The following is a 43,113-nucleotide window of genomic DNA, read 5'->3' as shown; positions in this document are numbered from 1 at the left end:
TTTTTGTGCGCCTCCTTTCTACCGCACCCTTGCTCCCGTGCCCGGCACCCTCCCTTGCCCGATGGGTGAGGCAATGGTGGCCACCTCACCCCTACCCCTGCGGTAGAGGATGGGGCCCGCCCTACGCAGTCGGGTGGGAGGGTGAGGTTGACCTATTCGTTTACTGGCACGCCAGTCATTCGTCATAGTCGTTCGTCTCGCCGATCTCGAACTTGGGCGCGGCGATGGTATTGTCCGCCTCGACCCCGCCCGACCCGGCGAACCCGGCGCGCTGCACCGACTTGGAACGCAGGTAATAGAGCGACTTGATGCCCAATTCCCACGCCCGGAAGTGGAGCATCAGCAGGTCCCACTTCTCGACGTCGGCGGGGATGAACAGGTTCAGCGACTGCGCCTGGTCGATGTAGGGCGTGCGGTCGCCGGCGAGTTCGAGCAGCCAGCGCTGATCGATCTCGAAGCTGGTCTTGTAGCAATCCTTCTCCTCCACCGAGAGGAAGTCGAGATGCTGGACCGACCCGCCATGTTCGAGGATCGAGTTCCACACCGCGTCGCTGTTCTTCGATTTCTCGTTGAGCAGCTTTTCGAGATAGGGGTTCTTGACCGAGAAGCTGCCCGACAGCGTCTTGTGCGTGTAGATGTTGGCCGGGATCGGCTCGATGCACGCGCTGGTGCCGCCGCAGATGATGCTGATCGACGCGGTCGGCGCGATCGCCATCTTGCAGCTGAACCGCTCCATCGCGCCGGTGTCGGCGGCGTCGGGGCAGGGGCCGCGCTCGATCGCGAGCTGCATCGAGGCTTCGTCCGCCTGGCCCTTGATGTGCTTGAACATCCGCAGGTTCCACGACTTGGCCATCGCCCCCTCGAACGGCAGGCCGCGCGCCTGGAGGAAGGAGTGGAAGCCCATCACGCCGAGGCCGACCGAGCGTTCGCGGCTCGCGCTATAGGCGGCGCGCTCCATCCCCGGCTCGTGGCGGTCGATGTAATCCTGCAGGACGTTGTCGAGGAAGCGCATCACGTCCTCGATGAAGCCCTTCTCGTCCTTCCACTGGTCCCACGTCTCGAGGTTGAGGCTCGACAGGCAGCAGACCGCGGTGCGGTCGTTGCCGAGATGGTCGACGCCGGTCGGCAGCGTGATCTCGCTGCACAGGTTCGAGGTCGACACCTTGAGGCCCAGCTCGCGATGATGCTTGGGCATGTTGGAATTCACGTGGTCGGCGAAGACGATATAGGGCTCGCCGGTCTGCAGGCGGGTCTCGACCAGCTTCTGGAACAGCGAGCGCGCATCCACCGTCTGGCGGATCGTCTGATCCTTGGGGCTGCGCAGATGCCATTCCTCGCCGTTGCGCACCGCCTCCATGAAGGCATCGGTGAGCAGCACGCCATGGTGCAGGTTGAGCGCCTTGCGGTTGAAATCGCCCGAGGGTTTGCGGATCTCGAGGAATTCCTCGATCTCCGGATGGCTGATGTCGAGATAGCAGGCGGCCGAGCCGCGGCGCAGCGAGCCCTGCGAGATCGCGAGCGTCAGGCTGTCCATCACGCGGACGAAGGGAATGATGCCGCTGGTCTTGCCGTTGAGGCCGACCGGCTCGCCGATGCCGCGGACGTTGCCCCAATAGGTGCCGATGCCGCCGCCGCGGCTGGCCAGCCAGACGTTCTCGTTCCAGGTGTCGACGATGCCGTTGAGGCTGTCGGGGACCGAATTGAGATAGCAGCTGATCGGCAGGCCGCGCCCGGTGCCGCCGTTGGACAGCACCGGCGTCGCCGGCATGAACCACAGCTTCGAGATATAATCGTACAGGCGCTGCGCGTGTGCGGCATCGTCGGCATAGGCCGAGGCGACGCGGACGAAGAGGTCCTGATAGCTCTCGCCCGGCAGCAGATAGCGGTCGTTCAGCGTCTCCTTGCCGAAGTCGGTGAGCAGCGCGTCGCGGCTATGGTCGACCTCGACCGGATAGGGGCGGGCGCGGACTGCCTTGCTGCCGGTGCCGACCGCCTCGGTGGCGGGGGAGGCGGTGGTGGCGCGTGCCGCATCGGTGGTGGCTTCGCCGGCCGGTGCTTCGATCGTGTCGCTGGTCATTGCTTCACCCTGCGTGTCCCTGAAATCCATCGAAACCGATCCTTCGTTCTCTAAGTGTTCGAATCGGCGGTGCATTCTCATGCTACCACCAAGGCGGCCCGAGGAAGAGAACAAAATGAGCACATCGCGATGCCGCGGCTTGCCCGGTACCGATGCCCGATATGGGGATCGACGGTGTTCTCTACCAGCAATTGGGTCCGCCCCCGAACTCAACCCCCACAAGTTGTGGCAAACCGACGCGGCAGGCAAGGGGGTAATGCGGCGGAGCGAGGCCGGTTCCGCCCCGCCGGTGCACCCCGGCAGCGGACGATGCCGCACGACGCGCGGACTTCCGCGGGTTACGGAAAGCGCAAGGGAACGATGCGGGAACGAAAATTTTTAGTCCCGGCGAATCCGGACATGAATCGCGCGCCTAGCGGGTGGGACGGGACTAAGGTGGGACCGACATTCCGTCAAAATCCTCCCCCGCTAGGGCAGGGCTATCGCATATGAAGATTTCTGTGAGTCCGTCGTGTGCCAAACCCACCCCGTCACCCCGGACTTGTTCCGGGGTCCACCCCGCGGCGAGGAGAAAGGCTTGGTTCTGTACCGTCCTCTTGCGGCCCGGTGGACCCCGGAACGAGTCCGGGGTGACGAATCTCGTGAGGAAACCAATCGAGCCTTATCAGCATAGCCATATGAGATAGCCCTGCCCGCCAGGGGGAGGAATTACCTTACGCCGATGAAGGTCGATGGGGACTAGGTCGCGCGGCGGGCGACGCGGCCGGGCTGTGCCTGCTGGAGCCGGTCGAGGTTGAAATTCTCGGCGAAATGCAGCCCCGCCTTGCCGTCCTGCGCCCAGGCGACGCGGGCGGCGAACATCTGGTCCTCGACCAGTTCGATCAGCACGTCGAGCCCGACCGCCTCGTCGTCGATCGCGACGCCGTCGATCATCGCGCCGCTCGCGGAGATGTTGCGGATGCGCACGTCGCCCTGCGTGCGGCCGATCGCGAGCCGCGCCGAGCGCAGCATCTTGGTGCGCGGCGCGCGGCTCACCTTGTGGCCGACCGGCGCGGCCTGCACCGCGCCGCCGAGCTGTACGATCACCTCCGCATCGGCGATGCCGGCGCCGTAGACGAAGCCCTGGATATGGCTGCAGCCCAGGGTGCGGACGAGCTCGATCTCGTCCTGGATCTCGACGCCTTCGGCGGTCGTCTCCATGGCGAGCGTATCGGCGAGCGTGACGATGGCGCGGATGATCGCAGCATTGCGGTTGCCCGGCTGCGCGGCGCCGCGGACGAAGCTCTGGTCGATCTTGATCTTGTCGAACGGCGCGGTGCGCAGATAGCCGAGGCTGGAATAGCCGGTGCCGAAATCGTCGAGCGCGAGGCGGACGCCGAGCGCCTTCAGCGACCGGAACATCGCATCGGTCGCGCCGGATTCGTCGAGGAACACGCCCTCGGTGATCTCCAGCTCGAGCCGCGACGCGAGCAGGCCGCTGCGCGCCAGCGCCGAGGTGACGATCGCCGGGAAGGCGGGGTTGGCGAACTGGATCGGCGAGACGTTGACCGCGACGCGTACCGCCCGCGGCCAGCGCGCCGCGGCGTCGCAGGCGGTGCGCAGCACCCATTCGCCGAGCGCCTCGATCAGCCCGCATTCCTCCGCCACCGGGATGAAGTCGGCGGGCGAGATGCGGCCGCGCACCGGATGCTGCCAGCGCAGCAGCGCCTCATAGCCGGTAATCTCCTCGGTCGCGGTCGAGACCACGGGTTGATAATGGAGGTGGAAGCCGCCCTCCGCCAGCGCGGCGCGCATGTCGTCCTCCAGCGCCTTGCGGCTCTTCGCGCCCGACAGCATCTCCTCGGAGAAGAAGCGGTGGACGCCGCGGCCGTCTGCCTTGGCGGCATAGAGCGCGAGATCGGCGTTGCGGACCAGCTCCTCGGCATTGTCGCCATGCTGGGGGGCGATGGCGATGCCGATCGAACAGCCGATCGTCACCGTCGCGCCGGCGATGAAATAGGGCTGCGACAGCGCGGCGATCAGCTCCCGGGCGAGCGTCGTCAGCGTGTCGCGATGGTCGATCGCGGGCAGCAGCACCTTGAATTCGTCGCCGCCCAGCCGGCCGACCAGCCCGACCGCGCCGACGACGCGTTCGAGCCGCTGCGCGACCTGCTTGAGCAAGGCATCGCCGGCCTGGTGGCCGAGCGTGTCGTTGACCGCCTTGAACCGGTCGAGGTCCATCAGGAACAGCGAGGCGGGGCGCAGCACGCCGCCCTGCGGTTGCAGCGTCTTTTCGAGGCTCTGGCGCATGCGCTGGCGGTTGGCGAGGCCGGTGAGGCCGTCGAACAGCGCAAGGCGGGTGATCTCGGCATCCGACTTGCGCTTCTCGGTGAGGTCGCTGCCCGAGCCGATGAAGCCCTGGAAGCGGCCGAGATCGTCGATCACCGGCCGGCCCGAGATCGACCACCAGCGGTCGGGTTCGGTGCCGTCGGTGCTGCCGGTCGCGCAGACGGTGTAATCGGCGAACGAGGTGCGCGACGAGATGTGGAAGGCGAGGGTGCGTTCGGTGCCCGGCGAGGCGCTGTCCATCCGGAACACGTCGGTGAGCAGGCAGCCGCCGGGATCGCGATAGGGCGGGGCGAGCGCCGCGGCGACCTTGGCGGAGAGATAGGTGATGCGGCCCTGGCGGTCGGCCTCCCAGAACCAGCCGGTGCCATGGCCTTCGAATTCGGCGATCATCTTGACCGCGAGGCTGCCCTCGCGCGCGGCGGAGACGCGGCGCTGCACCGCGAGGCCGTCGAGCCGGGCGAGCCGCGCGGTGGCGACGCCGAGGCAGACGAGGAAGGCGAGCGCGACCAGCGCCGGCAGCACGCTGTCGGACAGGAGCGCGAGCATCAGCACCAGCCCGGCGCCGAAGCCGAGCGTCGCGGCGCGGACCGGGTGGAGGGCGATGCTGGTCATGCCGATCGCGCCGGCGAGGCCGACGAAGCAGCCGAGCTGGACCGGGCTGATCGGCAGCCGCGTCGACGCCCAGAGCAGCCAGAGCAGGGCGGCGGCGGCGACGGTGGCGCTCGCCACCAGACCGCGGGTGCGGACGTGCGGCGGCCAGCTGCGCGGCCGCGACGCCGCGAGCAGCGCATAGGCGGCGAGCGAGGGCAGCAGCAGCGCCGCGATGGCGACGACGATGCCGACCGGCGCGCCGTTGGTGGCGACGTCGCCCAGCGCCGCGCCGATCAGCACCGCGCTGGCGATTCCCTGCGCGGCGAGCGCGAACGGCCAGATCGTGCGGACGTGCGCGAGATGGCCGGCGTGCATCTGCGCCTCATGGTCGCTCTGCTCGCCGCCGAGACCGAGCAGGCGCAGCACCGGGACGGCGGGGATCTGATCGGGCGTGGGGGAGGGCAGGGGCATGACGCGCAAAATAACGTGTGATGGTTGAGAAAGCTTTGCGATCACGGGGGTTTTTGGGTCGCGGTGCCGGCGTTCGTCACCTCCGGGCAGAGGCGTGGGCGCGCGGTTTTTGGGGTACGTCAGGCATGTGCAGTGCTCCCGCGCAGGCGGGAGTCCGGGGTCACGTACGCTACGAGACGTTGTTTTGATTGGCCCTGGATTCCCGCCTTCGCGGGAATACTGAGGCGACATCGCGGGGTTTCGCGGACCTCCCGCCTCCGCCGGGGTGCGTCAGGCATGTGCAGTGCTCCCGCGCAGGCGGGAGCCCAGGGTCATGAACGCCATGAGACGTTGTTTTGCTTGGCTCTGGGTTCCCGCTTTCGCGGGAACACTGAGGGGGGCGACATCGCGGGGTCTCGCGGACCTCCGGCCTCCGCCGGGGTGCGTCGGGCATTCGGAGTGCTCCCGCGCAGGCGGGAGCCCAGGGTCACGTATGCCACGAGACGTTATTTTGCTTGGCTCTGGGTTCCCGCCTTCACGGGAACACTGGGAGGGGGCGGCATCGCGGGGTTTCGCAGAACGCTCGGCAAGTGCCGGGGACGACACCGGCTCCGGTCCGAAACGTGCCTTGGCGGCCATCCTTCCGGGCTTTAAGGCGGGCGCGAAGGAGCCCGCCCCGTGACCACGACCATCCGCGCCACCGACCTGATCGACAGCGTCGCCGATGCGCTGCAATTCATCAGTTACTATCATCCGATGGATTACATCCGCGCGCTCGGCGAGGCCTATCACGCCGAACAGAGCCCGGCGGCGAAGGATGCGATCGCGCAGATCCTGACCAACAGCCGGATGTGCGCCGAGGGGCATCGGCCGATCTGCCAGGATACCGGCATCGTCACCGTCTTCGTCAAATGGGGGCAGGATTGCCGGCTCGACAGCGACCTGTCGTTGCAGGAGGTGATCGACGAGGGCGTGCGGCGGGCGTACCTGCACCCGGAGAACAAGCTGCGCGCCTCGATCCTCGCCGATCCGGCGTTCACCCGGCGCAACACGCGCGACAACACGCCTTCGGTGCTCCACGTCGAGATGGTGCCGGGGTCGCGCGTGTCGGTCGACGTCGCGGCCAAGGGTGGCGGGTCGGAGAACAAGTCGAAGTTCAAGATGATGAACCCGAGCGACAGCATCGTCGACTGGGTGCTGGAGATGATCCCGCAGATGGGCGCGGGCTGGTGCCCGCCGGGGATGCTGGGCATCGGCATCGGCGGCACCGCCGAAAAGGCGATGCTGCTCGCCAAGCAATCGCTGATGGGTGCGATCGACATGGGGCAGCTCAAGGCGCGCGGGCCGAAGAACGATATCGAGGCGCTGCGCATCGAGCTGATGGACAAGGTCAATGCGCTCGGCATCGGTGCGCAGGGGCTGGGCGGGCTGTCGACGATCCTCGACGTCAAGATCCTCGACTGGCCGACGCATGCCGCGTCCAAGCCGGTGGCGATGATCCCCAATTGCGCCGCGACGCGCCACGCGCATTTCACGCTCGACGGCAGCGGCCCGTCCTATCTCGAGGCGCCGAAGCTCAGTGACTGGCCGCAGGTCGACTGGCAGCCGGACAGCGCCGCGATCCGCGTCGATCTCGACACGCTGACGCCCGAGGTGGTGGCGCAGTGGAAGCATGGCGACCGGCTGCTGCTCAACGGCAAGATGCTGACCGGGCGCGACGCCGCGCACAAGCGGATCGCCGACATGCTGGCCAAGGGCGAGCCGCTGCCGGTCGATTTCCGCGGGCGCGTGATCTATTATGTCGGGCCGGTCGATCCGGTCGGCGAGGAGGTCGTCGGGCCGGCGGGGCCGACGACGGCGACGCGGATGGACAAATTCACCCGCATGATGCTCGACCAGGGGCTGCTCGCGATGGTCGGCAAGGCCGAGCGCGGCCCGGCGGCGACCGAGGCGATCGCCGAGGCGAAGAGCGCCTATCTGATGGCGGTCGGCGGTGCGGCGTATCTCGTCGCGCGGGCGATCAAGGGGTCGAAGGTCGTCGGCTTCGAGGATCTCGGGATGGAGGCGATCTACGAATTCGAGGTCAGCGACTTCCCGGTCACCGTCGCGGTCGACAGCGCGGGGCAGAACGTCCATCAGCTCGCGCCTCTGGTGTGGCGCGAGAAGATCGCACGCGAGGGGCTGCTGACGCCGGCGTGAGCGGAGGCGGCAGTAGCGGGACGGGCCGAGCCATCGCCGCGGGCGGCGGTGGAACGGCGCCCGCGGCGGGTGGTTGGTTGGCCATCATGACGATGGGAGCCCTGCCATGAAGACGATCCTTGCCGCCGCGCTGATCCTCGCGCCGACGCTGGCGAGCGCGCAGACCGCCGATCCGGCACCGCAGACCGGCGCCGCCACCGGTACGTCGCAGGCCGGCGGTTGGCTGGGGCAGGCGCAGAGCCTGCTCGGCGGCGGCGGAGGGGCCGGGGCGCTGCCGCGGATCGGTTCGATCGGCGCGGGCAATGCCGCCGGGCTGCTCGGCTATTGCGTCAAGAACCGGTTGCTCGGCTCCGGTGGCGGCGCGTCGGGCGCGGCGGGTGTGCTCGGGCGGCTGACCGGGCAGAAGGACGTGCAGAGCCAGCCGGGCTATGCGGCGGGCCAGGCGGGGCAGGTGCAGGCGCCGGGCGGGCAAGCGCTGTCGCTCGACGGGCTGCGCGGGCAGGTGAAGAACCAGGTGTGCAATCTGGTGCTCAACCGGGCAAAGGCGTTCCTTTGACCCGGCTGCGGCCGCCGGTGGTCGTCGGCGACTGCGGGATCGCGAGCTGGAAGAACTTGCGGTCCACCATCATCACCGGGAAATTCACCGGCAGGCCCATTCGCGATATCTCCCGAAAGCCGTTCTTCTTGTAGAAACGGTGCGCGCTGTGGAAATCCCGCGCGGTACCGAGAAAGACGTTCTGCATCCCGCTTTGCCGGGCATGCTGCACCAGCGCATCGAGCAGCCCCACGGCGACGCCAAGCTCGCGACCGCGGGCATGCGCGGCGACGAACAGCTTGCGCAGCGCGCCGTTGCGTTTGGCGATGTCCTTGAGGCCGATCGTGCCGACGATCTCGTCGTCGCGCTCCGCCACCCAGAACCCGCCGGCGCCGGTCTGATAATAACTGTCGATCGCCAGCAGATCCGGCTGATCGTCCGCGGTGATGGGCATCCCGAACTCAACCTGCTGGATCGGCAGGATCAGCGCCGGGATCCTGTCCCTGTCCGGCGCGGCATAGGGGCGGATGATCGTTGCAGCCATGATCCCGTTATAGAGCCGTGCGCGCCGATGCGGTCGATCGGTGCGCGAACGGCGTTACCGGCGGCGGAAGAAGATCAGGAAGCTCGGCCGGTCGCGCACCGAGCTGAACGAGGACGCGGCTTGGTCGAGTCCAAGGGCTCGGGCGCGATCCGATAGCTGCGGGCCTTGCAGTCCGCTCATCACTCCGCCGTCCGCGTCGGGCGGCAGGCGGGGCGGGTAGGTGCCGGAGACTTCGCAGACCGTCGTGGCGCAGCGGACGGTGAGGGGGTCGCTGCCGATGTTCGGGATATCGGCGAAGGCGCGGCGTAAGTCGGTTTCCCGGCGTCCTGCCCAGCCCGCATCGCGTGCTTCGGCCCGAAACCGGGCGTGCAACTCCCGCGGGTCGCTGTCCAGCGGCGGGAGGTTGGCGGCGATCGGGTCATCTTGCGGTGACGATGAGGCGGCGGTCGGCTGCGGCGTGGGCGAAGCCGACGGGACGATCGGTGCCGTCGTCGTGGACGGCGGCATCGGGCTGGCGGGGATCACGCGGACAGGCGTCGTGTCCGGCGGGGAGGGCACGACCGGATGGCGGCTATCGATCCGCCAGCCGAGCAGCGCGATCAGCGCGACGGCGAGCGCGACGATTCCGATGCGAACTCCAGGCGACATCCCGTCCCTCCCGAAACCATATCCGGAAGGAACCTATCTTCGGACGCCGGCGAGTCAAAGCGGAAGTGCGGCCACGGCACGCTGGGCCAATGCGCCCTGCCCCAGATGTGAGAAGAGGGTGCCGTGCGCCTCCCGGCAGCCCGACACCCTCCAAACATGGTCAGCGGCCGGAGAGCTCCAGCCCGGGAAACCATGGGACCTCGTTCATCCTCGTCGTGCCGTTGATTGGGGGAGGATACCCCCCGACACGATTCAAACGGACGTCAGAAGCCGGTCCCCCGAACGAACCGAACCGAACTCACTGCTGAACCATGAGACATCGGATCACCTCCTTTCGCTTGTTGATAGCCATGTGACCGGACCCGGCCACACCCGCAATGTGCACATGCGCCGCGGTGGAAACAAGTCTTGTAATGCAGGGGTTTTTACGCGACGATTCCAACCCTCGCCGCCGCGTCAGCCGCGGCAGTCCTCGGTCACCCGCTCGATCTCCGCCCAGGCCGGCACGACCAGCGTCGGTGCGCCCGGCCGCTCGATCACGAAACGGCCGCGACTGAACCCCATCGCATCGAGCAGGCCGTCGTTGGCCGCCAGCGTCGCGGCGAGCGACGGCGGATTGCCGCCGTTCGGCTGGACCGGGAGCGCGCGCGCGATGCTGGTGGTGCGTATGGTGAGGGTGGTCGCGGTGCTGCCGTCGACCGACAGGATGATCTGGCGCCGGTCGCGGTCGCAGCGCAGCGCGAGGCGTGCGGGGCCGCCGGCGGGGGCGAAGCGCGCGATGCTGCCGCGCGTGTCGCGCTGCCAGATCCAGTCGCCCGGGGTCAGCGGCCAGTCGCGCCAGTCGGCACCGCGCGGCGTTGCGGTGACCGGCGGCGCGGGCAGCGCCACCACCGGCTTGGGCGCGGGGGCGGGCGGTGCCACCGGCTGGGGCACGCAGGCGCTCGCGGCGAGCAGCAGGGCGGTGGCGGAAAGGATGCGCATCGGGCGGCTTATGCGGGAAGGGCGGCGATGCCTCAAGCGGCGTGCGCGTGGAACCGGCGCGGGCAACGGGCGGTTCACCCGTCAACAACCAGGAGCATCCGATGTCGACCGACAGCCAGTCCACCACCGCTACGCAATTGCTCGTCCAGGCGAACGTCGCCCACACGCTGAAGGTGGAGAGCCGTGACGGCGATCAGGTCGGGTCGGTCTATGCGCTGATGGTGCACAAGGGCACGGGCCGGTCGACGCATGCGGTGCTCAGCCTCGGCGGCTTCCTCGGCATGGGCAAGAGCTTCTATCCGCTGCCCTTCGAGCTGCTCCAGTTCGATCCGGTGCGCGACCTCTACGTGGTGACGATCGACCGCCGTCTGCTCGAGGGCGGGCCGAGCTGGTCGAACAACGCGCCGGTGTTCGACCAGGCCTATGCCGATCGCGTCGCGAGCTATTACGGGGTGAGCGCGGCGAACCTGACGACGGGCTAAGCGGCGCGGGGGATGATATGATCGAGATCGGCCCGGTAAACCGACCGGGCCTCTTCGAGATCATAGTCGTTCTGCAAACCGAGAAAAAACGTCTCGCTCATGCCGAAGTAACGAGCCAGTCGAAGCGCGGACTCGGCATCGACCGGTGCGCGTTCGTTCAACAGCGCTTCCAGCTTCTCACGGGCGATCCCCGCGCCTGCGGCGACCTCAGCAGCGGATATCTCGCTGCCGATCAGGAAATCCTCACGGAGGATTTCGCCCGGATGGATGTTCGGCAGTCGCTCGCTATCATCGATGATAATCCTCGATGCGGACATCGATCGCGCTCCCGTCCTCCCAGCGGAAGGTGATCCTCCACTGGGCGTTGATGCGGATACTATATGTTCCCTTGCGGTCGCCCTTCAACTCCTCGAATCGACTGCCCGGCGGGATGAGCAGGTCGTGCGGGCTGACGATGCGGTTGAGCTGACGCAGCTTGCGAAGCGCAGGGCGCTGGATATCCGGCGGCAGCCTGCGGCTGCGGTTGCGGTTCCAAATGCGTTCCGTCTCGGCGTCGGCGAAGCTGCGGATCATGGAGCCATCCTTCCACCCGATCCGTAGTTTGTTGCCTGACCAATGTTACCGCCGTCGGACGGCGCTTACCGCCCGCCGCGCCGGCCGCCCATCCGCATCTTCTGTTCCTTGCCGTAGCGCGTCTTGCGGGTGCCGGGCTTGCCCTCGTTCGAGCGGCCCATGATCGGCGCCTTCTGCTCGTCGACGGGCAGGCCGAGTTCCTCGTTCTCCAGCTGGCGGATCTCGTCGCGCAGCCGGCCGGCTTCCTCGAATTCGAGGTCGCTCGCCGCCTTGCGCATCCGCTTTTCGAGATCCTCGATATAGGCGCGCAGATTGTGGCCGACCATGTGCGGCCGGTCCTCGTCGATCGGAATCGTGACCTGATCGCCCTGCGATACATGCGCGATGATGTCGCCGATGTTGCGCTTGATCGTCGTCGGCGTGATGCCGTGTTCGCGGTTATATTCCTCCTGCTTCTCGCGGCGGCGCGCGGTCTCGTTCATCGCCCGCTCCATCGAGCCGGTGATGCGGTCGGCATAGAGGATGACGCGGCCGTCGACATTGCGCGCGGCGCGACCGATCGTCTGGATCAGCGACGTCTCCGAGCGAAGGAAGCCTTCCTTGTCGGCGTCGAGGATCGCGACCAGCCCGCATTCGGGAATATCGAGCCCCTCGCGGAGGAGGTTGATGCCGATCAGCACGTCATAGACGCCGAGGCGAAGGTCGCGGATCAGTTCGATACGCTCCAGCGTCTCGACGTCCGAATGCATGTAGCGGACCTTGATCCCCGCCTCATGCATATATTCGGTCAGATCCTCGGACATGCGCTTGGTCAGCGTCGTCACCAGCGTGCGATAGCCGGCGGCGGTGGTCTTGTGGCATTCCTGGATCAGGTCCTGCACCTGTTCCTCGACCGGCTTGATCTCGACGGGCGGATCGATGAGGCCGGTGGGGCGGATGACCTGTTCGGCGAAGACGCCGCCGGTCTGCTCCATCTCCCAATTGCCCGGCGTCGCCGAGACGCTGACCGTCTGCGGGCGCATCGCGTCCCATTCGTTGAAGCGCAGCGGCCGGTTGTCGATGCACGACGGCAGGCGAAAGCCATATTCGGCGAGCGTGATCTTGCGGCGGTGATCGCCGCGCGCCATCGCGCCGATCTGCGGCACCGTCTGATGGCTTTCGTCGACGAACAGGACGGCGTTTTCCGGCAGATATTCGAACAAGGTGGGCGGCGGCTCGCCGGGGAGGCGGCCGGTGAGGAAGCGGCTGTAATTCTCGATCCCTGCGCAGCTACCGGTGGCGGCGATCATCTCGAGGTCGAAATTGGTGCGCTGCTCCAGCCGCTGCGCCTCGAGCAACTTGCCTTCGGCGACGAGTTCCTTGAGCCGTTCGGCGAGTTCGTGCTTGATCGCGTCGCCCGCCTGTTTGAGCGTCGGGCCGGGCGTGACGTAATGGCTGTTGGCGTAGACGCGCACGCTGTTGAGGCTCGCCACCTTCTTGCCGGTGAGCGGATCGAATTCGGTGATGTCCTCGATATCGTCGCCGAAGAAGGAGATTCGCCAGGCGCTGTCCTCGTAATGCGACGGGAAGATCTCGAGCGTGTCGCCCTTCACGCGGAAATTGCCGCGCGCGAAGGCGGCGTCGTTGCGCTTGTATTGCAGCGCGACGAGCTTGCGGACGATCTCGCGCTGGTCGACGGTCGCGCCCTTCTTGAGATCGAAGATCATCGCCGAATAGGTTTCGACCGAGCCGATACCGTAAAGGCACGACACCGAGGCGACGATGATGCAATCGTCGCGTTCAAGCAGCGAGCGCGTCGCCGAATGGCGCATCCGGTCGATCGACTCGTTGGTCGACGATTCCTTCTCGATATAGGTGTCCGAGCGCGGCACGTATGCCTCGGGCTGGTAGTAATCATAGTAACTGACGAAATATTCGACGGCATTCTCGGGGAAGAAGCTCTTGAACTCGCCGTAGAGCTGCGCCGCGAGGATCTTGTTGGGGGCGAGGATCAGCGCCGGGCGCTGCAATTCCTCGATCACCTTGGCCATGGTGAAGGTCTTGCCCGAACCGGTGACGCCGAGCAGCACCTGATCCTTTTCGCCGGCGCGCGCGGTCGCAGTCAGCTCGGCGATCGCGGTCGGCTGGTCGCCGCTCGGGCTATATTCGCTGACCAGCTTGAACGGGCGGCCGCCCTCGACCTTGTCGGGACGTGCGGGGCGATGCGGGACGAAGCTTTCGCCGGTTTCCGGCTCGGCGAGGCTGGTGCGGATCTGGATGGCCATATCGGGAACGGATATGGGGTAGCCGCCAGGGCTCGGCAATGACCGGCAGGGGCATGGCCAAGCTTTGCTTTGGTTGACCCGGCGGCGCGGGGTTCATAATGCGATCCCTTCGCAAACAACCCGAAGCCCGTCGCGCATGACCGATCTCCGTTCCCCCAAGACCCTGCCCGAGACCAAGGCGTTCGCGAACGTCAAGGTATTGTGGGTGCGCCACTGGAACGACCGGCTGTTCAGCTTCGCGGTCGAGCGGCCGGCGAGCTTCCGCTTCCGCTCGGGCGAGTTCGTGATGATCGGCCTGCCCGGCGACGGCGAGGGCGCGAAGCCGATCATGCGCGCCTATTCGATCGCCAGCCCGCATTATGCCGAGGAACTGGAATTCCTGTCGATCAAGGTCGAGGACGGACCGCTGACCTCGAAGCTCCAGCTGATCGAGCCGGGCGACGAGGTGTATATGGGCAAGAAGCCGACCGGTACGCTCGTCACCGATGCGCTGGTCGGCGGCAAGCGGCTGTTCTTCTTCTCGACCGGCACCGGCCTCGCGCCGTTCCTCAGCCTGGCGCGCGATCCAGACGTCTACAGCATGTTCGATCAGGTGATCCTGGTCCATTCGGTGCGGCAGGTCAGCGATCTCGCCTATCACGACGAATTGCAGGCGCGGCTCGCCGAGGATCCTTTGGTGTCGGACGAGGCGGCGACGCAATTCCACTATGTCCCGACGGTGACGCGCGAGCCGTTCCGCACCACCGGACGGATCGGCGACCTGATCGAGAGCGCCGCGCTGTTCGGCGATCCGGTGCAGGGGGCAAAGAAGCTCGACCCCGAGACCGACCGGATCATGCTGTGCGGATCGATGGCGATGATCCGCGAGACCGCGGCGATGCTCGACGGGCTGGGGTTCGAGGAAGGCTCGAACGCCAAGGCCGGGACGTATGTGATCGAGCGCGCGTTCGTGGATTGATGCCAGTTCCCTTCTAGGTTTGGTACGCGAGCAAAATGGAAACCTGTCATCCCCGCGAAGGCGGGGATCTATAACCTCGGACGTCTGGCAAGAGCCGCGGCATCAGCGTGTATGGATCCCCGCCTGCGCGGGGATGACAATTATGGTCAGGGCAGCGCCTTCACCTCCGGCGTGTCGAGGCAGCGCATCATCTCGGGCGGGGTCATCGGTTTGCCCGCTGCCAGCTTCGCATAGGGCGCGATCTCGAACGGCACGCCGAGTCGTTCCGCGGTGAAGCCGCTGCCGCCGGTGCAGCGCATCGCCGCGGCGAGCATTTTCGGCGGCGTGTCATAGCCTTCGTAGGACAGGCGGAACGTCCCCCAGTGGATCGCCAGCGACCGCGCCGCGCCGAGGCGCTGGTGGATCAGCGCCGCCTCCGCGGGGCCGACATGGCTGCCCGAGGACATCTGCCCCGGCTGGAAGCGGAAGGCGCCGATCGGGATCATCGCGAAGCGGATCGGGCCATAGGCCGCCGCCTCGCCCGGCCACAGGCCGTCGCCGAAGCCGGTGTCGCCCGCGAAGAACAGATTGCCGCCGCTCGGCAGGCGGACGACGAAGCTCGACCAGAGCGCGCGGTTGCGATCGGTGAACCAGCGGCTGCCCCAATGATGGTTGCGCGTGACGAACACCTGCGCGCGGTCGCCGGGGCACCAGCTGTCGGGATCGCAGCGGATGTCGCGGCTGGTGTCCTTCAGCCCGGCGGCGGTCAGCGTCGCGCTGCCGCCCCAGTCGAGCCCGAGCGCCTTCGCGCCGGTCTGGCCGACGACGCTGTCGTTGCCGAGGCTGGTGACGATCGCCGGTGCGTCGCGCCGCCACAGCCGTTGCAGCGTCGCCTTGTCGAGATGGTCGTAATGGTTGTGGCTGAGCAGGACGAGGTCGATCTTCGGCAGGTCCTCGAACCGCACGCCGGGCGCGGCGACGCGCGCGGGGCCGAAGCCGAGCGGGCCGGCGCGGTCGGCATAGACCGGGTCGGTGAGGATATTGAGGCCCTGCGTCTGGATCAGCACGGTGGCGTGGCCGATCCACGTCACCACCATCCGCTCGCCGTCGACGCGCGCGGCGGGTTTCGATGGCGCGACCGGGACCTGCGCCGGCCAGACCGGGCGGCCGTCGCGGCCGGTGAGCTGGCGCCACAGGAAGCCGCCGCGGCTGCCGCCGCCGGGCAGGCCCTGCGTGTCGCGGTCGTTGTCGGGATTGAAGAAGCGCGCGCCGTCGTAGTGATCGGTCGCCGGGCCTTCGTAATAGAGCCGATCGAGAAAGCGCGGCACGATCGTCACCGCGAGGCCGGTGACGACGATCAGCAGCACCAGGATCGCGGCGGCAATTCTCGTTATGCGCGCTGTCATCGTCCTGATCCCGATCAATATGGCGGAGGGGTGGAGGTGGAACGGCGGATATCCGTACGGCGGAACGCTTGCGCGTCGCCGCTACGGCCCTAGCATCGCTCGAAAAGCACAGGGGGTTCCATGCGTCGGATGTTTCTTGCCGTTCTGCTCGCCGCGTCGGCCTCGACCGCGATCGCGAAAACGCCGCGGGTCGAGGAGATGTCGCTCGAACAGGTGCAGGCGCTGATGACCGCGGGCAAGGCGTCGAGCGTCGAGGTGACGCGCGCCTATCTCGACCGGATCGCGGCGATGGATCGCAAGGGGCCGACGCTGCGCAGCGTGATCGCGGTCAACCCGGACGCGCTGGCGCAGGCGAAGGCGCTCGACGCCGAGCGCAAAGCGGGGCGCATCCGCGGGCCGCTGCACGGCGTGCCGGTGCTCATCAAGGACAATATCGAGACCGCCGACCCGATGGCGACGACCGCGGGCAGCCTGGCGCTCAGGGACAATGTCACGCGCCGCGACGCACCGGTGGTGGCGGCGCTGCGCGCGGCGGGCGCGGTGATCCTCGGCAAGACCAACCTCAGCGAATGGGCCAATATTCGTTCCAGCCATGCGATGAGCGGGTGGAGCGCGGTCGGCGGGCTGGTGCGCAACCCCTATGCGCTCGACCGGACCGCATGCGGATCGTCGTCGGGATCGGGCGCGGCGGTGGCGGCGAGCTTCGCGGCGGCGGCGGTGGGGACGGAGACCGACGGGTCGGTGGTCTGTCCGTCGTCGATCAACGGGCTGGTCGGGCTGAAGCCGTCGATCGGGCTGGTCAGCCGCACGCACGTCGTGCCGATCAGCCATTCGCAGGATACGCCGGGACCGATGGCGCGCAGCGTGCGCGATGCGGCGATCCTGTTCTCGGCGATGGTCGCGGCCGATCCCGCGGATCCGGCGACCGCCGGCGCGGTAAGCCGCGACTATGCCGCGGGCCTGTCGGTGAGCGCGCTGTCGGGGGTGCGCGTCGCCGTGGTGCGGCCGGAGGGACTGTCGGTCGAGGTGACGGCGACATTCGATGCCGCGCTCGCGGTGCTCAAGGCGGCGGGCGCGGTGCTGGTGCCGGTCGATCCGCCCAAGCTCGATGGCGTCGGCGACGCCGAATTCACCGTGCTCAAGACCGAGTTGAAGGCCGATCTCGACGCCTATCTGGCGACCACCCCGCCGGCGGTGACGGCGCGGACGCTCGACCAGCTCATCGCGTTCAACCGCGCGCATGCCGCCGAGGAGATGCCCTTCTTCCAGCAGGAGACGTTCGAGGCGGCGGCGCAGACCAAGGGGCTGGGCGATCCGGCGTACAAGGCGGCGCGGGCGAAATCGCTGCGACTGGCGAGCGAGGCGATCGACGGCATGCTGCGCCGCGCGGGCGCGACATTGCTGGTCGAGCCGACCTATGCGCAGGCGTGGCTGAGCGATCCGGTGTACGGCGATCAATATGGCGGGCCGTCGTCGTCGGAGCTGCCGGCGATCGCGGGCTATCCCAACCTCACCGTGCCGATGGGGCTCGCCAAGGGGTTGCCGGTCGGACTGTCGTTCATCGCCACCAAGGGCGGCGAGGCGACGGTGCTGGGCGCGGGCTATGCCTATGAACAGCGGGCCAAGGCGCGGGTGGCGCCGCTTTATCTGCCGCAGGCGGACGTCGGCGAGGGGGTGGACGGGCGGCGGTAGGGGCGACGACGGTTCGTAGGGTTTTATCACCCGTCACCCCGGACTTGTTCCGGGGTCCACTTTGCGGCGAGGAGACGGGCTTGAGGCTTGAGCGCGCGCTTGCGGCCCGGTGGACCCCGAAACAAGTCCGGGGTGACGGAGTGGGTGTGGAGAGGGCGAAGCTTGCACGATCCATCATTGGCCTGCTCCATATCCCCCGCATCGAAGCACTTGCCACAGAGGCTTTGAAGCCGGGCGATCCGCGGCTAAAGGCGCGCGCATGACCGACTCCATCGCCACCGCCGCGCTGCTCGCCAAGGCCGAGACGCTGACCGACGCGCTGCCCTATCTGCAGCGCTATGCGGGCAAGACCTTCGTGGTCAAATACGGCGGCCATGCGATGGGTGATCCCGAACTGGCGCGGGACTTTGCCGAGGATGTCGTGCTGCTCAAGGCGGTCGGCATCAACCCGGTCGTCGTCCATGGCGGCGGGCCGCAGATCGGCGCGATGCTCAAGCGACTCGGCGTCGAATCGCGCTTCGTCGACGGGCTGCGCGTCACCGATGCGGAGACGGCGCGGATCGCGGAGATGGTGCTCGCCGGGTCGATCAACAAGGAAATCGTCGCCTGGATCGGCCAGGCCGGCGGCCGCGCGGTCGGCATCTCGGGCAAGGACGCTAATCTCGTCACCGCGAAGAAGGTCGGGCGCGAGACGCCGGACACGTTGCAGGGGATCGAGCGTCACGTCGACCTCGGCTTCGTCGGCGAGCCGGTGGCGGTCGACCGGACGATCATCGATACGCTGTCGGCGAGCGGCATCATCCCGGTGATCGCGCCGATCGCGATGGGCGCCGATGGCCAGACCTACAATATCAACGCCGATACGATGGCGGGGGCGATCGCCGGGGCGCTCGGCGCGGCGCGCTTCTTCCTGCTCACCGACGTCGCGGGGGTGCTCGACAAGCAGAAGACGCTGCTGACCGATCTCGATCCGGCGCGGATCGCGGCGCTCAAGGCGGACGGCACGATCTCGGGCGGGATGATCCCCAAGGTCGAGACCTGCGTCGCCGCGGTCGAGGCCGGTGTCGACGCGGCGGTGATCCTCGACGGCCGCGTGCCACATGCGATGCTGCTCGAAATCTTCACGTCGGAAGGCGCGGGGACGCTCGTCCACGCCTGAGTCCCGACCGGGCGGCTCAGTGCGCCGCCCGCCAGCGCCGCGCGAACGCCGCTTGCCAGAGCATCAGCAGCGGCACCGCGCCCAATTCCATCGCGAAGCCGAACAGATGGCCGGGCGACGGCGCGCCGACCGCGCCCAGCGACACGACACGCGACAGGCCGCCCGCGACGACGAGCGCGCCGAGCAGGCGGAAACGCGGGCCGGTCGCCTCGATCCGCGGCACGCAGCTCGCGAAGGCGATGCCGACCCCGAGGAAGATGCCCGAGATATAGCGGAAATGGCTGTCGAGATCGGTCGGGATCACCGGCGGATGGCCGAGGAAGCCGGGCCCGTGCAGCACGCTCTGCCCGCCGACCGACAGCGGTACGAAGCAGGCGAGCGCCACCACCGCCTGCAACAGACGGCGCTCGGCGGCGAGGCTCACGACAGGATCTCCTTGCGGACGTGGATCGCGCGCAGCGACACGCGCACCTCCCACATGAAGGCGGTGAGGCAGCAGATCAGCAGCGTCACCGCGACGATGAAGACCAAGGCGATCCAGGTGCCGATATGGAATTTGGCGATATTGGCGATGAACAGCAAAGCGATGACGACGCAGGCCATCACCGCGCTGGATACAGACAGGAATAGCGCTGCGTTGATGATCGACATGCGTTCGTCGAGCAATTTCAGCTCCCAGACGTCGCGGGCGCGGTCGGCGCCGCTCTCGGTGCCGAGCACGCGCTCTTCGAGGATGCGGGCGCGGTCGATGACGCGGGCGAGCCGCCCGGCGAGGACGTTGAGGATCTGGCCGATCGCCGCCAGCATGAACACCGGCGCGAGCGACAGCTGGATCGTCTGCGCGATCGTCGAAACCTGGAAGAACACTGGCATGGCCCCATCATAGGGCGCGCCGCGCGAGGCGAAAGGGTGCACGGCTCGCCGCAATCTGCACCGATTGGTAAGGCGTGGCGGTTAGATGCGCCGGGGTGACCGAAGCGATGCTCCTTGCCGAATTCCAGCGGCTGCCGCCGGTGGCGCGCGCCACGATCGGCGATGGGCTGTCCGCGGCACTCGACGACGTCGCCGCGCGCGCCGCGGCGAGCCATGGTTTCCTGCGCTACGGCTGGTTCGCCGCGGCGCTGGGCGCTTATGGCGGGCGGGCGCGGACGCTGCTGGTCGAGGAGGACGGCGTGCCGACCTGCGCGCTGCCGTTCGTCGGCGTCGGGCCGGGCTGGGCGCGGCTGGCGGCGGTGCCGGGCAGCTATTGGCCGTTCCGCAGCTTTCCGCTCGCCGCCGGGGCAAGCGAGGCGACGCTGCGCGCGGCGCTGGCGACGCTGGCGGGCGCGGTCAACGGATTGCGGATCGGCCCGGTCTATGACGGCGATGCGGCGGCGGCACCGCTGATCGCGGCGGCGCGGGCGAGCGGCTGGGCGGTGCTCGACCGGTTCGTCGCCGACAGCTGGCTGCTCGACATGGCGGCGTTGCAGACGGAGGGATGGCCACGCGGCTCGACGCTGCGCAAGAACCGCTTCCATGAGAAGCATCTCGCCAGCCACGGCGTGACGGACTGGCGGTTCGTCAGCGGCGCGGACTGGGCGGCGGCGTTCGACGCACTCGCGCAGATCGAGGCGGTAAGCTGGATCGCGGCGCGCACCGATGGCTCCGACGCGAAGTTCACCACCACCGGCCACGGTGCCTTCTGGCGCGCGGCCTCGGCGGATCCGGTGATCGCCGGCATGTTGCGCGCGGCGTTGCTGACGATCGACGGCACGCCCGCAGCTTTCTCGTTCGACATCGATGCGGGCGACCTCAAATATGCGATCGCGAACAGCTACGACCCCGCTTACGCGAAACATTCGCCGGGCAAGTTGCTCTATTACCGCAATCTGGTCGAGGCGTTGGGCCGCGGCATCACCCGCGTCGATTGGGGTGCGGGGGACAGCGGCTACAAACAAGTGATCGGCGCCGACAAGGGGCCGGCGATCCGCGACTGGTTGCTGCTGCGGCCCGGACTGCCGGCGCTGGTCGGGCGGTTGGCGCGCGGCGCGTGGCGGCGATCGGGGCAGGGCGGCTAGACGCACCCCTTCGGCCTGCTTAGGCGTTGGCGGATCATGCTCGTATTCCTCGATTTCGAAGCCTCGTCGCTCGCCAAGCTGAGCTATCCGATTGAGGTCGCCTGGGTATGCGAGGACGGGAGCGAGGAAAGCCATCTGATCCGGCCGGCGGCGCAATGGACCGACTGGGACGCGGCGGCCGAGGCGATCCACCATATCCCGCGTGCGCGGCTGGAGGCGGAAGGGACTCCGCACGACGTCGTCGCGCGGCGGATGATCGAGACGCTGACCGGGCACGAGCTGTTCGCGAGCGCGCCGTCGTGGGACGGCAAATGGCTGAGCGCGCTGCTGCGTGCGGCGAAGCTGCCGCGCCACGCGCTGCGGTTGCGCGATACCGAGGACGCGCAGCGCGATACGGCGACGGCGATCCTGCGCGACGTCGTGCCGGCGGAGCTGCTCGGGCGTGCGGTGGCGGAGGTGGTGACGCTCGCCGAGGTGCGCGACCGCGACGTACCGGCGCATCGCGCGCTGGCGGATGCGCGCGACGAATGGGAGCGCTGGTGCGTGGTGAAGCGCGCGGCGGAAGCGCGGGCGGCCGAGTAAGTCCTCCCCCGCAAGGGGGAGGGGGACCGTTCAGCGTCAGCCGAATGGTGGAGGGGGAGGTAAGGGTGGAAGCCTCATTACAAAGCTCCCACCCTTACCTCCCCCTCCGTCACGGCTTCGCCGTGCCACCTCCCCCTGGCGGGGGAGGACTGATATGAGGCTCCCCATGGCCGAGATCATCAACCTGCGTCTGGCGCGCAAGGCGCGCGATCGTGCCGCCGCGGCGCGGGCCGCCGAAGCCAATCGCGCCAAATTCGGGCGAAGCAAGGCCGAGCGTGCCGCCGAGGCCGCCGAGCGCGAACGCGCGGAGCGGATCGTCGACGGCGCGAAGCTGGACGACTGACGCGGATCAGCGCGGGCGGCGGACCCGCCATGCCATCAGCGCGACCAGCGCGGCCAGCCCGAACCAGGTCAGCGCATAGACCAGATGGCTGTTGTGGAAGCGGACGACGGTGAGGCCGCCACGCGGCCAGCCGCTCTTCGGTTCGCTAGCATCGATGAAATAGGGAGCCACCTGGCCGAGGTGCCTGGCCGCGGCGATACCGGCGACGTCGCGCGAATACCAGCGGTCGGCGGCGGGGTCGTTGCTGCGCAGGAAGCCGCCGCCCGGCTCGGTGAGGCGGAGCAGGCCGCGCACCGTCTGCGGCGCGGGGGAGGGGGCGACGCGGCTGCGCTGGTCGCCGGGGACGAAACCGCGGTTGATCAGCAGCGCGAAACCACGGTCGGTGTCGAAGGGGGTGAGTACCCAGAACCCGCCGCCGAGTTCGGTCACGGCCTGCACATAGGTGTCGGCGCCGGTGCGGTAGTGGCCGGTCGCGACGACCGGCCGATAGGCGTTGCCGGTGCCGAGGCCGGGCCAGTCCGTTGGCCCCGGCGCCGGAACCGGCGGGCTGGTGAGCTGGCGCTTGGTATGCGCGATAAGCGCGAGCTTCCACGTCCGCCGTTCGAGCTGCCAGATGCCGAGGCCGATCAGCAGCGCGATGACAACCAGCATGACGCCGGTCGCCCATCCCCGGCGGGACGCGGTGGTGCTCACATCGCGCCCGCGTCCATGCTGGGCATCATGTTCGTGTTCATATGATACATGACCCAGAGCGAGCCGGCGAGACAGATCGTCAGGACGATGATCGTGAAGATCAGCGCCATCAACGTCCAGCCATTCTCCGACTTGGAGTTCATGTGCAGGAAATAGATCATGTGGACGACGATCTGCACCAGCGCGAACACCATGACGATACCCGCAGTGATCCGCGCGTCGGCGATGACGCCGCTCATCACCAGCCCGAACGGAATGGCGGTGAGGATCACCGACAGGATGAAGCCGATCAGATAATCCTTGCGGCTGCCGTGCGCGCCTTCGGACGAATGACCGTGGCCGTGCGCGTTATCGTGCGCGTCGTGACCGTGATGCGTGTCCGCGCTCATCGCAGCACTCCCAGCAAATAGACGAAGGTGAAGACGCCGATCCAGATCACGTCGAGAAAGTGCCAGAACAGCGACAGGCATTGCAGGCGACGCTGGTTGGCGGCGATCAGCCCCTTGCGGCCGACCTGCACCATCAGCGTCACCAGCCAGATGATGCCGAAGGTGACGTGCAGGCCGTGCGTGCCGACGAGCGTGAAGAAGGACGACAGAAAGGCGCTGCGCTGCGGCCCGGCGCCTTCGTGGATCAGCGTCGAGAATTCGTAGAGCTCGATGCAGAGGAAGGCGAGGCCGAACAGGCCGGTGATCGCCAGCCAGCCCTGCACGGCGCGGACCTTGCCGTCGTTCATCGCCAGCATGGCGAAGCCGTAGGTGATCGACGACAGCAGCAGCATCGAGGTGTTGAGCGCCACCAGCGGCAGCTCGAAGATCTCGTGCGGCTGCGGGCCGCCGGCATAGCTGCCGCCGTAGACGCCATAGGCCGCGAACAGCATGGCGAAGATCAGGCAGTCGCTCATCAGGTACAGCCAGAAGCCCAGCATCGTGCTGCCGCCGGCGTCGTGATGATGTTCGTCGGTCTCGTAGAAGACCGGGGCCTGTGTGCCCGGGGGAATGGTTGCTTCGCTCATGGTCCTCAGGCCCCCGCGACCGCTGCGTGCGTGGTCAGCTGCCGGGTATGATCGTCCTCGGCGGCGGTGACTTCGGCAGCGGTGATGTAGAAATCGCGGTCATAGTTGAAGGTGTGGCCGATCGCGACCGCCAGCAATCCGACGAACGCCAGCGCGGCGAGCCACCAGATGTACCAGATCATCGCCAGGCCGACGACCATCGACAGGCCGGCCAGGATGATGCCGGCGCCGGTGTTGCGCGGCATGTGGATGTCGCGGAAGCCGGTGATCGGCCGTTCGGCGCCGTTCGACTTCATGTCGTACCAGGCGTCCAGGTCGCGGACGACGGGCGTGAAGGCGAAGTTGTACGCCGGCGGCGGCGACGAGGTCGCCCACTCGAGGCTGCGGCCGTTCCACGGATCACCGGTGAAGTCGCGCAGCGCCTCGCGGTTGCGGAAGCTGACGTAGAACTGGATCAGGAAGGCGGCGATGCCGACCGCGATCATCGCGGCGCCGATCGCGGCAATGATGAACCAGATCTGCAGCGACGGGTCCTCGAAGTGGCGCAGGCGACGCGTCACGCCCATCAGGCCGAGCACGTAGAGCGGCATGAACGCGACGTAGAAGCCGATGACCCAGAACCAGAAGCTGATCGTGCCCCACTTCTTGTCGAGCTTGAAGCCGAACGCCTTCGGGAACCAATAGTTGATCCCGGCGAACATACCGAACAGCACGCCGCCGATGATCACGTTGTGGAAGTGCGCGATCAGGAACAGCGAATTGTGCAGCACGAAATCAGCGGGCGGTACTGCAAGCAATACGCCGGTCATGCCGCCGATGACGAAGGTGATCATGAACGCGATCGTCCACATCATCGGCAGTTCGAAGCGAATCCGGCCCTTGTACATCGTGAACAGCCAGTTGAAGATCTTGGCCCCGGTCGGGATCGAGATGATCATCGTGGTGATGCCGAAGAACGAATTGACGCTCGCGCCCGACCCCATGGTGAAGAAATGGTGCAGCCAGACGAGATAGGCGAGGATGGTGATGACCAGCAGCGCGTAGACCATCGACGTATAGCCGAAGAGGCGCTTGCCGCAGAAGGTCGAGGTGACCTCGCTGAACACGCCGAACGCCGGCAGGATCAGGATGTAGACCTCCGGGTGGCCCCAGATCCAGATCATGTTGACGTACATCATGGGGTTGCCGCCCATGGTGTTGGTGAAGAAGTGCGTGCCGACGTAGCGGTCGAGGCTGAGCATCGCGAGCACCGCGGTCAGCACCGGGAAAGCGGCGACGATCAGCACGTTGGTGGCGAGCGCCGACCAGGTGAAGATCGGCATCTTCATCAGGCTCATGCCCGGCGCACGCATCTTGACGATCGTCGCGAGCAGGTTGACGCCCGACAGCAAGGTCCCGACGCCGGCGATCTGCAGCGACCAGATGTAATAGTCGACGCCGACATCGGGCGAGTAATCGAGCCCCGACAGCGGCGCCATCGCCAGCCAGCCGGTGCGCGCGAACTCGCCGACGAACAGGCTGGCCATGACGATCGCGGCACCCGCGGCGGTCATCCAGAAGCTGAAATTGTTGAGGAACGGGAAGGAAACGTCACGCGCGCCGATCTGGAGCGGGACGACATAGTTCATCAACCCGGTGACGAAGGGCATCGCCACGAAGAAGATCATGATGACGCCGTGCGCGGTGAACACCTGGTCGTAATGGTGCGCGGGCAGGAAGCCTTCGTTGGGGCCGAACGCCATCGCCTGCTGCGCGCGCATCATGATCGCGTCGGAGAAGCCACGCAGCAGCATGACGATACCGAGGATCATGTACATGATCCCGATCTTCTTGTGGTCGACCGAAGTGAACCATTCCTTCCACAGATAGCCCCAGACCTTGAAATAGGTCAGTGCGGCGATCAGCGCGGCGCCACCCATCGCGACGACCGCGAAGGTGCCGATCAGGATCGGTTCGTGGATCGGGAAACTCTCGAGCGTCAGGCGCCCGAAAATCGTCTTGAGCAAAGCATCGGACATCAGGTCGGTCCTACGAACGGGCGGCGGCGGTGAGGCCGGTCAGCATGGCGGGCAGCGGGGCGGCGGAGGTCATCGAGCGATTGTCTTCGTTGCCGGGTTTGTTGCTGCCGGGCGGGGCGGGACGGGGGGCGTTACGGTGCGGGCTGCTGCCCTTCTCCTCGGGCTCCTTCTGCAAGGCGCCCTTCGATTCGCTGCCACGCATATGGCCGCTGTCGTTGACCGGGCTGCCGTGCCCGCTGTCGCGATGCGGGTCCCTGGCGCCGTCCTTCATCATCGTCGCCTGCATGCAGGTCTCGCCCGGCTTGGTGCACATGCCGAGGATGCGGTCGAACAATTGCGGCTGGAACGCGGCGTAGCGGATCGCCGGCACCTTCTCGCTCGGCTTTTCGAGCTGGATATAGGTCGCCATGTCGAGCTTCGCCGGCGCGCTGCGCGCCTCCGAGGCCCATTTGGCAAAGCCGGCGTCGTCGACGCTGTCGACGGTGAAGTGCATGTCGGAGAAGCCGGCGCCGCTATAGTTGGCGGACAGGCCCTCGAACCGGCCCGGCTTGTTGAGCACGGCGTGCAGCCGCGTCTCCATGCCCGGCATCGAATAGATCATGCCGGCCATCGCGGGGACGTAGAAGGTGTTCATCACCGACGACGAGGTGATGCGGAAGCGGACCTGGCGGTTCATCGGCAGGACCAGCTCGTTGACCGTCGCCACGCCCTGTTCGGGGTAGATGAACAGCCACTTCCAGTCGAGCGACACCACCTGGATCTCCAGCGGCTTGTCGGTCTTGGCCAGCACCTTGCCCGGCTCCAGCCGTGCCAGCGGGCGATAGGGGTCGAGCGCATGGGTGCTGATCCAGGTCAGCGCGCCGAGCGCGATGACGATCATCAGCGGCGCCGACCAGATGATCAGCTCCAGCCCGGTCGAATGGTCCCAATGCGGCTCGTAATCCGCCTCTTCGTTCGTGTGGCGGTATTTCCACGCGAACAGGATGGTCAGCGCGATCACCGGGACGATGATCAGCAGCATCAGGCCGGTCGACCACAGGATCAGATTGGCCTGCTGGCGCGCGACGTCGCCGGACGGGTTCATCACCACCCAGTCGCACCCGCCCAGCAGGGCAGGCGCAAGGAGTGCGACGGCAGTGCGCATGGCGCGTGCACGACGGGGCGGGAGGGGGGAGAACGGGAAGGTTCGCATCGTCAGGTCCGGTACGCCTGTGTGCTGCACCGCAAAATAGGACATTTTGTCCTATCCCCGTGCGCCGCCGGCTGCGGTAAGGGGTCATGTTGGCGCTGCGTCCGAAACCGGGTGCGGCGCGTTGATGACTGACGGCCCTCGGGCTGCGAGACGACAGGACTGCGATACATGTCAGTGGCTTCCGCCCATTCCGGATCGCTCGAACGCGATGCACGTGCCGTCAACACGCAGGGGGACCATGAGGTCCACCCGGGTGAGATCGCGATCGGCGTCATCATCGGGCGCACGTCGGAATTCTTCGACTTCTTCTGCTATGCGATCGCCTCGGTCATCGTCTTTCCGGCGCTGGTCTTCCCGTACGTCGACCGGCTGACCGGCACGCTCTATTCGTTCGCGCTGTTCCCGCTGGCGTTCATCGCCCGCCCGATCGGCACGCAGATCTTCATGTGGGTCGATCGCGAACACGGCCGCGGCACCAAGCTGACGATCGCGCTGTTCCTGCTCGGCACCTCGACCGTGTCGCTCGCCTTCCTGCCCGGCTATGCCGAGGTCGGCGTGTGGTCGGCGATCCTGCTCGCCGCCTTTCGCATCGGCCAGGGCCTCGCGCTCGGTGGTGCCTGGGACGGTCTCGCCTCGCTGCTCGCGCTCAACGCGCCGCCGGAGAAGCGTGGCTGGTATGCGATGGTGCCGCAGCTCGGTGCGCCGCTCGGGCTGATCGTGGCGAGCGCCTTGTTCGCCTTCCTGCTCGCCAACATGGAGGGCATCGACTTCCTGTCGTGGGGCTGGCGCTATCCGTTCTTCGTCGCCTTCGCGCTCAACGTGGTGGCGCTGTTCGCGCGGCTGCGCATCGTCGTGACGCCGGAATACAGCCGGCTGTTCGAGACGCGCGAGCTTACCCCCTCGCGCGTCACCGCGACGGTCAAGGCGCAGTGGCGCAACATCGTCATCGGCGCGTTCGCGCCGCTCGCCAGCTTCGCGCTGTTCCATATGGTGACGGTGTTCCCGCTGTCGTGGATCGCGCTCTACACCAACGAGGATATCGCGCGCTTCCTGGGGATCGAGATCATCGGCGCCTTCTTCGGGCTCGGCGCGGTGGTGATTTCGGGCCTGCTCGCCGACCGGATCGGGCGGCGTTCGGTGCTCGGCTATACCGCGGCGGCGATCGCGGTGTTCAGCGGCTTCGCGCCGCAGCTGCTCGCCGGGGGCGATGCGGGCGAGCTGGCGTTCATGATCGGCGGCTTCGTGCTGCTCGGCCTGTCGTTCGGCCAGTCGTCGGGCGCGGTGACCAACAATTTCCCCAAGCGGGCGCGCTATACCGGTGCGGCGCTGACGTCGGACCTCGCGTGGCTGTTCGGCGCGGGCTTCGCGCCGCTCGCCGCGCTGGTGCTGGCGAGCCAGTTCGGGCTGCTGGCGGCGGGCGGGTACCTGCTGTCGGGCGCGTTCGCGACGCTGGTGGCGCTGGGGCTCAACAAGGAGCTGGCGCGGCGGCTGGATTGATCCGGCGGCGGGGGTGACCTCCAGCGCTGTCCTCCTGTTTTGCGAGGAAGCAACGCCGTCCAAACTCCTCCCCCGCCAGGGGGAGGTGGCAGGCCGAAGGCCTGACGGAGGGGGAGGATACGGTGGGCTTGCCGTATGTGGAGACGCCCCCTCCACCACCCGGCTATGCCGGGCGGTCCCCCTCCCCAGCTAAAGCGAGGGAGGAATTAGTCCCGGCCGAGGCCGGTCATGTCGCCGCCGGGGCCGGTGCCTGCGCCGCCGAAGCCACCACCCGCGCCGCCCATGCCGCCACCGCGGCGGCCGCCGCCGCCGTGATGGCCGCCACCACCGCCGCCACGCCCGCCGCCGCGACTCATCGCCGCGGCGCGGCCGGTGACGTGGGGCAGTTCGTCCCAGCTCAATTTGCCGTCGTGGTTCTTGTCGAGCGAGGCGAAGCGCTTGTCGGCGGCGTCGGCGAATTCGCGCGCGTCGACGCCGCGGTTGAAGTTGCGGTCCGCGGCAGTGACCGGCTCGGGGAGCTGGAAATAGCTGAAGCGCGCCGCGCCGAGCTTGCCGGCGTCATAGGCAGGCGCCTTGCCGCCGCCGTCCGAATCGGAACTGCTCGCGATCACCCCCGACCCGCCGCTGCCCGAGCGGACCTCCGGCGCGATCGTGCTTTCGTAATAATCGATGTCGTCGGGATCGATCTCGCCGTCGTGCTTGCGGTCGAGCGTCGCGAAGAAGCGACTGGCGTCGGCCTGGAACTCGGCGCGGGTGATCGCGCCGTCCTTGTTGGCGTCGGCCGCGTCGAACCAGGCGCGTTCGGGATCGGGCGCGGCATCGTCGCCGTGGAACGGCTGGCCCATCGGACTGATGAAGGTGCGGCGGTTGCCGTGGGCGGGCGGCTGTTGGGCGGCGACCGGCACGGCGGTGCAGGCGAGCAGGGCGATGACAATGGTGCGATTCATGGCGGTTCCCCGGGTGAACGACACTGTGAACCAGCCCAATGTTGCAGTTGGATGTCCACGACCGGCGCAACCCGATATCATGCGGTTATCCGGCGGAAACAATTCGGCGCCAAGAGAGGGCGATGATGAGCCAACAGCACAATGCAGGGGCATCGGGGGACGAACCGGCGGCGATCCTGGTGGTCGACGACGATCGCGAGATCCGTACCCTGCTGACCCAGAGCCTCGGCGCGCGCGGCTATCGCGTGCAGGCTGCCGCCAACACCCGCGAGATGGACGCGGTGCTGGAGCGCGACCGGATCGACGCAGTGCTGCTCGACGTGATGATGCCGGGCGAGGACGGCATCTCCGCTTGCCGCCGCATCACCCGCGACGGGGGGCCGGCGGTCATCATGCTGAGCGCATTGGGCGAGGAACGCGACCGCATCGTCGGGCTGGAGATCGGTGCGAGCCATTATCTCACCAAGCCGTGCAGCGCGCGCGAGGTGATCGCCACCGTTCGCGCCGCGCTGCGCAGCCGGCAGCAGGCCGAGCCCGCCGACCGGTCGCGGCTGAGCTTCGACGGCTGGACGATGGACCTGATGGCGCACGAATTGTTCGACACGCAGGGTGTGCTGGTCGGCCTGACCGACGGCGAGTTCGCGCTGCTGCGCGTCTTCGCCGAGCGGCCCCGGCGGGTGCTGTCGCGCGAATTGCTGCTCGAGGCGGCGCGCGGTCCCAACAGCGAAGCGTTCGATCGCGCGATCGACGTGCAGATCAGCCGGCTGCGGCGCAAGCTGCGCAGCGGCGGCGACGACATCATCCGTACCATCCGCAACGAAGGCTATCTGTTCGTGCCGGCGGTGGCGCGGACATGAGCTGGCGGCCAGCGTCCCGACTGGGGATCGGCTGGGTCGCCAAGTCGCTGTTCTGGCGCGTCTTCCTCGTGATGCTGCTGAGCGTCGCGACGGTGCAGGCACTCAACGTCGCGCTGGTCGTGTTCATCACCCCGCCGACGCCGCGCATCTTCTCGGTGCCGCAGGTCGCCACCGCGCTGCGCACCGGCCGCGACGCGACCGGCGAGGTGCTGGTTACGCGCGAGGCGAGCAACCCCGCGCCTTACGATGCGCGCGGTGCGCGGATCCGGCGGCTGATGGCGGCACAGCTCGAACTGCCGCTCGACCTCGTCCACGTTCATTTCGGCGGACCGCCGCCGATCGTCTTCGGGCCGATGCCGCGGCGCGAGGGCTATCCCGAACGGGCGCGCTCGCCCGATGCGCGCAACCAGATCCTGTTCGGGCGCTTCACCGTCTCGGTGCATCAGCCCGACGGCAGCTGGCGGATCGCGCGGGCGGCGCGCACCGGCTTCGAGAGCTGGCGATGGCGGGCGTTCCTGTGGCTGCTGGCGGCGCTGGTCGCGATCGCGCCCTTCGCCTGGCTGCTGGCGCGGCGGCTGACCAAGCCGATCGCCGCCTTCGGCGCGGCGGCGGAGCGGCTCGGCCGCGATCCGCGCGCGGCGCCGTTGCCGCTCGGCGGGCCGGCGGAGATCGCCGACGCGGCGGCGGCGTTCAATCGCATGCAGGCGCGGCTCAACCGCTATGTCGAGGATCGCACGATGATGATCGCGGCGATCGCGCACGACCTGCGCACGCCGCTGATGCGACTCGGCCTGCGGCTGGAGCGCGCGCCCGAGCCGCTGCGCAGCGCCAGCGAGGCGGACATCCGCGACATGCAGGCGATGATCCAGGCGGCGCTCGGCTTCTTCCGCGACGGCAACCAGATCGGCGAGCGGCGCCGGCTCGACCTGCGCTCGCTGGTCGAGAGCGTCACCGACGAACTGGAGGATCGCGGCGAGCCGGTGACGCTCCACGACGGCGAGCCGCTGGTGATCGAGGGCGATGCGGCGGGGCTGAAGTCGCTGATCGCCAATCTGGTCGGCAATGCGCTCAAATATGGCGGCGATGCCGAGGTGATGCTGGGCCGGATCGACGGCCATGCGCTGATCGAGGTGCGCGACCATGGTCCCGGCATCGCGCCCGAGGATCTGCATCGCCTGTTCGAGCCCTTCTTCCGCGGCGAGCGGTCGCGCAACCGCGATACCGGCGGGATAGGGCTGGGGCTGAGCAGCGTGCGCGGCGTCGCGCGCGCGCACGGCGGCGATGCGACGATCGCCAACCATCCCGACGGCGGCGCGATCGCGCGGGTGACGTTGCCGGTGTAGGGGCAGGTCTCTCCTGCCCGCGCCGTCAGCCCAATTGGTCGGCGATGATCCAGCGGCGGCTGATCGCGGTGCGCATCAACTGCATGCCGCAGCAGACGCAGCGCGCGCGACGGACGCCGCCGATTTCGCTCTGTTTGCGGCCGGGCCGGTGGCGGGTCGCAAGGCAGGTGGCGATCATCGGCGATGCCGGCATGGGCTGGGCTCCTTCGCCGGGTGTCATCATGCCGGCGCATTGCCTGCGGATGTCTCGACCGGTCCAAAGCGGAAATATCGCGGCAATATGGCGTGGCTAGCGATGCGCGCGTCGGTGGCGTTCTCTCCCACACTCGACCCATCGACGTCCGGGCGCTCCCCGGTGCCCGACGGTCGCGCTACGGGATCCCCCCGGTCCCGTAGCCCGGCTAGTCCTCCCGCGGATCGATCGGTTCGACCGCGAGCACCTCGATCGCCGCGTCGCGACCATTGAAGGCGAGCACGTCATCGGGCTCGGCGCCGATCAGCGCATGCGCCAGCGGGGCGCCATAGGCGAGCCGGTCGGCAGGCGGGTCGGCCTCGTCGTCGCCGACGATCGCGATCGTCCGGGTCTTGCCCGCGAGGCGGATCGTCACCCGCGTGCCGAAGCCGGCGCTGCCGTCCGCCGGCGCGGCGGTGGGCACCGCGGTGGTGCGGCGCGTCTGCCAATAGCGCAAGTCGCGGCGCAGCGCGTCGACCGCGGGCGCATCGGCGGCGGCGATCGCCGCCTCCAGCGTGGCGATCCGCTCCTCGATCAGTCGCTTGCCCGCGGCGGTGACGAGATTGGGTGCACTCGGGATGGGCAGCTCGAACTTGGGCTCCAGATGCTCCTCGTCGCTCTCGCGGCGGAAGGCGACACTCATGACGCGGTCCTCATCGTTAACGTCCCATCCGTGGACAGGTCAGGTTTAACCACCTTTCGCGCTGGTCGATATCGTAAACGAGGCGTTAACATCCTCATCATGACCAGACGCCTCGTCCTCACCAATGAATCGGCCCGTCACCCGTTCCGGCGGACGCTGCCGCCGCCGGTGCTGCCCGACGTGAGGAAAAGCGACGACGCGGACTGGAAGCTGTTCCTGCTCAGCTTCGCCGCCTTCTTCACCTGCTTCTATACGTTCCTGTTTTAGCGCCGACTCAGTCGCAGGCGCGATGCAGCCGCTGCGCGATCCAGGCCGAGATCAGGCACATCGCGGCGACGAGGAACAGCATGTCGACCGGCTGGACGCCGGCGATGTTGATGCCGATCGCGGCGATCGACCCCAAGGTCATCGCGCCCGAATTGACGACGTTGTTCGCCGCGACAGTGCGCGCGGTCTGGTCCTTCTCCACCGTGGTGGTGAGGAAGGCGTAGAGCGGCACGACGAACATGCCGCCGGTGGTGGCGATCGCCAGCAGGCTCAGCATGATCGGGATGGCGCGCGGCTGGGCGACGAATTGCGTCCAGTCGTAATATTGGCCCGGCGCCGCCGGAATCCAGGTGCGGCACAGGACCGAGAAGACGACGACGAAGCCGCCCATCGCGATCACCGACAGCGGCGAGTAGCGCGCGCTGATCCGCCCCTTCAGCATCGTATTGATGACCACCGAGCCGATCGCGACGCCGACCGAGAAGACCGCGATCGCGCCGCTCGCCACCATCTTGTCGGCGGTGAGCACGTTCTTCACCAGCGGCGGGAAGATGATGATGAGCACCGCGCCGATCGTCCAGAAGAAGCTGATCGCGCAGATCGCGAGGAACAGCCGCGGGATATGCATCGTCGTGCGGATCAGCCGCCACGAGGCGGTGAACGGATTGTAGTTGAGCTTGAGCCGCGGCCCCTCGCGCGGCGCCGGCGGGATCTGGCGTGCGGCAAACCAGCCGATCGCCGCGACGACGAGGACGAGGATCGCCGCGCCCTCGATCGGGACGTAGCCGGCAACGATCGTGCCGAGCAGGATCGCGAGATAGGTCCCCGCCTCGACCAGCCCGGTGCCGCCGAGCACGTCGTGCGCTTTGAGATGCTGCGGCAGGATCGCGTATTTGATCGGCCCGAAGAAGGTCGAATGGACGCCGAGGAACAGCACCGCGCCAAGCATCAGCGCAACGCCGAGCGTCGGCAGGCCGGCGCGCGCGACCATCAGCCCGGCGGCGCCGAGCAGCATGATGCCGATCTCGGCGGTCTTGACGATGCGGATGATCCGCGCCTTGTCATGGCTGTCCGCCAATTGTCCGGCGATCGCCGAGAACAGGAAGAAGGGCAGGATCGCGATACCCGTCGCCAGCGCGTTGAAGTTCGTCTCCATGTGCGGATCGTTGAAGATCGCATAGGTCGCGAACAGCACCATCGACGTCTTGAACAGATTGTCGTTGAAGGCGCCGAGGAACTGGGTGGTGAAGAGGGGCAGGAAGCGGCGCTGCTTCAGCAACCCCATGGCATTCAGCATGCGAGTAACGGCCTTTGATCGTGGCGGTATTGTAACGGGCATAGCCGTTTGCGCAGGGCGCGCCAACGGGGAAGGTGCGGGCGGCATCGCCCCGCCCTCGCCAGCGCCGCTACATATGACCGGTCGGGGTGTAGCAACGGCACCTGTATTTTCCGTCATGCCGGACTTGATCCGGCATCCCGCTTTTCCGCGCCGTCCGAAGAAGCGGGACCCCGGCGCAGGGCCGGGGTGCCGGCGTGGGGGTGGGACACGACCGGGTCACACCGCCGCGCCAATGCGATAGCCTCGCCTCGGTTGCAGGGAAAGGAAGCTTGGGGTTCCGCCCGCTCCCCCGGCGGAGTAGGAAGACGGCGATGCTGACCTTGCCCAACCTCCTGACGCTGTCCCGGATCGTCGCGGTGCCGTTGCTCGTCGCCTTCCTGTGGTGGCCGCGGTGGGAGGCGGGGTTCGGGATCGCCTTCGCGCTCTACTGCCTGATGGGGATCACCGATTATTTCGACGGCTATCTCGCCCGCGCGCAGGGGGCGGTGTCGAAGCTCGGCGTGTTCCTCGATCCGATCGCCGACAAGATCATGGTCGCCGCGGTGATCCTGATGCTCGTCGGCACGCGGCACGACGACAGCGCGCTGATCACCGGCGTCCATTTGATCGCCGCGCTGATCATCCTGCTGCGCGAGATCGCGGTGTCGGGGCTGCGCGAATTCCTCGCCGGCCTGCAGGTGTCGCTGCCGGTGTCGAAGCTCGCCAAGTGGAAAACGACGCTGCAGCTCGTCGCGTTCGGCGCGCTGATCCTCGCCGGGGCGCTGCCGGCGCAGGCGTGGATCAAGGTGACCGGGCTCGGCTGCCTGTGGGCGGCGGCGGCGCTGACGCTGGTGACGGGCTGGGATTATCTGCGCGTCGGCCTGAAGCATATGGACTGAACGATGCGACTCGAGATGCTCTATTTCGCCTGGGTGCGTGAGCGCATGGGCCGGTCGCAGGAAATGGTCGAGGCGCCCGCCGCGGTGACGACGGTGGCGGCGCTGGTCGACTGGCTGGCGGCGCGCGACGAGGTCAGCGCCGAGGCGCTGGCCGATCGCGGGCGGCTGCGTGCGGCGGTGGATCAGGCGTTCGTGACGATGGACGCGACGATCCTCGGCGCGCGCGAGGTGGCGCTGTTCCCGCCGGTGACGGGCGGATGATCCGCATCGTCGTCACGCCCGAGGCGATCGATATCGCCGCGGAGATGGCGCTCGCCGAGGCGGCGGCCGGGACCGGCGCGGTCGCGACCTTCACCGGGCTGGTCCGCGCCGACGCGGACGAAGCGGGGGGCGTGGGAACGCTGGAGCTGGAACATTATCCCGGCGCCACCGAGGCGGCGCTGTTCCGGGTCGCCGCCGGGGCGGTCGAGCGCTGGGCGCTGGGCGGGGCGACGATCGTCCACCGCGTCGGGCCGATGACGCCGGGCACGCGGATCGTGTTCGTCGCGGCGTCTTCGGCGCATCGCGCCGCGGCGCTGGAGGCGTGCGCCTATCTGATCGACCGTCTCAAGACCGATGCGCCCTTCTGGAAGCGCGAGACGCGCGACGGCGAGGCACGCTGGGTCGAGGCGCGCGAGACGGACGCGGATGCGGCGAAGCGGTGGGAGGGGTAGGCGTTTCCGTTGCGACCCGGTTCCATCGCAGCCTTGCCGTTCGCCCTGAGCCTGTCGAAGGGCAAGTGAGTCTCAAGGTGCTTCGACAAGTTCAATACGAACGGTGTTGGTGACGCACATGCCTGCGACGAACGGGATTGGCGAGGTTCATGCCCCCGCGCCGGCTGAACGGCCCGCTATTGCGGCAAAGTCGGCACCAGCACGCCGTTGACCACATGGATCACGCCGTTCGCCTGGGCGACGTCCGCCGCCTCGACGTAGCTGCGGTTGCCGGTCACGCTGGTCAGCGTGATGACGTCGCCGGTCAGCGTCGCGGTGATCGGCTGGCCGCCGAGCGTGGTCAGCACCGTGCGGCCGCCGCCGGCCTGGATGCGCTGGGTAAGCTGTTCGGTGGTCATCACCCCCGGCACGATATGATAGCGCAGCAGCGCGACCAGCGCGGCGCGATTCTCGGGCGCGAGCAGGTCGCCCGCGATCCCCGGCGCGAGGCGGGTGAACGCCGTGTCGGTCGGCGCGAACAGCGTATAGGGGCCGTTGCCGGCGAGCAAGGCGTCGAGTTCGGCGGTGCGCAATTCCGCCGCCAGCGTGTTCAGCCCCGGCGTCGCGGCGATCGAGGTGGCGATCATCGCGTCGGACTCGATGTGCGACGGGTCGACCGCCACCGGTGCGGCGGCGGCCGGCGGCGGCGGCGCGCTGACCGGCGCGGCCGCGGGCGGCACGCAGCCGGCGAGGCCGGCTGCGAGAAGCAGCGCGGCGATACGCCGCGCGTGGGTCTGGGATCGGATCACATCGGCTCCTGTGGATTACCGCGCTTCGGCGAGCGCCTCGGCGAGCAACTGGAAGTCCTTTTCGCGCGGCGAGGCGCGGCGCCAGACCAGCGCGATGCGTCGCACCGCATTGTCGGCGTCGAGCGGCCGCGCGACGATATCGGTATGGTCGAGGATGCCGGCCTTCAGCGCCATCTCGGGCAGCATCGTCATGCCGAGGCCGTTGTCGACCATCTGCACGATCGTGTGCAGCGAGGTGCCGAGCATCGTCGCCTCCGCGCGCAATTCGGGGCGGTTGCACGCCGAGAGCGCGTGATCCTTGAGACAATGGCCGTCCTCGAGCAGCAGCAGCCGCGTCTCGTCGATCAGCGACGCCGGGATCGTCGGCGGGTCGCTCGGCATGTCCTGCGGCTGATAGGCGACGAACAGGCGGTCGTCGAACAGCGGATGCGAGGCGACGTCGCCGCAGGCGAAGGGCAAAGCGAGCAGCACGCAATCGGTGCGGCCGTTGTGCAGCCCCTCGCAGGCGGCGCCCGAGGGCTCCTCACGCAGGAACAGCTTGAGATCGGGATAGTCGCGGCGCAGCCGCGGCAGGATGTGCGGCAGCATGAACGGCGCGATCGTTGGGATGACGCTCATCCGCATCTCACCCGACAGCGGCCGGCCGGCGGCGCGGGCGATGTCGCCCAATTCCTCCGCCTCGCGCAACACGCGGCGGGCCTTGTCGGCGATCCGGTCGCCCAAAGGCGTGAAGCGGACGACGCGGCGGGTACGCTCGACCAGCGTCACGCCGATCAGCGTCTCGAGCTCGCGCAGGCCGGCGGAGAGGGTGGACTGGGTGACGAAACAGGCGTCGGCGGCACGGCCGAAATGGCCCGCGTCCTTCAGCGCAACGAGATATTGAAGCTGCTTCAGCGTCGGGAGGTAGGTCGCTGCCATGGGGTCGGCAGATAGGGGGGCAGGGCCTGAGGCGCTACCCCCTAAGTCCTCCCCCGCCAGGGGGAGGTGGCAGGCCGAAGGCCTGACGGAGGGGGAGGATACGGTAAGTTTGCCGTGTGCGGAAACGCCCCCTCCACCACCGGCTACGCCGGCGGTCCCCCTCCCCCGCTAAAGCGAGGGAGGAATTTAGTCCCTTATTCCGCGGCTTCTTCCCAGTCGTGCGTTTCTTCCGCGGGGAGGCGGATGAGGTGGTCGAACGCCGCCAGCGCGGCGGTGGAGCCGGCACCCATCGCGATCACGATCTGCTTGAACGGCACCGTCGTGGCATCGCCCGCGGCGAAGATGCCCGGCTGCGACGTGTGGCCGCGGTCGTCGACCTCGATCTCGCCACGCGGGGACAGCGCGATCGATCCCGCCAGCCATTCGGTGTTCGGCACCAGTCCGATCTGCACGAAGATGCCTTCCAGCTCGACGCGGTGCATCGTGCCGTGGGTGCGATCGCGATAGGAGAGCGCGGTCACCTTGTCGCCGTCGCCATGCACTTCGGTGGTCAGCGCCGCGGTGATGATCGTGACGTTGCTCAGGCTGGCGAGCTTGCGCTGAAGCACCGCATCGGCGCGCAGGTCGGTGTCGTACTCAATCAGCGTGACGTGCGCGACCAGCCCGGCGAGGTCGATCGCCGCCTCGACGCCCGAATTGCCGCCGCCGATCACCGCGACGCGCTTGCCCTTGAACAGCGGACCGTCGCAATGCGGGCAATAAGCGACGCCCTTGTTCTTATAGGCATCCTCGCCCGGCACGTTCATCTGCCGCCAGCGTGCGCCGGTCGACAGGATGATGGTGCGCGCCTTGAGCGATGCGCCATTTTCCAGCACCAGTTCGTGCAGGCCGCCCTCGGGCGCCGGGATCAGCTCCTCGGCGCGCTGCAGGTTCATGATGTCGACGTCATATTCGCGGACGTGGCGTTCGAGATCGGCGACCAGCTTCGGCCCCTCGGTATGCGGCACCGAGACGAGATTCTCGATCGCCATAGTGTCGGCGACCTGACCGCCGAACCGCTCGGCGAGGATGCCGGTGCGGATGCCCTTGCGCGCGGTGTAGATCGCCGCCGCGGCACCGGCGGGGCCGCCGCCGACGACGAGCACGTCGAACGCATCCTTGGCGGCGATCGACGCCGCGGCCCGCGCCGAGGCGCCGGTGTCGAGCTTGGCGACGATCTGCTCCAGCTCCATCCGGCCCTGGCCGAACACCTCGCCGTTGAGGAAGACCGTCGGCACCGCCATCACCTTGCGGCTGGCGACCTCGTCCTGGAACAGCGCGCCGTCGATCGCGGTATGCGTCACGCGCGGATTGAGCACCGCCATCAGGTTGAGCGCCTGCACCACGTCGGGGCAATTGGCGCAGGACAGCGAGAAATAGGTCTCGAACCGATAGTCACCGTCGAGGCTGCGGACCTGATCGAGCAGGTCCTGCGCCGCCTTCGACGGATGACCGCCGACCTGGAGCAGCGCCAGCACAAGCGAGGTGAATTCATGCCCCATCGGCAGGCCGGCGAAGCGCACGCCGATATCGGTGCCGGTACGGCGGATCAGGAAGCTGGGGCGGCGCGCATCGTCGCCGGTCGCGGTGGTGATCTTGTCGGACAGTGCGGCGATCTCGTCGATCAGTTCGCGCATCTGCTGCGACTTGGCGTCGTCGCCCAGGCTGGCGACCAGTTCGATGGGCTCGCGGATGTTGACCAGATAGGCCTTCAGCTGCTGCGTCAGATTGGCGTCGAGCATGGGGGCACTCCGAAAAAATTGGCGTCTTCAAAAACAAGCGGCCCGGGGCGGAGGGAACCACCCCGGGCCGCGATCACCTGCCACGGGGAGAGGCAGGGATTCGCTTAGATCTTGCCGACGAGGTCGAGGCTGGGGGCGAGCGTCTCCTCACCCTCTTCCCACTTCGCCGGGCAGACTTCGCCCGGATGCGCAGCGATATACTGCGCGGCCTTGATCTTGCGGAGCAGCTCGGCGGCGTTGCGGCCGACGCCTTCCGAGGTCACTTCGATCAGCTGGATCACGCCCTCGGGATCGACCACGAAGGTGCCGCGATCGGCGAGGCCCTGGCCTTCGCGCAGGATCTCGAAATTGGTGCTGATGCTGTGGTTCTGGTCGCCCAGCATGAAATAGTTGATCTTGCCGATCGCCGGCGAGCTGTCGTGCCACGCCTTGTGGCTGAAGTGCGTGTCGGTCGACACGCTGTACACCTCGACGCCCATCTTCTGCAGCGTCGGATAGATGTCGGCGAGGTCCTCCAGCTCGGTCGGGCAGACGAAGGTGAAATCGGCCGGATAGAAGAAGAAGACCGCCCACTTGCCGAGCACGTCGCTGTCGCTGACGCTGACGAACTTGCCTTCCTTATAGGCCTGGGTGGTGAACGGCTTCAGTTTGCTGCCGATGAGGGCCATGTCGGGTCTCCGGTTGAATGACGTGGACCGGATATAGGTGCTCATGCCGCAGTGCAAAATCAATCTGTTCGCACCCTGTGATCGAATGGGGCGATCACAGGACGAAAGCCGCGCGTTTGTGCGGATTTAGCCGTGCTGCGCCTGCGGCAGATTTATTTCGCGAGTGCGGCGTAGATCGACCAGGCGCTGGTCAGCGTCAGCAGCACGCCGACCATCGCCATCAGCCCGCGAGTCGGCACGCGCTTGGCGAGGATGCCGCCGAGCGGCGCGGCGACGAGGCCGCCGATCAGGATGCCGAGCGTGTGCAGCGTGAACGCCGACCAGCCGAGCGCGATGAAGAAGGTGATCGAGGCGGTCGCGGTCAGGAAGAATTCGGCGGTGTTGACCGTGCCGATCGTATGGCGCGGGGTCGCGCCCTGGATCAGCAGGTTGGAGGTGACGACCGGCCCCCAGCCGCCGCCGCCCGCCGCATCGAGGAAGCCGCCGACGAGGCCGAGCGGCGCGATCACCTTGGGCGTGCGCGGCTCGATCCGGCCCTTCACCGCGCGGAACAGCAGATAGAGGCCGATGCAGGCGAGATAGGCCATCACGAACGGCTTGGCGACCGAGGCATCGACGTTGCTGAGCAGGGTCGCGCCGAGCGCCGCGCCGATCACGCCGGGGATGACCAGCCGGCGGAACAGCTTCCAGTCGACGTTGCGATGCGCGATGTGGCTGATCCCGGAGGCGGCGGTGGTGAAGGTCTCGACCGCATGGACGCTGGCGGAGGCGACCGCGGGCGGCACGCCCATCACCGTCACCAGCAGCGTCGAGTTGATCACGCCGAATGCCATGCCGAGCGCGCCGTCGACCACCTGGGCGGCGAAGCCGATCGCGACGAACGGCAGCACCTGGGTCCAGTCGATGGCGAGGAGGAAGTCGGGCATCGGCAATCGTCTCTCCGGCAGAATGTCGGGTTCGAGATTACCCGCTATCGCCCTCATCGTGCACGGCCGCGTCAAATCCTACAACAAAGCTGGGCTTTGTCGCACCCAAGCGGCGCGGGCCGGCCATGGCAATTTGCCCGGCGAGTGGCTACATTCGCGTATCTGCTCGGGAGACGTTGGCGCATGTTCGGACGCTTGGCCGCCTATCTGGATTCGATCAAGGCGCGCGATCCGGCTCCGCATTCGCGCGCCGAGATCCTTCTCTATCCCGGCGTCTGGGCGGTCGGGCTGCATCGCATCGCGCACGCCTTGTACCGGCGGCGGCTGTTCTTCCTCGCCCGGCTGGTCAACCACATCTCCCGCGCCTGGACCGCGATCGATATTCATCCGGGTGCGAGCATCGGCCGCAACTTCTTCATCGATCACGGTTTCGTCGTGATCGGCGAGACCGCGGAGATCGGCGACGACGTCACCATCTACCAATGCGTGACGCTGGGCGGCACCAGTCCCGACAATGGTGTCGCCGGCAAGCGCCACCCGACCCTGGCCGATGGCGTGATCATCGGGTCGGGGGCGCAGGTGCTCGGCCCGATCCTCGTCGGCCCTCGCGCGCGCGTCGGCGCCAATGCGGTGGTGACGCGCGACGTGCCGGAAGGCGCGGTGATGGTCGGCATCCCCGCGCGCGCGACGATGGTCGAGGGCGGCGCCGCGGCGACGCCGGCGCGGTTCGTCCCTTATGGCACGCCGTGCAGCGAGATGTTCGATCCGGCGACGCAGAAGATGGAGATCATGCGCTGCGAACTGGAATCGATGCGCAAGCGGCTCGATGCGCTGCTGGGGGAACAAATGCCCGAAGCGGAGCGTGATCGCGCCTGATGGGTATCGTCACGCCGTTTCCGCACGCCGGCAAGCCGTCGCAAGTCGGCTTCGAACGCCTCGAACTCAACCGCATCCTCGATCTCTACGGCCGGATGGTCGCGGCGGGCCATTGGAAGGATTATGCGCTGGAGCTCGGCAAGGACGCCGCGGTCTTCGCCGCCTTCCGCCGTGCCGCCGAGCGCCCCGAGTTCCGCATCGAGAAACGCCCGGCCCTGCGCGGCAAGCAGGGCATGTGGGCGCTGATCGGCGAACAGGGCGTGGTGCTCAAGCGCGGTCACGAACTGGGGCCGGTGCTGGCGCCCGTCGAGCGCCGGCTGATGAAGCTGGTGGAGTAACGCTCGTATCCTGCGGCGTCAGGCGGTCAGGGCAAACTGACATCCAGTCCTATTTATCCAAGACGCTGGATGTCGGTCCCGCCTAGCCCTCATCCGCCCTGCAGCAGGGCGCCGATCGTCATCGCCTGTTCGGCACCGGTCTTGGGCACGGTTTCGCCAGTGCGGTCGGTGATCGCGGTCCAGTGCGCGGCGACGCCTTCGGGGGACAGATCGTCGCCGGTGAGCAGCGCGCCGCGGGTCAGCGTCACGTACGAGGCCTGGAACGCGCCCGCGCCGGCGCCGAGGATGACGTTGGTCGGCGCGTCCTCGCTGACCAGATAGAGCGCGCCCGGCGCGACCTTTTCGGGAGCGAAGGCGTGGAAGGCGGCGGCGGGGAACAGGTCTTCGGTCATCCGCGTGCCGGCGGTGGGCGCGAGCGTGTTGACGCGGATGTCGTGCTTTGCGCCCTCGATCGCCAGCGTCCTGGTCAGACCGGCGAGGCCGAGCTTCGCCGCGCCGTAATTCGCCTGGCCGAAATTGCCGAACAGGCCGCTCGACGACGAGGTCATCAGCACGCGGCCGTACGTCTGCTCGCGGAACGTCTCCCAGCACGCCTTCGTGGCGAAGGCGGAGCCGAGCAGATGGACGCGGACGACGAATTCGAAATCCGCCGGCTCCATCTTGGCGAAGGTCTTGTCGCGCAGCACGCCGGCGTTGTTGATGAGAATATGGACGCCGCCCCAGGCGGCCTTCGCCTGTGCCACCATATCGGCCATCTGTTCGTAATCGGCGACGTTGCCGCCGTTGGACATCGCCTCGCCGCCGGCGGCGCGAATCTCGTCCACCACCGCGAGCGCGGCGTCGCTATGACCGGTGCCGTCGCGCGTCCCGCCGAGGTCGTTGACCACCACGCGCGCGCCGCGCCGGGCGAGTTCGAGCGCATAATGGCGACCGAGGCCGCCGCCGGCGCCGGTGACGATGGCCACGCGGCCGTCGAAGCGGATGGGGGACATGAAAAAGGCGCTCCTCGCAATGATGGAGCGCCTTTCCCTAAACGTTAAGTGGCATCTGGCAACCGGTCATGCCGGCTGCGGCACCGGCTTACTTCTTGCCGCCGCGCTGGATGCACTGATCGTACTGGCCCTTCTTGCAGACCGGATATTTGGCCAGCGGCGCGGGTGCCGGGAAAGCCTGATCGGGGCTCGGCGCGGGGCGGAACACCGGCGGCAGGCTGGCACCGGGCGTACCGCCGCTGATCGCCGAGCCGCTCGGGGCATAGCCGCCGGCCGGGGTCGCGCCGCCGGTCGAAGCGGGCGCGGGCGTGCTCGCCTGCGGGGTGGGCGCGGGCGAGCACGCC

44 protein-coding genes and 1 pseudogene are annotated in these 43,113 nt (G+C 67.9%); 18 read left to right on the top strand and 27 right to left on the bottom strand.

The window, feature by feature from the left end; translation table 11 throughout:
* Positions 1–175 precede the first annotated feature (175 nt).
* Both FFS23_RS14200 and FFS23_RS14195 read right to left on the bottom strand, forming a co-directional pair.
* Positions 176–2,107 (bottom strand): ribonucleoside-diphosphate reductase subunit alpha, encoded by a 1,932-nt coding sequence (locus tag FFS23_RS14200; RefSeq protein ID WP_137899109.1) that lies wholly within the window; start codon positions 2,105–2,107, stop codon positions 176–178.
* A 708-nt stretch (positions 2,108–2,815) separates the two neighbouring features.
* The gene (locus FFS23_RS14195) at positions 2,816–5,467 is read right to left on the bottom strand and encodes an EAL domain-containing protein (RefSeq protein ID WP_137899108.1); all 2,652 of its coding nucleotides are present in this window, start codon (positions 5,465–5,467) and stop codon (positions 2,816–2,818) included.
* Between the two features lie 657 nt (positions 5,468–6,124).
* Between FFS23_RS14195 and FFS23_RS14190 the strand changes: the two genes are divergently transcribed.
* Positions 6,125–7,645, top strand: a complete 1,521-nt coding sequence (locus FFS23_RS14190) for a fumarate hydratase (protein ID WP_137899107.1) — start codon at positions 6,125–6,127, stop codon at positions 7,643–7,645.
* 106 nt (positions 7,646–7,751) lie between these two features.
* A complete protein-coding gene (locus tag FFS23_RS14185; protein WP_137899106.1) occupies positions 7,752–8,201 on the top strand; it encodes a DUF2501 domain-containing protein in 450 nt (149 codons plus the stop codon).
* Here FFS23_RS14185 and FFS23_RS14180 read toward each other — a convergent pair.
* The 3 genes from FFS23_RS14180 to FFS23_RS14170 all read right to left on the bottom strand — a co-directional run bounded on the left by FFS23_RS14180 (position 8,176) and on the right by FFS23_RS14170 (position 10,353).
* Complete coding sequence (locus FFS23_RS14180) at positions 8,176–8,724, bottom strand: GNAT family N-acetyltransferase (RefSeq protein ID WP_137899105.1); 549 nt, start codon at positions 8,722–8,724, stop codon at positions 8,176–8,178. The genes FFS23_RS14185 and FFS23_RS14180 overlap by 26 nt on opposite strands.
* 54 nt (positions 8,725–8,778) lie before the next feature.
* Positions 8,779–9,372, bottom strand: coding sequence for a hypothetical protein (locus FFS23_RS14175; RefSeq protein ID WP_137899104.1), 594 nt, complete (start codon positions 9,370–9,372; stop codon positions 8,779–8,781).
* A gap of 456 nt (positions 9,373–9,828) precedes the next feature.
* Positions 9,829–10,353 (bottom strand): hypothetical protein, encoded by a 525-nt coding sequence (locus FFS23_RS14170; protein WP_137899103.1) that lies wholly within the window; start codon positions 10,351–10,353, stop codon positions 9,829–9,831.
* A 101-nt stretch (positions 10,354–10,454) separates the two neighbouring features.
* On the opposite strand from FFS23_RS14170, the gene FFS23_RS14165 reads away from it, so the two are divergent.
* On the top strand, positions 10,455–10,835 hold the full coding sequence (locus FFS23_RS14165; RefSeq protein WP_038663553.1) for a PRC-barrel domain-containing protein: 381 nt from the start codon (positions 10,455–10,457) through the stop codon (positions 10,833–10,835).
* Here the strand turns inward: FFS23_RS14165 and FFS23_RS14160 are convergent.
* From FFS23_RS14160 to uvrB, 3 genes are all read right to left on the bottom strand, one after another.
* A complete protein-coding gene (locus tag FFS23_RS14160; protein ID WP_137899102.1) occupies positions 10,832–11,152 on the bottom strand; it encodes a HigA family addiction module antitoxin in 321 nt (106 codons plus the stop codon). The genes FFS23_RS14165 and FFS23_RS14160 overlap by 4 nt on opposite strands.
* Positions 11,124–11,408, bottom strand: a complete 285-nt coding sequence (locus FFS23_RS14155) for a type II toxin-antitoxin system RelE/ParE family toxin (protein WP_137899101.1) — start codon at positions 11,406–11,408, stop codon at positions 11,124–11,126. Before FFS23_RS14155 ends, FFS23_RS14160 begins: the two co-directional genes overlap by 29 nt.
* A 65-nt stretch (positions 11,409–11,473) precedes the next feature.
* Positions 11,474–13,672, bottom strand: coding sequence for an excinuclease ABC subunit UvrB (gene uvrB / locus FFS23_RS14150; RefSeq protein ID WP_137899100.1), 2,199 nt, complete (start codon positions 13,670–13,672; stop codon positions 11,474–11,476).
* Positions 13,673–13,808: 136 nt separating this feature from the next.
* On the opposite strand from uvrB, the gene FFS23_RS14145 reads away from it, so the two are divergent.
* Positions 13,809–14,630 (top strand): ferredoxin--NADP reductase, encoded by an 822-nt coding sequence (locus tag FFS23_RS14145; RefSeq protein WP_137899099.1) that lies wholly within the window; start codon positions 13,809–13,811, stop codon positions 14,628–14,630.
* Between the two features lie 146 nt (positions 14,631–14,776).
* On the opposite strand, the gene FFS23_RS14140 is transcribed toward FFS23_RS14145, so the two are convergent.
* Entirely contained in the window at positions 14,777–16,015 is a 1,239-nt protein-coding gene (locus FFS23_RS14140; RefSeq protein ID WP_137899098.1) for an MBL fold metallo-hydrolase, read from the bottom strand.
* 120 nt (positions 16,016–16,135) lie between these two features.
* Here FFS23_RS14140 and FFS23_RS14135 point away from each other — a divergent pair, with 120 nt between their 5' ends.
* Both FFS23_RS14135 and argB read left to right on the top strand, forming a co-directional pair.
* Positions 16,136–17,707 carry an amidase gene (locus FFS23_RS14135; protein ID WP_137899097.1) on the top strand — a complete coding sequence of 524 codons (1,572 nt, stop codon included), beginning with the start codon at positions 16,136–16,138 and terminating at the stop codon, positions 17,705–17,707.
* A 259-nt stretch (positions 17,708–17,966) separates the two neighbouring features.
* A complete protein-coding gene (gene argB, locus FFS23_RS14130; protein WP_137899096.1) occupies positions 17,967–18,866 on the top strand; it encodes an acetylglutamate kinase in 900 nt (299 codons plus the stop codon).
* A 16-nt stretch (positions 18,867–18,882) separates the two neighbouring features.
* Here the strand turns inward: argB and FFS23_RS14125 are convergent, their stop codons facing one another.
* Positions 18,883–19,290: a DUF4345 domain-containing protein gene (locus FFS23_RS14125; RefSeq protein WP_137899095.1), complete on the bottom strand. Its 408-nt coding sequence runs from the start codon at positions 19,288–19,290 to the stop codon at positions 18,883–18,885.
* On the bottom strand, positions 19,287–19,739 hold the full coding sequence (locus FFS23_RS14120; RefSeq protein WP_137899094.1) for a DUF2721 domain-containing protein: 453 nt from the start codon (positions 19,737–19,739) through the stop codon (positions 19,287–19,289). The genes FFS23_RS14125 and FFS23_RS14120 overlap by 4 nt, the downstream gene beginning before the upstream one ends.
* Positions 19,740–19,834: 95 nt before the next feature.
* Here FFS23_RS14120 and FFS23_RS14115 point away from each other — a divergent pair, with 95 nt between their 5' ends.
* The 3 genes from FFS23_RS14115 to FFS23_RS14105 all read left to right on the top strand — a co-directional run bounded on the left by FFS23_RS14115 (position 19,835) and on the right by FFS23_RS14105 (position 21,848).
* A complete protein-coding gene (locus FFS23_RS14115; RefSeq protein ID WP_249340687.1) occupies positions 19,835–20,923 on the top strand; it encodes a GNAT family N-acetyltransferase in 1,089 nt (362 codons plus the stop codon).
* A 36-nt stretch (positions 20,924–20,959) separates the two neighbouring features.
* Positions 20,960–21,505, top strand: a complete 546-nt coding sequence (locus FFS23_RS14110) for a 3'-5' exonuclease (protein WP_137899093.1) — start codon at positions 20,960–20,962, stop codon at positions 21,503–21,505.
* A gap of 166 nt (positions 21,506–21,671) precedes the next feature.
* The gene (locus FFS23_RS14105; protein WP_137899092.1) at positions 21,672–21,848 is read left to right on the top strand and encodes a DUF4169 family protein; all 177 of its coding nucleotides are present in this window, start codon (positions 21,672–21,674) and stop codon (positions 21,846–21,848) included.
* Positions 21,849–21,854: 6 nt separating this feature from the next.
* Here FFS23_RS14105 and FFS23_RS14100 read toward each other — a convergent pair whose 3' ends face one another.
* The 5 genes from FFS23_RS14100 to cyoA are packed head-to-tail and all read right to left on the bottom strand — an operon-like array spanning position 21,855 to position 26,718.
* Entirely contained in the window at positions 21,855–22,499 is a 645-nt protein-coding gene (locus tag FFS23_RS14100; protein WP_137899091.1) for an SURF1 family protein, read from the bottom strand.
* Positions 22,500–22,537: 38 nt separating this feature from the next.
* The gene (cyoD, locus tag FFS23_RS14095) at positions 22,538–22,930 is read right to left on the bottom strand and encodes a cytochrome o ubiquinol oxidase subunit IV (protein WP_038663518.1); all 393 of its coding nucleotides are present in this window, start codon (positions 22,928–22,930) and stop codon (positions 22,538–22,540) included.
* On the bottom strand, positions 22,927–23,556 hold the full coding sequence (gene cyoC, locus FFS23_RS14090; protein ID WP_038663515.1) for a cytochrome o ubiquinol oxidase subunit III: 630 nt from the start codon (positions 23,554–23,556) through the stop codon (positions 22,927–22,929). Before cyoC ends, cyoD begins: the two co-directional genes overlap by 4 nt.
* 5 nt (positions 23,557–23,561) lie before the next feature.
* On the bottom strand, positions 23,562–25,574 hold the full coding sequence (gene cyoB / locus FFS23_RS14085) for a cytochrome o ubiquinol oxidase subunit I (RefSeq protein ID WP_137899090.1): 2,013 nt from the start codon (positions 25,572–25,574) through the stop codon (positions 23,562–23,564).
* A 10-nt stretch (positions 25,575–25,584) separates the two neighbouring features.
* Complete coding sequence (cyoA, locus tag FFS23_RS14080) at positions 25,585–26,718, bottom strand: ubiquinol oxidase subunit II (protein WP_137899089.1); 1,134 nt, start codon at positions 26,716–26,718, stop codon at positions 25,585–25,587.
* 216 nt (positions 26,719–26,934) lie between these two features.
* On the opposite strand from cyoA, the gene FFS23_RS14075 reads away from it, so the two are divergent.
* Positions 26,935–28,263 (top strand): MFS transporter, encoded by a 1,329-nt coding sequence (locus FFS23_RS14075; protein WP_038663507.1) that lies wholly within the window; start codon positions 26,935–26,937, stop codon positions 28,261–28,263.
* A 206-nt stretch (positions 28,264–28,469) separates the two neighbouring features.
* On the opposite strand, the gene FFS23_RS14065 is transcribed toward FFS23_RS14075, so the two are convergent.
* Positions 28,470–29,210 (bottom strand): EF-hand domain-containing protein, encoded by a 741-nt coding sequence (locus FFS23_RS14065; protein WP_052075646.1) that lies wholly within the window; start codon positions 29,208–29,210, stop codon positions 28,470–28,472.
* Positions 29,211–29,332: 122 nt separating this feature from the next.
* Here FFS23_RS14065 and FFS23_RS14060 point away from each other — a divergent pair, with 122 nt between their 5' ends.
* Together FFS23_RS14060 and FFS23_RS14055 are read left to right on the top strand one after the other, a co-directional pair.
* On the top strand, positions 29,333–30,067 hold the full coding sequence (locus FFS23_RS14060) for a response regulator (protein WP_052075645.1): 735 nt from the start codon (positions 29,333–29,335) through the stop codon (positions 30,065–30,067).
* Positions 30,064–31,410 carry a sensor histidine kinase gene (locus FFS23_RS14055; RefSeq protein ID WP_137899087.1) on the top strand — a complete coding sequence of 449 codons (1,347 nt, stop codon included), beginning with the start codon at positions 30,064–30,066 and terminating at the stop codon, positions 31,408–31,410. The genes FFS23_RS14060 and FFS23_RS14055 overlap by 4 nt, the downstream gene beginning before the upstream one ends.
* A gap of 25 nt (positions 31,411–31,435) precedes the next feature.
* Here FFS23_RS14055 and FFS23_RS20165 read toward each other — a convergent pair whose 3' ends face one another.
* Positions 31,436–31,603, bottom strand: a complete 168-nt coding sequence (locus FFS23_RS20165; RefSeq protein WP_156143830.1) for a hypothetical protein — start codon at positions 31,601–31,603, stop codon at positions 31,436–31,438.
* 208 nt (positions 31,604–31,811) lie between these two features.
* Entirely contained in the window at positions 31,812–32,285 is a 474-nt protein-coding gene (locus tag FFS23_RS14050; RefSeq protein ID WP_137899086.1) for a GreA/GreB family elongation factor, read from the bottom strand.
* Positions 32,286–32,384: 99 nt separating this feature from the next.
* On the opposite strand from FFS23_RS14050, the gene FFS23_RS20160 reads away from it, so the two are divergent.
* Positions 32,385–32,552: a hypothetical protein gene (locus FFS23_RS20160; RefSeq protein WP_169742550.1), complete on the top strand. Its 168-nt coding sequence runs from the start codon at positions 32,385–32,387 to the stop codon at positions 32,550–32,552.
* Between the two features lie 7 nt (positions 32,553–32,559).
* On the opposite strand, the gene FFS23_RS14045 is transcribed toward FFS23_RS20160, so the two are convergent.
* A complete protein-coding gene (locus tag FFS23_RS14045) occupies positions 32,560–33,849 on the bottom strand; it encodes an MFS transporter (protein ID WP_137899085.1) in 1,290 nt (429 codons plus the stop codon).
* Between the two features lie 353 nt (positions 33,850–34,202).
* Between FFS23_RS14045 and pgsA the strand changes: the two genes are divergently transcribed.
* Genes pgsA through FFS23_RS14030 form a run of 3 tightly spaced genes read left to right on the top strand, consistent with a single transcriptional unit; the run spans position 34,203 to position 35,482 of the window.
* Positions 34,203–34,769: a CDP-diacylglycerol--glycerol-3-phosphate 3-phosphatidyltransferase gene (gene pgsA, locus FFS23_RS14040; protein ID WP_038663498.1), complete on the top strand. Its 567-nt coding sequence runs from the start codon at positions 34,203–34,205 to the stop codon at positions 34,767–34,769.
* A gap of 3 nt (positions 34,770–34,772) precedes the next feature.
* Positions 34,773–35,030, top strand: a complete 258-nt coding sequence (gene moaD, locus FFS23_RS14035) for a molybdopterin converting factor subunit 1 (protein WP_038663495.1) — start codon at positions 34,773–34,775, stop codon at positions 35,028–35,030.
* The gene (locus FFS23_RS14030; protein WP_137899084.1) at positions 35,027–35,482 is read left to right on the top strand and encodes a molybdenum cofactor biosynthesis protein MoaE; all 456 of its coding nucleotides are present in this window, start codon (positions 35,027–35,029) and stop codon (positions 35,480–35,482) included. The genes moaD and FFS23_RS14030 overlap by 4 nt, the downstream gene beginning before the upstream one ends.
* 176 nt (positions 35,483–35,658) lie before the next feature.
* On the opposite strand, the gene FFS23_RS14025 is transcribed toward FFS23_RS14030, so the two are convergent.
* From FFS23_RS14025 to FFS23_RS14005, 5 genes are all read right to left on the bottom strand, one after another.
* Positions 35,659–36,270 (bottom strand): fasciclin domain-containing protein, encoded by a 612-nt coding sequence (locus FFS23_RS14025; protein ID WP_137899083.1) that lies wholly within the window; start codon positions 36,268–36,270, stop codon positions 35,659–35,661.
* A gap of 15 nt (positions 36,271–36,285) precedes the next feature.
* Entirely contained in the window at positions 36,286–37,188 is a 903-nt protein-coding gene (locus FFS23_RS14020) for a hydrogen peroxide-inducible genes activator (RefSeq protein ID WP_038663489.1), read from the bottom strand.
* A gap of 194 nt (positions 37,189–37,382) precedes the next feature.
* Complete coding sequence (gene ahpF, locus FFS23_RS14015; RefSeq protein ID WP_137899082.1) at positions 37,383–38,969, bottom strand: alkyl hydroperoxide reductase subunit F; 1,587 nt, start codon at positions 38,967–38,969, stop codon at positions 37,383–37,385.
* 104 nt (positions 38,970–39,073) lie between these two features.
* On the bottom strand, positions 39,074–39,637 hold the full coding sequence (ahpC, locus tag FFS23_RS14010; RefSeq protein WP_137899081.1) for an alkyl hydroperoxide reductase subunit C: 564 nt from the start codon (positions 39,635–39,637) through the stop codon (positions 39,074–39,076).
* A 152-nt stretch (positions 39,638–39,789) separates the two neighbouring features.
* On the bottom strand, positions 39,790–40,563 hold the full coding sequence (locus tag FFS23_RS14005; RefSeq protein ID WP_038663484.1) for a sulfite exporter TauE/SafE family protein: 774 nt from the start codon (positions 40,561–40,563) through the stop codon (positions 39,790–39,792).
* Positions 40,564–40,746: 183 nt separating this feature from the next.
* On the opposite strand from FFS23_RS14005, the gene epsC reads away from it, so the two are divergent.
* Positions 40,747–41,439: a serine O-acetyltransferase EpsC gene (gene epsC, locus FFS23_RS14000; protein ID WP_038663481.1), complete on the top strand. Its 693-nt coding sequence runs from the start codon at positions 40,747–40,749 to the stop codon at positions 41,437–41,439.
* On the top strand, positions 41,439–41,777 hold the full coding sequence (locus FFS23_RS13995; protein ID WP_038663478.1) for a DUF2794 domain-containing protein: 339 nt from the start codon (positions 41,439–41,441) through the stop codon (positions 41,775–41,777). Before epsC ends, FFS23_RS13995 begins: the two co-directional genes overlap by 1 nt.
* A gap of 89 nt (positions 41,778–41,866) precedes the next feature.
* Here FFS23_RS13995 and FFS23_RS13990 read toward each other — a convergent pair whose 3' ends face one another.
* Positions 41,867–42,769: an SDR family NAD(P)-dependent oxidoreductase gene (locus FFS23_RS13990; protein ID WP_137899080.1), complete on the bottom strand. Its 903-nt coding sequence runs from the start codon at positions 42,767–42,769 to the stop codon at positions 41,867–41,869.
* A gap of 88 nt (positions 42,770–42,857) precedes the next feature.
* Positions 42,858–43,113: pseudogene (locus FFS23_RS20155) on the bottom strand (hypothetical protein); the annotation flags it as partial.

The sequence above is a fragment of the Sphingomonas sp. 2SG genome, assembly GCF_005503285.1.
Lineage (GTDB): Bacteria > Pseudomonadota > Alphaproteobacteria > Sphingomonadales > Sphingomonadaceae > Sphingomonas > Sphingomonas taxi.
This window is presented reverse-complemented; position numbering and strand designations above follow the sequence as displayed.

What these genes read in the sequence shown, in the direction of transcription:
- FFS23_RS14200 (WP_137899109.1), bottom strand. Translation starts at nt 2,107, where the DNA reads ATGGATTTCAGGGACACGCAGGGTGAAGCAATGACCAGCGACACGATC.
- FFS23_RS14195 (WP_137899108.1), bottom strand. Translation starts at nt 5,467, where the DNA reads ATGCCCCTGCCCTCCCCCACGCCCGATCAGATCCCCGCCGTCCCGGTG.
- FFS23_RS14185 (WP_137899106.1), top strand. Translation starts at nt 7,752, where the DNA reads ATGAAGACGATCCTTGCCGCCGCGCTGATCCTCGCGCCGACGCTGGCG.
- FFS23_RS14180 (WP_137899105.1), bottom strand. Translation starts at nt 8,724, where the DNA reads ATGGCTGCAACGATCATCCGCCCCTATGCCGCGCCGGACAGGGACAGG.
- FFS23_RS14175 (WP_137899104.1), bottom strand. Translation starts at nt 9,372, where the DNA reads ATGTCGCCTGGAGTTCGCATCGGAATCGTCGCGCTCGCCGTCGCGCTG.
- FFS23_RS14170 (WP_137899103.1), bottom strand. Translation starts at nt 10,353, where the DNA reads ATGCGCATCCTTTCCGCCACCGCCCTGCTGCTCGCCGCGAGCGCCTGC.
- FFS23_RS14165 (WP_038663553.1), top strand. Translation starts at nt 10,455, where the DNA reads ATGTCGACCGACAGCCAGTCCACCACCGCTACGCAATTGCTCGTCCAG.
- FFS23_RS14160 (WP_137899102.1), bottom strand. Translation starts at nt 11,152, where the DNA reads ATGTCCGCATCGAGGATTATCATCGATGATAGCGAGCGACTGCCGAAC.
- FFS23_RS14155 (WP_137899101.1), bottom strand. Translation starts at nt 11,408, where the DNA reads ATGATCCGCAGCTTCGCCGACGCCGAGACGGAACGCATTTGGAACCGC.
- uvrB (WP_137899100.1), bottom strand. Translation starts at nt 13,672, where the DNA reads ATGGCCATCCAGATCCGCACCAGCCTCGCCGAGCCGGAAACCGGCGAA.
- FFS23_RS14145 (WP_137899099.1), top strand. Translation starts at nt 13,809, where the DNA reads ATGACCGATCTCCGTTCCCCCAAGACCCTGCCCGAGACCAAGGCGTTC.
- FFS23_RS14140 (WP_137899098.1), bottom strand. Translation starts at nt 16,015, where the DNA reads ATGACAGCGCGCATAACGAGAATTGCCGCCGCGATCCTGGTGCTGCTG.
- FFS23_RS14135 (WP_137899097.1), top strand. Translation starts at nt 16,136, where the DNA reads ATGCGTCGGATGTTTCTTGCCGTTCTGCTCGCCGCGTCGGCCTCGACC.
- argB (WP_137899096.1), top strand. Translation starts at nt 17,967, where the DNA reads ATGACCGACTCCATCGCCACCGCCGCGCTGCTCGCCAAGGCCGAGACG.
- FFS23_RS14120 (WP_137899094.1), bottom strand. Translation starts at nt 19,739, where the DNA reads ATGCCAGTGTTCTTCCAGGTTTCGACGATCGCGCAGACGATCCAGCTG.
- FFS23_RS14110 (WP_137899093.1), top strand. Translation starts at nt 20,960, where the DNA reads ATGCTCGTATTCCTCGATTTCGAAGCCTCGTCGCTCGCCAAGCTGAGC.
- FFS23_RS14105 (WP_137899092.1), top strand. Translation starts at nt 21,672, where the DNA reads ATGGCCGAGATCATCAACCTGCGTCTGGCGCGCAAGGCGCGCGATCGT.
- FFS23_RS14100 (WP_137899091.1), bottom strand. Translation starts at nt 22,499, where the DNA reads ATGCTGGTTGTCATCGCGCTGCTGATCGGCCTCGGCATCTGGCAGCTC.
- cyoD (WP_038663518.1), bottom strand. Translation starts at nt 22,930, where the DNA reads ATGAGCGCGGACACGCATCACGGTCACGACGCGCACGATAACGCGCAC.
- cyoC (WP_038663515.1), bottom strand. Translation starts at nt 23,556, where the DNA reads ATGAGCGAAGCAACCATTCCCCCGGGCACACAGGCCCCGGTCTTCTAC.
- cyoB (WP_137899090.1), bottom strand. Translation starts at nt 25,574, where the DNA reads ATGTCCGATGCTTTGCTCAAGACGATTTTCGGGCGCCTGACGCTCGAG.
- cyoA (WP_137899089.1), bottom strand. Translation starts at nt 26,718, where the DNA reads ATGCGCACTGCCGTCGCACTCCTTGCGCCTGCCCTGCTGGGCGGGTGC.
- FFS23_RS14075 (WP_038663507.1), top strand. Translation starts at nt 26,935, where the DNA reads ATGTCAGTGGCTTCCGCCCATTCCGGATCGCTCGAACGCGATGCACGT.
- FFS23_RS14065 (WP_052075646.1), bottom strand. Translation starts at nt 29,210, where the DNA reads ATGAATCGCACCATTGTCATCGCCCTGCTCGCCTGCACCGCCGTGCCG.
- FFS23_RS14060 (WP_052075645.1), top strand. Translation starts at nt 29,333, where the DNA reads ATGATGAGCCAACAGCACAATGCAGGGGCATCGGGGGACGAACCGGCG.
- FFS23_RS14055 (WP_137899087.1), top strand. Translation starts at nt 30,064, where the DNA reads ATGAGCTGGCGGCCAGCGTCCCGACTGGGGATCGGCTGGGTCGCCAAG.
- FFS23_RS20165 (WP_156143830.1), bottom strand. Translation starts at nt 31,603, where the DNA reads ATGCCGGCATCGCCGATGATCGCCACCTGCCTTGCGACCCGCCACCGG.
- FFS23_RS14050 (WP_137899086.1), bottom strand. Translation starts at nt 32,285, where the DNA reads ATGAGTGTCGCCTTCCGCCGCGAGAGCGACGAGGAGCATCTGGAGCCC.
- FFS23_RS20160 (WP_169742550.1), top strand. Translation starts at nt 32,385, where the DNA reads ATGACCAGACGCCTCGTCCTCACCAATGAATCGGCCCGTCACCCGTTC.
- FFS23_RS14045 (WP_137899085.1), bottom strand. Translation starts at nt 33,849, where the DNA reads ATGCTGAATGCCATGGGGTTGCTGAAGCAGCGCCGCTTCCTGCCCCTC.
- pgsA (WP_038663498.1), top strand. Translation starts at nt 34,203, where the DNA reads ATGCTGACCTTGCCCAACCTCCTGACGCTGTCCCGGATCGTCGCGGTG.
- moaD (WP_038663495.1), top strand. Translation starts at nt 34,773, where the DNA reads ATGCGACTCGAGATGCTCTATTTCGCCTGGGTGCGTGAGCGCATGGGC.
- FFS23_RS14030 (WP_137899084.1), top strand. Translation starts at nt 35,027, where the DNA reads ATGATCCGCATCGTCGTCACGCCCGAGGCGATCGATATCGCCGCGGAG.
- FFS23_RS14020 (WP_038663489.1), bottom strand. Translation starts at nt 37,188, where the DNA reads ATGGCAGCGACCTACCTCCCGACGCTGAAGCAGCTTCAATATCTCGTT.
- ahpF (WP_137899082.1), bottom strand. Translation starts at nt 38,969, where the DNA reads ATGCTCGACGCCAATCTGACGCAGCAGCTGAAGGCCTATCTGGTCAAC.
- ahpC (WP_137899081.1), bottom strand. Translation starts at nt 39,637, where the DNA reads ATGGCCCTCATCGGCAGCAAACTGAAGCCGTTCACCACCCAGGCCTAT.
- FFS23_RS14005 (WP_038663484.1), bottom strand. Translation starts at nt 40,563, where the DNA reads ATGCCCGACTTCCTCCTCGCCATCGACTGGACCCAGGTGCTGCCGTTC.
- epsC (WP_038663481.1), top strand. Translation starts at nt 40,747, where the DNA reads ATGTTCGGACGCTTGGCCGCCTATCTGGATTCGATCAAGGCGCGCGAT.
- FFS23_RS13995 (WP_038663478.1), top strand. Translation starts at nt 41,439, where the DNA reads ATGGGTATCGTCACGCCGTTTCCGCACGCCGGCAAGCCGTCGCAAGTC.
- FFS23_RS13990 (WP_137899080.1), bottom strand. Translation starts at nt 42,769, where the DNA reads ATGTCCCCCATCCGCTTCGACGGCCGCGTGGCCATCGTCACCGGCGCC.